Raw genomic sequence first — 56,795 nt, 5'->3', positions numbered from 1 at the left:
AAGCCAACCGCCACCATCACTAAACCACCGCCGGCCATTATCAACCCCGACCAGACGTTCGCCTGGCCACTCGAATATGCCAAAAACCTCAACTGATCCAGCACAATACCGGCGTGCCAACCGAACAAAACAGCGCCAGCATATGCCGCTGCTTGAGCCAGCAGCAAGGTCCGGGCGGCCAAGATCGGATCCAAGCGCGTTTTGGTCGGATTGTTCTTCCACCGCAAGATTCGCAGGCCCAGTATGAGGGTCAAAGCAGCAATCACACCCACCGTTATCAGGGCGCTTAGCGGTAGCAATGGGGTGGAAAAACTGTACTTGGCAGCCATCAAGGAAACCACCCACGCCACAACGGCGAGCGCACCAGCGATCGCCACAAGAATCATAGGACGGATGGACTTCATAACTACATACTCTCCGCTTGTTCCGATTTAAACAGCCCCGGCAGGCTGGGATTCGTAACCATCAAACATTTCAATGTCAGCAAAATCGGAAGCCTTTATGGCCAGTTCACTCACGCTTTCGCCACCGAGTTCCGCACCCGGGTCCATCAGCGCCCACGGGTACAGAACAAACGCCCTCTGGCTAGCGCGCGGATGCGGGATGGTCAGAACCGGATCATCGCTGACAACGTCGCCGTAGACCACAATGTCCACATCCAAAGTGCGCGGACCCCAGTGAACTTCACGAACCCGCAAATGCTTAGCCTCAACCTTTTGGCAATGTTCCAACAGCTCATACGGGTCGAGGGAAGTCTCAATTCCCATCACCATATTCAAAAAGTCAGGCTGCCCCGCAGGACCACCCACTGCCTTGGTTTGAATGACCGGGGAGACATCCGTCAAACGAACCTCCGGCCGGTCCACAAGGTCAGCCACAGCTGCGGCAAGCGTGTCATTACGCTCACCAAGGTTGCTGCCCAGCGCCAATACAGCACGCGTCAACGGTCGGTTCACTTTGAGTCCTTCACGTTTTTTGCCACAGGTTCAAGCCCAAAATCAGCTCGTGTACGGTTCACGCTCACTGCCACGTCACCAAAGGGCACCTCAATAGGCGCTTTGGGCTTATGCACCGTTACGGACACACCGTCCACCGAATAGTTCTCCAGCAGATCCTTAGCGATCCGGACGGCAAGGGTCTCAATCAGGTTCAACGGCTCACCCGTGACCATGGCCTTGATGCGCTCCGCCACTTCACCGTAATGGGCCGTCATGGTCAGATCATCGGTTTCCGCCGCGGCCGTGAAGTCGGTGTACAGCTCCACATCAACGAGGAAGGGCTGTCCGCTGCGGCGTTCAAAATCAAAAACGCCGTGATGTCCGACGGCGGCAATGCCGCTGAGCGAAATGGTATCCATGGTCTCCGGCTCCCAGTAGTCGCGGGCAAGTCGGCGGTTTTTACCCACCGGCCCCGATTCAAATGTCAGTTACCATGACCCCGCCTAGCGGGACACAAGGCTTGTTTAGCCGCGCAAAAGCGCGGCTACTTTTACAGCGTCAAGGTTTGCGACGACGTCGTGCACGCGAACAGCCCACGCACCGTTGGCCGCGACGACGGCGGTAATGGCCGCGGTCCCGTGATCACGTTCAAGCGGCTGCGCAGCTTTGCCCGAAGTCTTGAGCAGGCTGCCAATAAAACGTTTGCGGGACGCAGCCACCAAAACGGGGTGGCCCAAAGCGTCCAAGGCCGAAACGTTGCGCAGCAGCTCCCAGTTCTGCTGATCATTTTTGGCAAAACCCAGGCCCGGATCAACAATGAGCTGCTCTGGCTGCACACCGGCGGCGTAGAACTTCTCACGCACTTCGGTCAGCTCTTGGACCACCTCTTGTGTGAGGTTCTCATAGTTGGCCAGGGAATCCATGGTGGCGGCGTTCCCGCGGCGGTGAGTGAGGATATATGGAGCCTTGCTCGCTGCCACCAGCTCGATCATTTCCGGCTCAACTGTCAACCCAGAGATGTCATTGATGATTGCAGCACCAGCATCCAAAGCGGCTGCTGCAGTGGACGCATGAGTGGTGTCAATACTGACCAATGCGCCAGCCTTGACCAGCGCCTCAATCACCGGCAAAACACGGGCTTGCTCTTCTTCAGGGCTCACTGGCTCAGCATTGGGCCGTGTGGACTCTCCGCCAACATCCACAATGTCAGCGCCGGCGTAGAACATTCGCAGCCCGTGAGAAATTGCCGAATCTGCGGTGCCGTGCTGTCCGCCGTCGCTAAACGAATCCGGTGTGACGTTCAGGATGCCCATAACAAGCGTCCGGTCCGTGGGTAGGTCTTTAAACTCGGCCCTGGGCCGGGGTTTACGTAGCACGGGAAGGGGGCTAGTTGCCGGACCCGTTCCGGGTGCTGCAGCGAGTGAATCCATGCTTCCTCTTACTTTCCGAGTATCAGGCTCATGGCCTCGGCGCGCGTGGCCGGGTCATGCAACTGGCCGCGAACGGCACTCGTAACGGTCTTGGCGCCGGGCTTACGCACCCCGCGCATGGACATACACATGTGCTCACATTCAACAACAACAATCGCCCCGCGTGGCTTCAGGTACTGGATCAGCGCATCAGCAATCTGCGTGGTGAGCCGTTCCTGTACCTGGGGCCGGCGGGCATAAATGTCCACCAGCCGGGCAAGCTTACTCAGACCCGTGACCTTGCCGTCATGTGAGGGAATGTAGCCAACATGGGCTTTCCCGTGGAAGGGCACCAAGTGGTGCTCACACGTGGAGTAGAACGGGATGTCTTTAACCAAGACCAATTCTTCGTGGTCCATGTCAAAAGTTGTGGACAACACTGTTGCAGGGTCCTGGTGCAAGCCTGAGAATACCTCGGCATAAGCCTTCGCAACACGCTTGGGCGTATCAATCAGCCCGCTCCGTTCAGGGTCCTCGCCCACGGCAATGAGGATTTCCCGAACCGCGGCTTCAATCCGGGGCAGGTCTACCTTCTCTGAGATAAGTTCCCCGGTTGCCAAGCGCGTTGCCGGCTGAATGTCGTCGTCGTCATCAAAGTGAGTCACGCTAGAAATCCTAGCCGTGCTGGTTCGGGTCGGTTCCATCCGGCGTTCCACCCAAGGAACCGCCTAGCCTTCCGTCCTGAGGACCGCCCTGCTGACCAGCCTCAAAATTCCCGTGATCCGAGGGCCCTTGAGTGTGCGGTGAGGCAACATCCAAAGGCTCCTCCAAGCGGGCTTCCTTTGCTTCCTCTTGAGCCTTGCGCTCAGCAGCCTCAGCGCGAGACTCTACCGGCGGAATGTTCTGCACCGGGCGGGACGGTTTGGACAGCCAAATCTCGCGGAAGTCACGCTTGCGAATGTCCTTGAACACCTCAGCAATTTCTTGCTGGTTGAGGGTTTCACGCTCAAGCAACTCCACAGCCAGACGGTCAAGAACGTCTCGGTTCTCGGTGAGGATAGCGTAAGCCTCGTCATGAGCCTGCTCGATGAGACGGCGCACTTCCTCATCAACCACGTAAGCGATCTGATCGGAGTAGTTACGTTCGTGGCCAGCGTCGCGGCCCAAGAAAGGCTCGCCACCGCCGGAGCCCAAACGCACTGCACCAACACGCTCGCTCATACCGTATTCGGTCACCATCTTCCGGGCAGTTGACGTTGCCTTTTCGATGTCATTGGAAGCGCCAGTAGAAGGATCATGGAACACAATCTCTTCAGCCACACGGCCACCCATGGCGTACGCCATCTGGTCCAAAAGCTCGTTGCGGGTCACGGAGTACTTGTCATTGTCCGGAACCACCATGGTGTATCCGAGCGCACGGCCACGCGGCAGAATGGTGATCTTGGTGACCGGTGCTGAGTTGCGCAACGCAGCGGCAACCAAGGCGTGACCACCTTCATGGTACGCAGTGATTTTGCGTTCGAATTCCTTCATCACGCGGCTGCGCTTCTGCGGGCCAGCCATAACGCGGTCAATGGCCTCGTCCAGGGCGCGATCATCGATCAGGTTGGCGTTTGAACGGGCGGTCAAGAGGGCTGCCTCATTCAAAACGTTGGCCAAATCAGCACCCGTGTAACCGGGGGTCTTCTTAGCAACGCCACGTAAATCGACACCATGAGCCATTGGCTTACCCTTGGCGTGAACGCGCAGGATCTGTTCGCGGCCAATCATGTCCGGTGCGTCAACACCGATCTGGCGGTCAAAACGGCCCGGGCGCAAAAGTGCCGGGTCAAGAACGTCGGGGCGGTTAGTTGCAGCGATCAGGATGACGTTGGTCTTAACGTCAAAGCCGTCCATCTCCACGAGCAACTGGTTAAGAGTCTGCTCGCGCTCGTCATTGCCGCCGCCGATTCCGGCACCACGGTGACGGCCAACGGCGTCGATCTCGTCAACAAAGATGATGGCCGGCGCGTTGGCCTTGGCCTGCTCAAAGAGGTCGCGGACACGGGACGCACCCACACCCACAAACATTTCAACAAAGTCAGAACCTGAAATGGAGAAGAACGGAACCCCTGCCTCACCAGCAACGGCGCGGGCCAGAAGAGTTTTACCGGTACCTGGGGGGCCGTACAGAAGAACTCCCTTGGGGATTTTGGCGCCGAGCGCTTGGAACTTGGCCGGCTCTTGGAGGAATTCCTTGATCTCCTCAAGTTCCTCCACCGCTTCATCGGCCCCAGCAACATCCGCGAACGTCACTTGCGGCATGTCCTTGGTGATCATCTTGGCCTTGGACTTGCCGAATTGCATCACCTTGGAGCCGCCACCCTGCATTCGGGAAAGCAAGAACCAAAACACAACACCGAGCAGCAGAACCGGGATAAGGAGCGAAAGGATGCCGGAGTACCAGTTGCTCTCTACCGGCTGATCCGTGAAGCCCTTAGAGGGGTTGGCGGAGGTAACGGCGTCAACTACGTCCTTGCTGCGTGCATCAACGTACTTGAAGTAGACGTTTTTGCCCTTGTCTTGGCCATCAAGGTTGTAGTTGTCCTTCAGCACCAAGTCGACGCGATTTTCGCTGTCGATGATTTTGGCCTGCTCAACTTTGCTGCTGTCCTTCAAAAGTTCTAGACCTTTGTTGGTATCCAGCTGCGATGCGCCACCGGGGGCGAAAGTTGCGAAGGCCAGCAGGAGCATGGCAACAACCACCACGATCCAAATGCCTGGACCCTTAAAAAAGCTCTTTACGTTCATCTACTCGGGGGCGCGCCCCGTCCCTCCTGCTTGTCCTGCTCAAGGTTTTCTAGCAACTAGCTATACACCGTCCGCAGATGTTCACGCACGGCGAGATGTAAAAGTTCCCTCTGGGCGTAGCGAGTGTTGTTCTGAGGCAACTATTTCTCACGCCAGCATCTGGCCTCTGTGCAGCCCAGCTCAACTTTAGGGCGAGTCGTGTGAAGCCAACCCCGTAAAGTCAGTGTTCGGTAAGCCCAGCAGTGGCTGAAACTGAGCTGCCGTGCACAGGAGGACCAAGAAATTCCGGCAATTTATCCACATACGCACCCGGCACCGAACACTCTGGACCGAAAATTCGGCACGCTGACTGGGTGGACATTGCGGATTACACAGCACGCCTGGGCGGGATTGCCCACAGCCGGCAGTATCAAAAGCTTGGATTTTCTCGGCGAGCTATAGCAGAGGCGACCGCCCAAGGCCTCGTGCAGCGCGTGAGTGCAGGGACGTATTCAGTGCTGCCTGCCAGTAGTCCGCTCCACCTTGCCGCCAGCCATGCCTCGGCATTGACGTGTTTGTCCGCTGCTAAGCACTACGGCTTGTGGCACTTGTTCTTACCTCAGGTCCCCCACCTCGCTGTCACCGGACACCTGAATGACGTTCCTTGCGTCCAGCACAGAACGGCTGGGAGTCTCCGCGGCCTAACCCCTCCAGTGCTGGCCCTCAAGGACGTTTTGTTGGATGCCTTGTTGTGCCTGTCTGAGCTTGAGGCCTTGGTGATGGTCGAATCTGCGTGCACCCGCGGTGACTCAAGCCCCGGATTCTTGATGCGGCATTTGCAAGGACCCCGGACAGGAAAGGCTCGCGGCATCTTGGACCTTGTTGAGGGTGGAGCTGATTCGCTCATTGAAACAGTAGCTCGCGTGCTCTTTCGCAGACATGGCTTCCATACTGAAACTCAGGTCTACATTGACGGCATTGGCTACGTGGACTTTTTGATCAATGGATGTCTCATCGTGGAACTTGATGGGTTGGCGTTCCACTTCAATGAGCGCCAGTTCAAAAAGGATCAAGACCGGAATAACCGGGCGGCGGAACTTGGGTTCAGAGTTCTTCGGTTCAGGTACCAACACGTGGTTTACAGCCCGGAATTTATGCTCGAGCAGATCAAATCCACGCTCGCCACACCCGCCAAACACTAAAAACGAACCACTTGCTGTGCGCGCCAGCTCAGTTTTGGAGGGGACACAAAACGGGAAGCGCCTAGATCTAGGGGCTTCCCGTTTTCGGCAGCTGCTAAAACTGAGCTGCGCTGCACCAACTAGCGGCGAACCAACGAGGGCTGCACCAACTAGCGGCGCACCAATTATTCGTAAATGTGCGGCGCCAAGGTGCCAATGAAGTCCAAGTTGCGGTACTTCTCGGCGAAGTCCAGTCCGTAACCGACGACAAACTCGTTGGGGATTTCCATACCCACGTACTTCACGTCGATCTCAACCTTGGCTGCCTCAGGCTTGCGCAAGAGGGCGCAGATTTCCACCGAGGCCGGGCCGCGGGATTCAAGGTTGGCTTTGAGCCATGAGAGCGTCAGGCCGGAGTCAATGATGTCCTCAACAATAAGTACGTGCTTACCCATCAGGTCCGTTTCGAGGTCCTTGAGGATCCGCACCACACCGGAAGACTGTGTGCCGGATCCGTAGGAGGACACCGCCATCCAGTCCATGGTGACGTGGCTGTGAATGGCGCGAGCGAGGTCAGCCATTACCATCACGGCACCCTTGAGGACACCGACCAGCAGAATGTCGCGGCCTTTGTAGTCCTCGTCGATTGCTGCTGCGAGCTCGGCGATCTTGGCCTGGATTTGTTCTTTGGTGTAGAGAACGTGCTTGAGGTCCGCCTGGACGTCGTTTGAATCCACCAATGACTCCTGAATGTTGAGTGTTCAACCGGCTGTAATTCGTTGGGGTTAGTCGGTCCGTTTGATTACAAGCTTCCCATACCTTGGGTCCTTCGCGGAGGCGTTCTTGGGCCGAGGCTGCCGGTAGGCGCTTACGCCTCCGGGAAGTTGCACTGGCCCGGCGGAACCTTGACGCTCCAGCAACGCCTCAGCGGCGTGCAGTCTTCCGTAACTAGCCGCGCCGCCTAGGGCCTCGACGGCGAGCGCCAGGACACGGATGCGCAGCGCTGCCGGCAGTTCACGAAGCGCTGTTTCCGAGAGGAATATCTCACCTTCAGGGCCATCCTGGCGCAGTGCTGCAAAGCTAGATTGTGCTTGTTCAGCAAGGTATTGGGCGTCTTGGGAGAGAATGCTGGCCGAGCGGTAGAGAGACTCTGCGACGCCGGGTCCCAGCTGATGTTCGAGCATCGGCATCACCGTGGTGCGGACCCGTGACCGGGCAAACGCCGCGTCAGCATTGGTGGGGTCGTGCCACGGGTCTAGACCCTCGGCGTCGCAGATTTCCATAATTTCTGCACGCCGAAGCGGCAAAAAGGGCCGCAAATAGAAACCACGGTTGGGGTCTTCGCCGAAGTCGCGCCGTGCGGGCATACCTGCCAGCGAGCGCGTTCCGGATCCCCGGGCCAAGCCCAAAAGTACTTGTTCGGCTTGGTCGTCGAGCGTGTGTCCCAGCAATACAGCTTGGGCCCCATGTTCGACGGCGGCACTTTCCAAAGCTGCCAGTCGCGCCTCGCGCGCGGCTGCTTCGGGTCCGTTGCCCTGGGAATTCACTGTCACGGGGATCACCACAACTGGGTCTAACCCCAAGTCGCGAAGGGTTGCAGCAGTTCGTGCAGCAACTTCATCGGAACCGGCTTGAAGTTGGTGATCCACAATGACGGCGCCGATGCGGAGGGTGGAGCCAGCACGCCGTGCAAAGAATGCAGCAACGGATGCCAAAGCCAGCGAGTCCGGTCCGCCACTACAGGCCACGAGGACGCTCCGGGGTGATCCGGCTGCGGCGAGGGCGTCGCGGAATATTTTGCGCGCTTTGCCAACGGTTGGGTTCAAACGTCCCGGTCGCCGTCGGCCTTGTTTAGCCTCACTCACCAGTTTTAGAGACCCATCCGTTGAACCCAGAGCTGGGGGTCATGAATTTCCGTCTCGGTGGGCAGGTGTTCGGCGGACTCCCAAACCCGGTTGAACCCCTCCATCCCGGCGACTGCCACCACGGCACGGACAAACTTGGACCCGTCGCTGTATTGGCGCATTTTGGCGTCTAGCCCCAAGAGGTTGCGGATGAATTTTTCGAGTGCTCCACGGTCTTTGCCACGTGAATTGAACCGTTGGCGAATGGTTTTTACGCTGGGCACAATCGAGGCGTCCACGGCATCCATCACCACGTTTGCGTGGCCTTCCAAGAGGCTCATCACAGCTGTGATGTGGGAGACTGCGGCTTTTTCTTCGGGGCTATCTAGGATGTCCAAGATGGCGCCCTTGCTGGGAAGTTGCTCGGGCAACTGTCCGGAGCCGGTGCGGTCTTTGAGGGACTTGGCTGCGGCGCTGGCACGGTCCATAAGTGTGTCCATGTTCCCCAGGAGTTGCCCGCTGAGGCCCTCAATCTGGGCCATCATGTGGTGGCGTAACCACGGTGCTGCTGCGAACTGGACTCGGTGGGTTTGTTCGTGAAGGGCCACCCACATGCGGAAGTCGGCGGGTTCAACGTTGAGTTCTTTTTCAACGGTCAAAATGTTTGGCGCTACGAGGAGCAGCCGGCCGCCGGAGGGTGCGTTGGATCCTGGCGCTAGGGCGGAGAAGGGATCATATTGGCCCAGGATTTTGCTTGAGAGGAAGGCCAGTATGGCACCGAGCTGGGTACCGGTGATGGCGCCGGATGCTTTGGCGGCAGTTTTGCCCACGGTGGCGCCCCGAGCTTCCATCAGTGAGTCAATGGCCGGACCGAGCATTACTTCGAAGCTGCGAGTGTTGGCTTTAGCCCATGAGGCACGGTCCACCACCAGCACTTGAGAATCACGTAGGTCCCGCGCAGCTTCCAAGCCCGTAATTTGGTGAACGTGAGGCACTGCAGCGTCGGCCATGTGGCGCAGGTTTTCCACGGCAGCGGAAATTTCTCTTGCACTCAAGGCGGGCCCGGCTGGGACTAACTTGGCGGCGGTTGAGGCGGCCAAGTCCCAGTTGATCAGCTTGCGCGGATTGTCCTGATTCTCCATATGCCCATCAGATCACAAACACCTGTGTCCTGCTGTCAGGGTGCACAACACTCAAGCACCAGACCTGCCAGCCAAAGCGAACAACTTACCGGCAACCACAGCCAGCCAACACTGCGGCGGAAGCATCCAGTGCTGCTTTATTACCTTTACTCCCGGGCGTGAGCCCGTTGCCAATAAAGGAAAACACCAGCAGACGCCCGTCTGAATCCACCACGTATCCGGAGAGTGCCAGGGCCGTGTTAAGGGTGCCGGTCTTTGCACGAACCAGCCCAGCGGCAGCATGTGAGGAACTTTCGCCGTAACGGTTGTTTAGCGTTCCAGTGAGTCCGGCAATCGGGAATCCGTCTAGTGCAGCACGCAATGAGGCGTTGGGACCGGAGGTTATGGCAGCAACAATCTGCCCGAATTGCTGCGTGGACACGCGGTTGCGTAAAGACAGGCCGCTGAGATCTGCAATAACCATGCCAGCCGTGGAGATCCCGGCGGCTTTCACCCCGGCCTCTACGGCTTTGAGTGCTGCAGTGTAGGAACCTGCTTGCCCGGCCTTGATTGCGACCATCCGGCCCAGCACATCAGCAAGGTAGTTGTCTGAAACTTGCAGCATTGACTCGACTTGCTGCCCCACGGTGGCGGAGTCTGCACTGGCCAAAACTTTAGAAGCATTTCCGGTCCCGCGCACCACCACGGCGTCCGCGCTAATCCCCGATGCTGTACCTGCGGCCGTGAGCGCAGCTGCGAATTGTTGCCCGGTATCTAGCGCGGAGTCTTGGGGACGTGGCCCGGTTTCAACACCCGCCTTGTAACGCGCCGAGTTCATGGCCAAGGAGTAAACGGGAGCGGTTTCTCCCGCCACAACATCACCTTTGTCTACGGCCGGGTTGATTGTGGGCCCGCTGAACAGTGAATCGTCCACGGAGACCTTCACAACACCCTTGATGCCAGCAGCGATCAGGGACTTTACCGTTGCTTCGGCGAGGGTTTTGAGCCCGGCATAGCCCACCGTGGTGGAAGGATCGGAATCGTCAGCACTCAACAAAACGTCTCCGCCGCCTCTCAGAACAACACTGGAGGCAGTAGAGCCGGCTAGGACTTGGGTATGGAATCGCGTTTGGGGTCCAAGTGTTGAAAGCGCAGCAATCGCAGTGAGGAGTTTCATGTTCGACGCCGGGATAACACCTTGCGTTGAACCCCGTTCAAAGAGGACTTTGCCACTAGCTGCGTCGGTGACGTAAGCACTAAACCTTCCCCCGCCGTCGGGCTTTAAGGTTTTAGCAAGCGCCGCAGCGAGCTTGTCCGCCGACGGCACGGGGGCCGCGGCGGTCAGCGGGTTGCTCGCGTCACCACTTACCGAACCGGGCGGCAATTGCCATGCGGGAATGGTGGGAGTGGGTTTGGCGGGGGTCGCGGCCCGAAGCAAGGTGGTGGAAAGCCCCACAGCCGAGGGGACGGCCAAAACTCCCAGCGCCACAGCCACCAGGCAGCCAGCGATCAGCGCCAACACACGCTTCATACCTCGCTGGCCCCCATCCCTGTGGTGTTAATTGCTCATTTGGTGCCGCTGCCGGTTCCAAAATCCGCAGCATTTCGCTATATCCTCAATAGTAGTCCGCGGTCAGGAGCCAGCTTTTCGAGCCACTGCCGCCCCGCCTACCAAACTGCCGCCAGCGCGTAACCGTGCAGTGCAACATCAAGGAGACTCCCATGAAGCATGACGTCACCATCGAGATCCCCAAGGGATCCCGCGTTAAGTACGAGGTGGACCACGAAACCGGCCGCGTACGCCTGGACCGTGTCCTCTTTACGTCCATGCAGTACCCCACGCACTACGGTTTCTTCGAGAACACTCTGGGGGAAGACGGCGATCCTTTGGACGCTTTGGTGCTCCTGCAGGACTTTGATCTGCACCCCGGTGTGATTGTTGAATCCCGCCCCATCGGCGTTTTCAACATGACCGACGACGGCGGCGGAGACGCCAAGGTCCTATGCGTTCCGGTTGACGCCCGTTTTGACCACATCCAGGAAATTTCCGACGTCAGCGACTTCTTGATCAAGGAAATCGAGCACTTCTTCACCCGTTACAAGGACCTTGAGCCGGGTAAGTGGGTTAAGGCTGAAGGTTGGGGCGATCGCGCCGCTGCCGAGGCTGAGCTCGAAGCGTCAATCAAGCGTTTCGGCGAAGGTCACTAAAGAGTTTTAGAACGAGTTCGACGACGGCGGGTGCGGTTTCGCGTGAAACCTCACCCGCCGCCGTCGTACTTTTTTGCCCTCTAATGGGTACTGATCCCCATCGACGCACCAGCTACTTAGCTTTACGCTGATGCAAATAGCTTTTCTACATCGTTTTGCGGGGGTCACTGGTTATGGCGGGTTTTTATGGGGCGGACGTCGCTCAGTTGCGGTCGCTCGCAAAGGATTTTCAACGGGCCTCAACCGCCTTGCAGACACAATCGAGATCGCTGACTCAGCTGGTGTCTTCCAACACAGCATGGACCGGCACAGATGCCAGCCGGTTTAAGTCCGAATGGAACTCGGATCACCGCAAAACGCTGATGGCGGCCTCTCGAATGCTCGAAGAAGGCGCCGAAAATCTGCGAAACAACGCCGATGAACAGGACAAATCCAGCGCTAGCGCAACCGGATCAACAGGCCCGGCAGGGACTGTTGGCAAGTCAGCACCGGATACCAAGAGCCCTGGCCAAACTCTCATCGACTGGGCCAAAGCCATCGCCGGTGTTGGTTTCAAAATCAAGGACATGGTGGGGTTGCTCAAGAATCCGGCCAACCTGCTTTCCAGCAAAAAAATCCTCGATGTTATTGGCGGGCTAAAAAACTTCAAGGGCTTCGCCATCGCTGAGGATTTCACTAAAGCAACCGGCCTGATTGGCAAGTTTGGGCGCTTTGCGGGCCCTGCTCTTGCGCCGTTTGCAATCCTGGGCGGTATCCACGACATGTTTAATCCCGAACACAGTGGCTGGCGTGGTGGAGGGGACCGTATTGCAGGTGGCCTGAGTGTTCTTGGTGGTGTCGGCTCCATTGCCATTGCAGCCGGTCTTCTGACCAACCCCGTAGGAATCGGTATTGTGGTGGGTGCTGGGCTGATTGCAGGTGGCTGGGCCTTAGGCAACATGATCGCTGATAGTGCTTGGGGGAAGGCCGCCGGGAAGTGGATTGGCAACACCGCCTCGAAAGCTTGGAATGGTGCCACGAACGCGGTCAGTAATGCTGTGAGCAATACCGTTGACGGCGCCAAGAAGTTCTTGCACAACCCTGTCGCAAGCCTGGGAGGGCTCCTATCATGACCACTGAAACGCAGACCCCAGGAATCAATTTCACTCGTGATGAGGGCGAGGCTGGCCTAGCTGTCCTGGCCTCCTTGGGTGATGCCAACTACCAACTGCCCACCCTCACGGATGAGGAAATCGTTGCCTTAGACGGCATCGCCAATGAACAAGCTGTGACCTTGCCGTGGCTGGACCAGTACCCGGAGCAACGGGAACTGCTATGCAATGTTGCGCTACGAACCCTGCTGACCAAGGGCCTCGCTTTCCCGGTAATTCCGGAGGGCGAGTCACAAGCCACCAAACTGGGCGCCATTGAGCCGATCACCGGCGTGATGTTCCTGCGGCGTATGAGCCAGCGAATTGTGATCACTGAACTGACCAAGGGTGAGGGGGAGAAAGTCTGGCTCTACTCTTACGTCCACGGAGACGTGGTCCTGCAGGAGCTTGTGGACTCGGTGGGTAGCCACAGCTTCAGTGTGGTCTCCCTCCAGGACACCGCCACGGTGATTATGGAACTTGCAAACGCCGCGGGAATCGAATCCAGCGACGGCCCGGTAGAAGTTTTGACTCCCGAGGAATTTGAGGTGAAAGCAGCCCAAAGCCTCTCCGACGTTTTGGGCGTCACCATCATCACAGCCATCGGTGCAGGGGATGAACAAAGCTCGCACTACACGCTCTACACCTCAGCGAACACCCTCAATGGGCTTGAAGCTGAGGAGGTGGACGGTTCGGTAAAACTTCACGTTGCCCAAGTGTCCGCACAGAGCGCGCGCGCCAAGGTGGCCGCAGTTGTTCAAGGCGGCGGTGTGGCAGAGAATTCAGCCCAGGATAGTTCAGGAGAAGGAAACTAATGCCCATGAGCGATTCAGCTCCGTACGCCCAGCCAGCATCAGGGAATTCATCTCCTAAAAACCTAGCTCACCTTGAAAACGGTCAGCCGGTAATTCTTGCCGGTTATGGCAAAGTTATTGGTTCTTTTGTGGTGGACGCAGTGCTGATCGTGGCAGTGGTGCTTGGCGCATATTTTTATGGAGCGCGCTCTGCCACCTCCGAATGGACCCCCTATCTTATGGCCATCGCCGCGTGGTTAGTGGCGTCCGCCGTTTACGGCCTCTTTTGCCCTACTGGCCGCACCCTAGGCTGTTTGATCGCCGGGAGCGCCTTTGTTCGGAACTCCGACGGCGGCCGGCCAGGATCCTTCCGTATGGCATGGGTGACGTTCCTGCACTACGTCCTAGTGGTCGGTTTGATTGTGGGGATGCTCTTCTCCGGAGGTGCAGGCACCAGCACGGGCAATGAGGGCAAACGCAAGTACCACCGTCACATTGACCTCGAGGCCACCAAGGCACTTACCGGCCGGTTCAACTAGGTCATCTCCGTGATCGTGAATTGGACTGGCACCGCTGGCCACCGAGTAGCATGTGATCCACCATGTTCACTTTGACTATCAATCAGCGCGACAGGAAACGGGACGGTGACCTAGTCCCTCAACTGCTCAAAGACCTCCGCCATATTCCTGCGCGCCTCGACTTTGATCGTTCAGTTGAAGATGAAGTTCAAGGCATTCTGGACTGCCCGCACCAGACAGTAGACGCAGCACTGATCGCGTTGCGCAGCGGGCGTTGGAACGTTGGAATTGGTGTGGGGCCGGTCAACGAGCCGCTGCCCAATCAGATCAAAGACGCTTCCGGGCATGGGCTCGTTTACGCACGCCGCGCTGTGGACCGGGTCCGCAACAGCAAGGAACGCATCCGGGTTTCGGTGGATGGACCCACCCCAGAAATAGTGAACGACGCCGAAGCGATCCTGCGCTTGTTAGGGAACCTTGTGGAGAAACGCACGGTAGCCGAATGGCGCGTTTTAGAGCTGCTCACCCCGGGGGTTCGGGGTCAGCAGAAAGCCGTTGCGGCCGAACTTGGCATCACAGCCCAGGCCGTGAGCAAAGCGATCACACGCTCCCAATGGAATGAGGAGCACGCGGCCCGCCCCGCAGCGGCCAGGCTACTGAACATGATTCTGGAAGTCCGCTAAACCGCGTTCTGCTTAGACGTGTTCCGCTCAGGCGAGGCCGCGCAACACTAGTGCTGCGCCGTCGTCGAACACTGAAGCTGTAACTTCATCCGCGGCGGCGAGGACCTCATCTGGGGCCTGCCCCATGGCCACACCTCGGCCAGCCCACGTCAGCATTTCAATGTCGTTGCGGCCGTCACCGATGGCGATCGTGTGCCGCGGGTGGATGTCCAAGTGGCGGCGCAACTGCTCGAGGGCACTGGCCTTGGTGACACCGGCCGCAGCAATATCCAGCCAAGCCGTCCAGCCCACCGAATAAGTTACCCCGGAGAGGCCAATTTCAGCGATCGCTTCATTGAATTCCTCTGAGGTGTTCTCTGAGCTAAAAACCACCACCCGGACGGCTGTTGCTTGAAGCATCGTGTGAAAGTCCACGGCCTGAGCCTCCACGCCAAAGCTGGCGTCTTGGAAGCGCTCGGTGGAGAGGAAGTTACCGTCGGCATCCTCAAGCGCGTATTTGGCCACAGGGAGCCGCTCACGCAGGGCGCGCAGGGCCGGTGCCGGGTCAAAGGTGGCTTTGTGAATGATCTCGTAGCCAAGGTCCAAATCCGGATCTAGACGGAGACTCACACCACCGTTACAGCACACTGCGTAGCCGCGATCTAGGCCAATTTTTTCAATGATAGGCAAGGTGGCGTTGAGTGAGCGGCCGGTGGCAATAAGCACCTGATGGCCTGCATCCACCACGGCCCTAGCCGCATCACGGACGCCCTCGCTCATGTGCCCGTTGTGGTCCACAAGGGTGCCGTCAACGTCCAGTGCGATCAATTTGGTTTGTTCAATAATTCGCTGGTCTTCGATGCCAGCCACTGGTGATTCAGTAGTAGTAGTCATACACCCATTGTTTCATTGCACGGCTTGGAATCAGTAGGACCAGGGCCACACGCGCGGGTGAATCTCTTGTGAACCTTTCACCCGTAAACGGACGCAACACCCCCAAATGACGGGGTGAATTGTCTACCAGCGGGTGAATTTCCTGCTCTTTTCCACATAAACAAACTTTTCCGCCCGCTCATGAGACCAACACCGAAGAGTAGTGGCATGGAGATTTCGAAGGAATTCATACGCGCGTCCAAGGCACGGCTGGAATTCGGTGATTCCCGCTCCCTCAGCCGACGCTTTGCCCGGGGTGAGCTAGTACGTGTCCGGCACGGGGTTTACCTTGAGAAAAGCACGTGGCTGGAACTTACACCATGGGCGAGGTATCTCAACACCGCTCAGGCCATTGCACTTGAACAACCTAACGCCACGTTCTGCTTCGAAACCGCGGGACGCATCTGGCAAATGTGTCTGGTGGGAATCCCCCAAGAAGTTCACATTGCGAATGCGAGCAAAGGCCACGCGGGGCGGAGCCAGTCCACCACCAGCTCAGTAGACATCGCTGGGTCTCGCCGGACCGTTGAGCGGACGCCGGGGTTCGGGGTTTACCGCCACTTCTACGCGGCCCCATTCGTTATGCAGAACGGTTTCAGAGTGACCCCTTTGGCACAAACGGCCGTGGACTTGCTGGGGAAGCTGCCCTTCGCGCAGGCCGTCACTGCTGCCGATCACGTCATCAGCAGCGATAGGTTCGGGGCCCATGCGCTCAGCAGGGAAACCCTCACGCTTGCGGCCACAGGGCTAAAGTCAGCCACTAAATGCTCTCGGATTACCGAAATTCTGGATTTCGCTGACGCTGATTCAGGATCCGCGGGAGAGTCTATAAGCCGCGCGAACATGCACCTTCTGGGCTTCCCACCGCCGGAACTCCAAACGAACTTCACAGACTCGCAAGGATTTGCGGGACGTTCAGACTTCTTTTGGCGGGCACAGCGTCTTATCGGCGAATTCGACGGCGCCGCGAAATATCTCAACGATGAATACTTGAGCGGTCGAACGGCCCGAGAAACAGTTTTGCTGGAGAAAAAGCGCGAGGACCGGCTCCGGGCTATGGGCTACCGCGTTGTCCGGTGGGACTGGAGCACAGCAATCGACCCCAACAAACTGATGCGGACACTCTTGGCCGCCGGGCTGAAACCACAGAATTCACCCTGAAACGGACTTTTCACCCCGTCGTTTTGGGGTGAAAAGTCCGTTTGCGGGTGAACTACAGAACGGGGAGAACTTCCAAGCCGCCAATGTACGGTCGCAGAGCCTCGGGCACATTCACAGAACCGTCCGGGTTCTGGTGGTGCTCCAGAATTGCCACAATCCACCGGGTAGTGGCCAAGGTGCCGTTGAGGGTAGCTACGGGGCGTGTGCCCTTCGGGGAGCCGTCGGCGCCAATAACGCGTTCGCGAATATTCAATCGCCGCGCCTGGTAGCTGGTGCAGTTTGAGGTGGAGGTGAGCTCGCGATACGCGCCCTGCGTGGGGACCCACGCTTCGCAGTCAAACTTGCGGGCAGCCGAGTTCCCCAAGTCCCCTGCAGCAGTGTCAATCACGCGGTAAGGCAGCTCGCACTTGGCCAGCATTTCCTCTTCCCAAGCCAGCAAACGCTGGTGTTCAGCCTCGGCCTTTTCAACAGTGGTGTAGACGAACATCTCCACCTTGTTGAACTGGTGCACACGGATGATCCCGCGGGTGTCCTTACCGTGGGATCCAGCTTCACGGCGGTAACAAGAGCTCTGACCCGCGTAGCGAATAGGGCCATCGGACAGGTCCAAAATCTCGTCCGAGTGGTACCCGGCCAACGGCACCTCTGAGGTGCCCACCAGGTAAAGGTCGTCTTCAGCGAGACGGTAGATCTCGGCGTCGTGCTTTACATCGAAGCCCGTGCCCTGCATGGTCTCGGGACGGACCAACGTTGGGGTAATCATTGGCACAAAACCGGCTTCGATCGCCTGATCCATGGCCATGTGCAGGAGTGCCATTTCCAGACGGGCACCAACACCACGCAAGAAGTAAAAACGTGAACCTGAAACCTTGGCGCCGCGTTCCATGTCGATCGCGCCAATCAGCTCACCAATTTCCAGGTGGTCTTTCGGCTCAAAATCGTTGAATTGGCGAGGTGTACCAACTGTCTTGACCACAACGTAGTCGTCTTCGCCGCCCTCGGGCGTGCCCTCAATCACCAAGTTGGGAACGGCACGCAACAGCTCATCATGCTCGGCCTGGGCAGCGTCAGCCTCAGCCGACGCAGCCTTGACCTCTCCAGCCAATACCTTGACCTCAGCCAATAACGCTTGCTTCTCTTCACCCTTGGCTTGAGCCACACGCTTGCCGAAGGCGTTCTGCTCGGCGCGGAGGTTCTCGTAGCGAATCAGCGCCGCCCTGCGCGTAGAGTCTGCAGCAATGATCCGGTCCACCACGGAGGCGTCTGCGCCACGGGCTTGTTGGCTGGCACGGAACTTGTCCGGATTCTCGCTGAGGTCTTTTACGTCAATCACCCTCCAAGAGTATCGAAAATCTTCGCTTCCCTTGGTGCTCGCACTCCAGATGGGTCGCCGCAATTTCAACGCCGTTGTGCCGATATGGTTAGAGGACTATGACTGACTGGCTGCCTTACCTCATCATCGCCGCGATTATTGTGTTCGTAATCGTCAGCGCTTGGGGTGTTCGGCGTCTTCAAGCACGGCATGTTCGTAGCGCAGTTGCCGGTGAATCGCAGGCGGTTTCAAGCGGCCATCAACGTGTGGCTGTGGTGATTAATCCGTCCAAACTGCGCGCCGAAGAGGCGCTGTCCACCATCATTCGTTCGGCCACTCTAGCGGGTTGGGAGACACCGCTGTTCTTCGAAACCACCGTGGAGGATCCGGGGTATTCGCAAACGCGCCGGGCGCTGGAAGCCGGGGTCGACGTCGTTATTGCCGGCGGTGGGGACGGCACGGTTCGCGCCGTGGCCGAGGTACTCTCCGGCACCGATGTGGCCATGGGCCTGCTGCCCTTGGGCACTGGAAACCTTTTGGGGCGCAACCTAGACATTGACGTGGGCGACTTGTACGCGGCAGTTCAAACCGCCCTCTTTGGTAGCCAACGATTTATTGACACTGCGCGCATTAAGATCGCCAACTCGGTGACTAAGGAGTCATCCCAGCACACCTTTTTGGTGATCGCCGGCATCGGTTTGGACGCCGAGGTTGTGGGCGACACCAAGGACGACCTCAAAAAAGCTGTGGGCTGGCTCGCCTACACGGAGGCCGGTGTGCGGCACTTGCCGGGTCGGCGCAAAACGGTCACCATCTCGCTCGACGATGAACCCGAGCAGAAACGCAAAATTCGCAGCGTCCTCTTCGCCAACTGTGGGCTAATCCCCGGCGGAATCGACTTTATCCCCGGCGCCATGGTTGATGACGGCCAGCTCGACGTTGTGGTGATGAGCCCGCGCAGTGCCATCGGTTGGCTAGCAATGTACGGAAAAATTGTGTTCAAACACAAACACGATCTGCCCATGATGAACTTCTACAGCGCCCGGAAGATCACTATTCGTAGCGCCGAGCCGATGGAAACACAGCTCGACGGCGACCCCTCGGGCGCTGCAACAGAAGTCACCGTTGAGGTGGACCCACGATCACTCTTGGTTCGGGTCAAAAACAACAGTGTGGATACAAGCGAGAACTAACGCTTTTGGGCGTCCTTGAGGTTGACCTGCTCTTGTTTTTCTTGCTCTTCCAGGGCCTTCGCAGCAGCACGCGCTTCTGACTGCTCGCGGATCAACGCCTGCTCCTCTTCAAAGCGCAGTCGATCAGCCCGGTCAGCCTCGTCGCCGTCCCAGTCCTGGTTGTCTTTGCTCGGCTTGGGATTAACAATCATTCCCTGGCCATCGTTGTCCGACATGCGCTCCTCCTTGGAGATCAGTTGAGGACCTTGCCCCTTTTGGTTTGGCAAGCATACGCATCAATTGGCTGAAGACACAGGAAGCTAGGCAAGCATTTTGCTATTAGCGCCAGCTGGGACAGTTTGGGGCGAAGTTTCTGCTGCTCCTAACCGCCGTTGGAGCAACGCTCATGATGGGCGTTTATGCCCGGCGGCGACCAGCCTTACGCGCACTGCCCGCACTCTCAGAATCGGTCATCGCTGGCGGGGTCAACAAAGCGTCCACCCAGGCGTGGGAATCACGGAACGCTTGGTCCGAGTAGTGCTGTTGGATCTTAGTAGCGCGCTGATCGGCCCGGCCGTAGGAGCCGAGGAAGCGGAGATCCGGGCTGATTCGGTGCAGCCCGGCAAGAGCATCAGCAACTCGCGCATCGGCGGCATGGCCATCAACGTCAATGCTGAAAAAGTAGTGACCCAGATATTGACCCGTAGGACGCGATTCAATCCGGCTCAAGTTGACCCCGCGAGTAGCGAACTGATCCAAGATTTCCATCAGCGCACCAGGCCGGTCCTTGGGCAAGGGTACAACCACCGTGGTTTTGTCCGCACCCGTTGGCTCGGGAAGGGCTCCGGGCTGGCTGACCAGCACAAAACGGGTCACGGCACCTGGGTTGTCTCCAATGTCCTCGGCAAGAACGTTGAGACCGGCTTGCTCTTGTGCCACGATCGGGGCACAAATCGCTGCGTCATAACCAGCATCGTCTTCCAGCAGCCCCATGGCTGAAGCTGCAGTGGACGATCCTGGAACATATTCACAGTCAGGAATATTCTTTTCTACCCAAAGACGGCACTGGGCCCACGCATGCCCGTGGGTTGAAATTCGCTTGATGTCCGTCAGTGCTATGCCCGGCCGCGCCACGAGGAAAAAGCTGACCGGCACCAGGACTTCACGGACAATCTGCAGCTGAACACCGGTAGCGATGGCATCTAGGGTTGCCGTCACGCCGCCTTCAACGGAATTCTCGATGGGCACCATCGCCGCATCAACACTGCCTTCGCGGACTTTATCCAGTGCGGTGTTGACGTTGGAGGACGGTATACGCAAAGCGTCGCGAGCTCCGGAAACCTGCAGCAGGGCCGCTTCGGTGAAGGTGCCCTCCGGTCCCAGAAAGGTGTAGGACTTTTGCTCAGCCATCAAATATTCCTTAGGGGGTATATGTAGGTGAGCCGAAGCTCGAGGGACTGTAAGGTAAGCGGCGAGGACGCTAGCAAAAGAACAGAGCTAGCTAAAGAACAGTAGGTTCCTGGCCGCCGTCGGCCTTCATTTCTTTGCCAGCCTCAAACCATGCGCCCATACCGCCGGCAACGTTAATGGCTGAATAGCCTTGGCCCACCAGCCACTGCGTGGCGCGGACCGAGCGGCCACCGGTACGGCAAATGACATACAGGTCCACATCGGGGTCCAGATCGTCAATGCGCTCCGGCAACTGATCCAAGGGGATGTGGAGGGCGCCATCTACGTGGCCTGCGGCCCATTCGTAGTCTTCACGAACGTCAAGAATGGTCCCGCCAGCGGGAATCTGCTCAACGCTGACAGTCTCTAACTCACTCATCTGTTCCAGTTCCTCTCTCACGGTGTTCCAGTAAAGGTGCAGGTCCCCCCAACAGCCAAAAACCAAAGTGGCGGGACCGGGAAAATCTCTCCCCAGACTATCGCTCCCGCCCGAAGTCGCCCAGCTGTGACGCTTCCACTAGAGCAAGATCAACAACAAGTTCCACGCTCGGGGCAGAATGCAATCTGTGGAGCCACTGAACGTAGCCTTCGGATTCTTTGACGTCGTTGTCAGAGTCGTAGCGCTGGGCATTCATGTTCGCGGTATTGGCTTGCTGATGGTGCTGGAAATTATGATCCCCACCGGAACTGCCGGCAATCCGCTCTTTTGGTTCAAAGGGTGGAAGGAACGCCGGGACCACCTAAGCCGATCCGGGCTCTTGGCTCACTCAAAACGTCCACCCCTACACCTTCCTTGGCTACACACTTTTGTTCGCAGGATTCGTTGTGGACATGCGCGCTGTCACCCTGATCTTTGGCACAGAAGCCAAGGGTGATCCGCACGAACATTGAGTAGCTAAACCCGTTAGCAGAGGCCATTTGTCATGACCTGAAACAGACTTGTCAGCCATGCGCAAATGTGACAGCCTCCCACCCTTGCGGGGAGAATAGAGAAAATGAGCTCAACGCAAACGATCCACTCCACCAAATCTGGCAGTGGCGACACCTCATTTTTTGGCCACCCAAAGATGTTGGCCAACCTCTTCTCCGTAGAAATGTGGGAACGTTTCTCGTTCTACGGAATGCAGGGAATCCTCGCTTTCTACATGTACTACAGCCTTGCCGAAGGCGGCCTGGGTATAGACCGGGGGCTCTCGCTGAGCCTTGTGGGCGCCTACGGTGGAGGCGTTTACCTCTCCACCATTCTTGGGGCATGGCTCTCTGACCGCTTGTTCGGTTCCGAGAAGGTACTGTTTTTCTCCGCGATCATCATCATGGCCGGCCACGTCTCGCTGGCCGTAATCCCGGGCGTCACGGGACTGGTTATTGGTCTAGTCCTCATTGCGTTGGGTTCCGGGGGCCTGAAGGCCAATGCCACGGCCTTGGTTGGCTCGCTTTACAACAAGACGGATGAACGCCGCGACGCCGGCTTCTCCATCTTCTACATGGGCATCAACCTCGGTGGGCTCGTGGGGCCGCTGATCACCGGTTGGCTCCAAACGTCTTTCGGTTTCCACTGGGGCTTCGGTGCCGCGGCGGTGGGAATGGCAATTGGTCTAGCTATTTACGCAAGCGGGCGTAAAGCACTCCCGGAGGAAGCGCACCGCGTTGCCAACCCTTTGGCCAAGTCAGAACGTGGCCGTTACGCGCTCATCTTCGCTGCCGTCGTCGTTATTCTTGCCCTTGTTTTGGGTACCGGACTGGTCAACGCAGACAACCTGGCCAACACCATGGCGATTGTGGCCATTGCCGCCACGATCGTCTACTTGGTGATCATCCTGAGCAGCCAAAAAATCACCAGCACTGACCGCAAACGGGTTTATGCATTTATCCCGCTTTACATTGCTTCGGCAGCGTTCTGGGCCTTGTTCCAGCAGCAGTTCACCTTCTTGGCCGTTTACTCTGATCAGAAGCTGGACCGCAATCTCTTCGGTTGGGAGATGCCGGCTGCGTGGGTTCAGTCCATCAACCCGGTATTTATCATCATTTTTGCCGGTGTTCTCGCGGCTGTGTGGACCAAACTGGGCGACCGCCAGCCGTCCTCGCCATTGAAGTTCGCCATTGGGTTGGCCGTGATGGGCCTGGCGTTCCTGGCCTTTGTTCCCCTGGCTGGCAACGCAAAAACCCCGCTTTTGGCGCTGGTTGGAATCCTGTTCCTCTTTACCCTCGCCGAGTTGTTCCTGTCCCCGATCGGACTTTCGGTGACCACCAAGCTGGCCCCCGAAGCGTTCCAAACCCAGATGGTGGCACTGTTTTTCCTCTCGGTTTCGCTAGGCACCACCGTGGCAGGGATTCTGGCCGGTCTCTACAACCCGGACGATGAACTGCCGTACTTTATGGGTGTGGGTGGCGTTGCCATTGTGGTGGCCGTTGCACTGGCAGCTGCGACCCCTGGAATCAAGAAGTTGATGTCCGGCGTTCGCTGAGTTTCCCCAGCTTTAGAGCCCAAAGGCGGCGTGCCTCCAAGGACACGCCGCCTTTTTGCTGCCTTATTGGCAAAAGAAGGGGAATCTCAGCCAGAGCCAGTTAGCCCGTCAGATAGAGCTGCCTAGTTAGACAAACCTGGACCGGCCGCAGCCCCCAGGACCAGGAAGATTGCCAGAATAACCACCCACCCGGCAACAACCACGTAGCCACAGATGAGACCCGTCAACGCCATTCCTTTGCCAGCAGGCTCCTTCTTCAAGGCAATGTGGCCCAAAATGATGGCGGCAATTTCAGGCAAGATGAGCCAACCTGCAGTGAAAACTGACACAATTCCAAGCACCATCGCAGCAATACTCAGGCCCTTGGGTTCCGCTGGCATGCCGAAGTATGCGGGCTGGCCATAGGGGTTGGGGTTCTGGAAACCCTGATTCTGGAAGCCCTGGTTCTGGTAACCGTTCGGTTGGCCCTGGTTTTGGTAACCGGGGTTCTGAAAACCTTGGTTCTGATAGCCATTATTCTGGGGCGCGCTTGGGTATCCGCCGTTTTGGTAACCAGTGTTTTGGTATCCTCCCGGTTGCTGACCGTACGACGGCGGCACTGGAGTCCCGGCGGCAGGTGGCACTGGCGGGGTGGCGGCCGTGTACGGGGGAACCGGAGGCACTGGAGGAACCGGTTTGTTAGCTTCGTTGCCGCCGCTGTACATGTCGCTCATATTTCCCCTTGAATTAGGCGCTTTGCAGGCTCGCGAAACGCTTGAAACGTCGTTACCCCAGCCTACCGCCAACGTCATAATAGCCCCGTTGAGTCCACATGGCTGACGGGCATTTCCCCATTCAATACACTCTGGCATGCTGTACACATGGCTAACCGAGCGGGCACTGTAGCCCTACCTTCAGACCTTGTGGATCTGACCGCTTTGCTTGACGCGTATTTTGACGTCATTCCGGATCCCAGCGATCCCTCTCAACGAGTGGCGTTTGGTACTTCCGGTCACCGCGGGTCCAGTTTAAAGTCCTCTTTTAATGAGCAGCACATTGCCGCGATCACACAGGCAATTGTTGAATACCGCGCAGCTCAGGGAATCATCGGCCCACTGTATTTGGCCAAGGACACTCACGCGTTGAGCGAACCGGCACAGAACACTGCCCTTGAAGTTCTTGCAGCCAACGGGGTTCACGTCCTGATTGATGCTCGCCATGGTTACACCCCCACACCGGCCTTGAGTCACGCGATTTTGAAATACAACAACGCCGGTCACTTGGACCAGGCTGACGGCATTGTTGTTACTCCCAGCCACAACCCGCCCGGTGATGGCGGCTTCAAATACAACCCGCCTCACGGTGGTCCGGCAGATACTGACGCCACTGCCTGGATTGCTAACCGAGCCAATGAGCTGCTTGAAAATGGGCTTCGCGGGGTCCAACGCATTCCCATTGCTGAGGCCCTGAATTCGGAGAACGTTGGCAAGTTCGATTTCCTCTCAAGCTACGTAGATGACCTGCCCTCAGTTTTGGACCTGGACGCCATCCGGAACGCTGGTTTGCGGATTGGTGCTGACCCCTTGGGCGGCGCGTCGGTGGATTATTGGGGCGAAATCGGCGAGCGCCACCACTTGGATCTGACAGTGGTGAACCCCACGGTGGACCCGCAATGGGCCTTTATGACTTTGGACTGGGATGAGAAGATCCGCATGGATTGCTCCTCACCCAACGCCATGGCGTCATTGATTGCTCGGATGAAAGCGGACGACGCCGGGAAGTCGCCTTTTGATATTGCCACCGGGAACGACGCCGATGCGGACCGCCACGGGATCGTCACCCCAGTGATTAACGGCAAGGGTGGGCTCATGAACCCGAACCATTACCTCGCCGTCGCGATTGATTATTTGTACCGGAACCGTCAGGGCTGGAACCCCGCCTCAGTGGTCGGCAAAACCTTGGTTTCCTCCTCGATCATTGACCGGGTGGCAGAAGGTTTGGGCCGCAAGCTGGTTGAAGTGCCGGTGGGCTTTAAGTGGTTTGTTCCGGGGTTGTTGTCCGGTGAGGGCGCTTTTGGTGGCGAAGAGTCAGCTGGCGCGTCCTTCAACAAAATGGACGGCTCGGTGTGGACCACGGATAAGGACGGCATTTTGCTGGCCCTGCTGGCTTCGGAGATTACGGCCGTGACGGGCAAGTCGCCGTCGGAGTTGTACACCGGGCTTACTGATCAGTTTGGCGATCCGGTGTATGCACGTATTGATGCTGCGGCTAACCGGGAGCAGAAAGCGGCTTTGGGGAAGCTCTCCGCTTCAGATGTCACTGCAACCGAGTTGGCTGGCGAGCAGATCACCGCGAAACTCACCGAGGCTCCCGGCAATGGCGCGGCCATTGGCGGGCTCAAGGTTGTGACCGAGAACGCGTGGTTCGCGGCTCGTCCCTCGGGTACTGAGGACGTTTACAAGATCTATGCCGAGTCATTTAAGGGCGCTGAGCATTTGGCTTTGGTTCAGGCCGAGGCGAAGGCTCTTGTGGATGGGGTCATCGGCTAGGCTAATTTGTGGTTCCGGGCGTAGCCGAGTTCTTGCCAGCTAAATTGCGTCCGCGTGATGCCTCCAGCGTGTCCCCCATCGTGCTGGAGGCATTTTGCGTCCCCCGCACCCAGTCCGCTCGCAAGTGTGGCTCCACTCAAGGGCGAGTGGAGCCACACTTGCGAGCCAATGGGGGGGAAATTTAGACGGTGCGTACAGCATCCTTGTAGTCAAACTTCGGCTTGGCGTCGCCCCATGCATCTTCACCAGGTTGGCCAATGTTGATCACCATAAATGACTTCTGGTCTCCCTCGGGGAAGAGCTGAGCGTCAATGCCGGCGAAGTTGGCGCCGGTCATGGGGCCAGCGGCTAAGCCCAGTGCGCGCACGGCCATGATGAAGTAGCCGGCCTGCAGGTGGGCGTTGTTGTTACCCGTGGCTGCGGTGACGGCCTGGTCGGCGTCGAACATGGCTTTCGGGGCGTTGAAACCTGGCATAAAAGCATCCCAGCGTTCGTGCCACGCGGTGTCAAAGCTGAGCACTGCAACTAAGGGGGCTGAAGCGGTTTTGGCTTGGTTGCCACGAGCCATGTTGTCCACGAGGGCAGCGCGGGCTTCGGCAGAACGCACGTAGGTAACTCGCAGTGGCTGGGAGTTGAACGCCGTGGGGCCAAACTTTGTCAGTTCGTAAATGGCCTGAGCTTGTTCCTCGGTGACTTCACCGGTGAATGAGTTCGCGGTGCGTGCCTCGGCAAACAGGGTGTTGATGGCGGTTGCGTCGAGGACGGCTTCTTCGTGGGCGATGCTCATGGGACTCCTTGGGAAAGACCTGGGATGGCTGGATCAGAAGAGTGATCCGAATGGTGCGGCGCCAATATTCGCGTCGTTTCCTTGGCGTCAACACCGTGGTCTCGTTTGTGCTTCCCATTTATGGACGTGATATTCAGCACAGCGTGCTGCACAGTAAAGTTGCATCCGAACCCCTGACGGATTGTCAGCCTAATTTCTTGATAGCGAAAGGCGCTCCTCTTGAGCCTGCTCGGAACCAAATGGACCCTTCACGGCGACGGCAAGTCCGTGCGCCCCGGCGAGGTGGTGGCTCCGCAAGAGCGCCTCGCCTGGCCGTTGACCATCGGCATTGGTATGCAGCACGTGGTGGCCATGTTCGGTGCCACGTTCTTGGTGCCCATCCTGACCCACATGCCCCCGGCCACCACCCTGTTTTTCTCGGGTGTGGGCACCATCCTCTTCCTGATCATCACCGCCGGCAAGGTACCCAGCTACTTGGGTTCCAGCTTTGCCTTTATTGCCCCCATCGCGGCCTCACAAGAGCAATTCGGTGTTGCTGGCGCCTTGGGCGGTGTGGTGATGGCTGGCGCCGTCCTGGCTTTGATTGGTGTGGTGGTCCAAAAGTTTGGCGCCGCATGGATCAACCGTTTGATGCCCCCGATCGTCACCGGAACCATTGTGGCGCTGATTGGACTGAACCTGGCCTCAGCCGCGAAAAACAACTTTGACGCTGCACCAATCACCGCTCTGCTGACTCTGGTGACCATCATTTTGGTGACAGTACTGTTCCGCGGAATCATTGGCCGCTTGAACATCCTGGTGGGTGTGGTGGTGGGCTACATTGTGGCCAACATCCGCGGTGAAGTGGACTACACCACCGTCAATGCAGCCGATTGGATTGGCCTGCCACACTTCCAAACGCCCGAATTCCACGTTGGTGTAGTGGGCCTGTTTGTGCCAGTGGTGTTGGTGCTCGTGGCTGAGAACATCGGGCACGTAAAGTCGGTGGCTGCCATGACTGGTCAAAACCTCGACGGCGTCTCCGGCCGCGCACTGATGGCTGACGGTGCCGCTACGGTGCTGGCCGGTTTGGGCGGCGGTTCTGGCACCACCACCTACGCCGAAAACATTGGTGTGATGGCTGCGACCAAGGTGTACTCCACTGCTGCTTACTGGGTTGCTGGTTTGTTCGCGATTCTGCTGAGCTTCTCGCCCAAGTTCGGTGCGCTCATTGCCACGGTTCCGGCCGGTGTTTTGGGCGGCGCGGCCACCATGTTGTACGGCATGATCGGTGTGCTGGGTGTGAAGATTTGGGTCCAGAACCGGGTGAACTTCTCTAACTCTGTGAACCTGACCACCGCCGCCGTGGCACTCATTATTGGTATTGCGGATTACACCTGGACCATTGGCTCGCTCAAGTTCACCGGTATTGCGTTGGGCTCAGCCGCTGCCTTGCTGATCTACCACGGTATGAAGGCCATCGCGAAGGCTCGGGGTACAGTCTCTGACCCCGAGACTGAGGGCCCGGTCTCCCATAAGGGTGAGCCAATCGCCGAGCGGATGGCAGCGCGAGCCGCTAAAGCTGCCACCAAGAAGAAGCGCTAGCGCATGATCGAACCCGCCGAATCAGCCCGCTACTTTGCCGTAGGTGATATCCACGGCGCCCTAAAACCTCTCCTAGAGGAGCTCTCGTGGCAAGGGCTGGTTGATTCGGTGGGCCGCTGGCAAGGTGGCAACTCGCACGTGTACTTCCTCGGGGACTACCTAGACCGGGGTCCCCACGGGCTGGGTGTCATTGACGTGTTGATGCAGCTGGAGGTCTCCGCCCGCGAAGCTGGCGGTGGTGTTCACGCACTTCTGGGCAATCATGAGGTGCTGGCGTTGGGCACCAAGTTGTTTGGGACCCAGGCGTTGGAAACGGCCACGGGTCCACGGAATTTTCACGCATCATGGGTGCGCAATGGCGGCCAAAATTCTGACCAGGAGGGGCTGTCCCCCCGTCATGTCCAGTGGCTTATGGACCGGCCAGCGGTGGCCTTAGCCGGGACTGAATTGTTGCTGCATTCGGACACCACGGCGTACTTGGAATTTGGTTCAACGGTGAGTGAAGTCAACACCACTATTGGGGCGGCACTGCGCAGCGAGAACCTTGAACAGCTGTGGAATGTGTGGGCTCGGATGACCACGCGTGGGGCATTCCGTGGAGTTCAGGGCCACACAAATTCGGTGAGTATGCTCAATTCTTTGGGCGGCGAGCGGATCATCCACGGGCACAGCATCATTTCCGAGGTGCACGGGTACCTAGCATTCGAGACTGCCGGGCCGGAGGAGTACGCAGGCGGTCTCGCCGTGGATATTGACGCCGGGCTGTACGACGGCGGACCCTGCCTTGTTTTCGAGCTAATTCCACCCAAGGCACACTGAACCCACCCACTGGGGTGAGTGCCGACGTCGTACTCTCGATGCCGCTACAAAAATGGACATCCGCACCCGGGATTCGGGTGCGGATGTCCTATTTTGTAGCGGTTCCTGTTAGTTCAGCGTTGCCGTGTCGATGACAAAGCGGTAGCGAACGTCAGACTTCAAAACGCGCTCGTAGGCCTCATTGATCTGGTCAGCCGAGATGACTTCGATTTTGGCACCAATACCGTGCTCGGCGCAGAAGTTGAGCATCTCCTGGGTTTCGCGGATGCCACCAATAGCTGATCCGGCGAAGGATCGGCGTGCACCGATCAGCGAGAATGCCTGAACCGGCAGGGGCTCCGGCGGGGCACCAACGCTGACCAAGGTCCCATCGAGTGCCAACAGCTGCAAGTAAGCGCTGATATCCAACTTGGCGGAAACCGTGTTGATGATCAGATCCAAGGAGCCAGCCAGCTGTTTGAACGTCTCCGGATCGCTCGTGGCGTAGTAGTGGTCTGCGCCCAAGCTCAGGCCATCTTCCTTCTTGTTGAGCGTCTGCGACAGCACAGTCACCTCGGCACCCATGGCGTGCGCAATCTGCACGGCCATGTGGCCAAGTCCACCCAAACCAATCACACCAACCTTTTTGCCGGGGCCGGCGTTCCAGTGGTTCAGAGGGGAGAAGGTGGTGATGCCGGCGCACAAAAGCGGAGCAGCAACGTCTAGTTCAAGGCCGTCCGGGATGGAGACCACAAAGTTTTCGGTCACCACTACGGCGGTGGTGTAGCCGCCCTGGGTGATGGTGCCATCACGGTCAACTGAGCCGTAGGTGCCCACGTTGCCCTTGAGGCAGTACTGCTCTTCGCCCTTTTCACAATTCACACACTCGCCGCAGGAGTTGACCATACAGCCAACACCAACGCGATCGCCCACCTTGTGGCGAGTTACTTCGGAGCCAACTGCAGCAACGATTCCGGCGATTTCGTGGCCCGGTGCCAGCGGGTACTGCTGGGGGCCCCAGTCACCGCGAACGGTGTGGATGTCCGAGTGGCAAATGCCGGCGAACTTGATGTCAATCAGGACGTCATGGGGTCCCACTTCTCGGCGCTCAATGGTGGTTGCTTCTAGTGGTGCACCAGCGGATGGTGCCACGTAGGCGTTGACGGTAGTCATAGTTCTCCTATTGTTCCTGTCCCTACACTCAGAACTAGGCTCCTTCCAGCACTTGCTGGGTGGCCAGGGTGAGATATTTTGCGGCTTCGGACTGCGCCGCGGCGGGACTTGGCGCTAAGTCCAACAACTGAACGGCGGCGTCTATTCCGTGTTCGGCCAGTTCCTCGGGCGTTACCAGAATTCGCCCAGCTACTGCCAGCACAGGAATCCCCCGCCCACTGGCCGCATCAGCCAAGGCAATAGGGGCTTTGCCTTCGAGGGACTGCGCATCCAGAGAGCCTTCCCCGGTGATCACCAGGTCAGCTTCGGCCAAAACGGGTGCCAAGCCGGTCAGGGATGCCACTAGGCCAAAGCCTTCTTCCAGAGTGGCGTTGGAGAAACCGAGGAATGCTGCTGGGAATCCGCCAGCAGCACCGGCACCGGGCACGTTAACGTCCCGGCCGGTGGCTTGGCGGATCACCGAGGCCCAGTTGCGCAGTCCAGCGTCGAGGAGTTCCACACCGTCCTCATCGGCACCTTTTTGCGGCCCGAATACGTGTGCGGCGCCTTCGCTTCCGGTCCGGCCCCCACCAAAGATCGGGTGCTGAACGTCCACAGCGAGGCGGATTTTCACGGCACTCAGGCGCGGATCAAGGGCGGACGTGTCCACTGACACCACATCGATCAGGGATCCGCCGCCCAACGGCACCACGTTCCCGGAAGCGTCAAGTGGTTTGAGTCCCAAGGCACGCAAAGCGCCGGATCCGCCGTCGGACATGGCAGAACCTCCCAAACCCAACACAATCTCAGTGGCCCCGGCGTCCAGCGCGGAAGCAATCAGCTGGCCGCAACCGTAACTGTGCGCGCGCAGTGCGGCCTCTGGGGTTGGCTTGCCGCTCGCGTCCAGCATGCCCTCATCCACCAACGCGAGGCCGGACGCTTGGGAGGTTTCCACAATCGCGGTGGAGGTGCCAAACGCGTCAGTCCGCAGCGCCCATGCAGCGCCGGTGGGCTTGAGGATCGGCCCGACGACGGCACTGAGTTTCTCCTCGTAGCCTGCCGCAATTGCGGCCTCCAGAGTTCCTTCGCCGCCGTCGGCAACGGGGAACTGGGTGACGATTGCATCGGGATAAACCCGCAGGACACCTTCTGCAATGGCCGAGGCTGCCTCGGCCGCGCTCAGGGAGCCTTTGAACTTGTCTGGTGCGATGAGAATGCGCATCACACCATCTTGCCAGTTACACCGACTCAGTAAGTAGACGAATGTTCTAGAGCCAGTCTCCGCGAGCCTCGAGAACTTCCCGCAGAATGTCAGCTCGGTCGCTCACAATTCCGTCCACGCCAAGGTCTAAGAGTTTGTGCATGGTCGGGGCGTCGTTGATTGTCCAGACGTGAATCTGCACGTCAAGACGGTGCGCGCGAGCCACCCGCGCAGCGGTGACCACCTTGAGCCGGCCGTAGTTTCGGGGCACTTGGAACACATCCACATCGCGCAAAATGCGTCTTAACATTCGGTCCGGAAGCAGACCGCCAAACAAGACAAAAACGGCGGTGGTGAGCATACCCCCAGATGAGGCTGTCCTGCGGCTCAGGCGTTTGAGCACTGCCCGGCGGCGCTTGTCTGAAAACGACGCCACCAAGACTCGGTGATGCAATCCATGCTCTTCAATGAGCGCAGCCAAGGTCTCCACCGATCCGGAGTCCTTAACGTCCAAGTTCAGTTTGGCGTTGGGAACAGCTTCCAGCAACTCAACCAGCGTGGGTACAGGTTCAATGCCGCCGATCCGTGCCTGTGACACCTCTGCTGCGGTCAGCTCAGAAATTTTGCCTGTACTGTCAGTGACCCGGTCCAGCGTCTGATCATGAAACACCAGCAGCACCCCGTCGGCAGTGGTGTGAACATCCGTTTCGAGGTGCACAAACCCCAGCTCAGCTGCGGCCCGGAACGCTGCCAGAGAGTTTTCCAGACCGTCCAGCGAGAAGCCTCGATGTGCCAGCGCTAAGGGTTTGCCAGGGCGCTCATCGTGCTGGAAGTACTCCAGCATCTCAGCGGCCAGCGAGTAATTCGGCGAGCTTTTGCTCCAGAATCTGGGCCACGCCGTCGTCGTCAAAGTGCGGTGCTTGCTGCCCTGCCGCGGCGATCGCCTCGGGGTGACCGCTCGCCATCGCATAACCCTGCCCCGCCCACGCGAGCATCTGGACATCGTTGGGCATGTCCCCAAACGCCACCACATCCGCTGCATCAATCCCCAACTGCGCGGCGTACTCGGCCAACGTGACCGCCTTGTTCAGGCCTGGCAGAGAGATTTCCAGTAGTGCGGTTCCGGGCGCTGAGTGGGTTACCGTTGCCAAATGTTCGACCGCGGGACTAACCTCAGCCAAGAATGCGTCGGCAGTGCCGTTGGCGCTGATCGCCATAAACTTGACCACCGTCTCCTCCGGGCTGAGGGTCTCCTCAAGGGGCGCAGGAACAATGTGGTCCAGTGCGCGAACGGTGCCGGGCTCAATAAAGTCCGGCTCCAAGTGAAATCCGCCCAGCGTCTCGGCAGCAAAACGGGCCTCGGGGCGGACCTCGCTCACAATACGGCGCAGCTCAAGGACTGTGGCAAGATCCAAGCCCTTGGCGTCAATGACTTTGTCCGATTCAAGATCCCACACCACAGCCCCGTTGGAACAAATGACAGTCCCAGTGTGGCCGAGCTGCTCTTGCAGCGGAGTCAGCCAGCGTGGTGGACGGCCTGTCACAAACACCACTTCCACCCCGGCGTCCCGGCACGCATGGAATGCCTTAACAGTCCGCTCGCTAATGTGGCCATCATGGCTGAGGATGGTTCCGTCAATATCACTTGCTACTAACCGCATCATGTGAGCCTATCTGCCCAAACGGACAACTGCGCCACCGCGCCAATTCCGCCGAAGGAGCTAGTGCTGTTCGTAAATGCCAGTAATCCGGGCGCGGCCAATACTGTGGCTGAACAAGTTGAACCCCATCAACGCAGGAGGCGAGTCCGGGGCGATCTCTAGTTCTTCAACGTCCACTGCATGAACTACCACCATGTACCGGTGCGGGCCGTGCCCGGCCGGTGGTGCGGCACCCACAAAACCGTGGAAACCGGCGTCGTTCCTTAATTGGATGGCACCGTGCGGCAGGGCAATTCCGTCCTGTGCCCCGGCTCCATTGGGCAGCGAGGTGGTGTCTGCTGGAATGTTGGCTACCAGCCAGTGCCAAAAACCGCAGCCGGTAGGTGCGTCCGGGTCCAAGATAGTCACTGCGAAGCTGCGAGTGCCTTGGGGAGCGCCACTCCAGCTCAGCTGGGGCGAGATGTCTTGGCCGCCAGCACCAAAAACGCCACTGACTTGGGCGTTGCCAAAAACCTCGCCGTCGTTGAAATCGTCGCTCGTGACCTCAAATTCGGCCACGGCCGGTAGTGCGGCGTACGGATCGTAGTCAGTCATTCTGGCCTTTCATCGGAGGAAACGGATTGGTTTATTTCTGCCCGGGTGGGCGGGTTGGCGCCCGGCCGGGAAACCGTAATGGCGGCCGCGTGGGCCGCGTAACTGAGAATCTCGGTGAGCCGTTGTGCGGTGAGAGCGTGCAGTTCCGGGCGGCGCTGGCCACCATCCAAGCCAGCATCCACTAGGGCCGAAAGTAGCGCTGCCATAAAGGAGTCCCCTGCGCCAACGGTGTCTGCCACGTCAACGCTTCTGGCCGGAACGGTGATCTCGCCAGCATCCACAATGCCCCACGGACCATCAGCTCCACGGGTGACAATCACCAGTGCTGGGCCGGTGTTATTAGTGCCCATTGCCTTCCAGCGCCGGGCAGATTCCAGCGGATCAACACCGGGGTAGAGCCATTGCAAATCCTCATCCGAGGCTTTCACTACGTCTGCGAGCGCTACGAACTTTTCCACCAATTCCCGTACGGAGTCAGGATCTCCCACAATGCTGGGACGGCAGTTAGGGTCAAAGCTAATGGTTGCCGCCGGATGAGCATGCTCAACAGCGTCGAGGACTTGGCTAGCACCGGGAGCTAGCACAGTGGCGATGGATCCGGTGTGCAACAAGGTGGTGGCTTGCAGCATCACGGGGAGCCGCTCTTTGAGGGAGGGCAGCTCCCACAAGAGGTCAAAGGTGTAGCTCGCGGCTCCTGTGGCATCAATGTTGGCTGTGGCCACACTCGTGGGGAAGGCGTCCGCCACCACCGGGACCATCACTGAGCTTTCGCGCAAATGCTCGGTGATCATGTGCCCGTAGGCATCGTTCCCGTAGCGGCCAATAAACTGCACGGGATGGTCTAACCTAGCCATGCCCACGGCCACGTTCAGTGGGCTCCCGCCCGCGTGAGCTTGCCGTTCTTCACCGCGTTGAACTACGTCAACGAGGGCCTCGCCAATGACCGTAAGCATTTCTTTACGCTAGCAGTTTCAGCACTAGCTGGCTGCATGTCGCGAAAGATTCCGCCTCGGGATTAATGAGCTCAAAGTGACCACCCGGGACGGTGATTAGCTGCGCATACTCACTGTCCGCTCCTGCCTTTGCGGCTGCGGCAATGTAGCTCTCAGATTGGCTGAAGGGGACATCTAGATCAGCTTTCCCGTGAACCGCGTACACAGGGACACCTAGGGGTACAGCGGACATGGGGTCCGTTGCCCGGTAAATCTCGGGAATCTCCGCGGAACTGCCGCCAAGCAGGTCCACCACGGCGTGTTTGCTCAGGCCTAGTTCTTCGGCTTGGGCAAGATTGAGAACACCTGCCTGACTAACGACGCCGGTAAGGGTCACCCCGGTGCCCGCCGCCCACACCGCCAGATGCCCGCCCGCGGAGTGACCTAGGGCCACCACCTTGGACAGGTTTAGGCTGTGCTCGCCCTGCAGGGTTTCCAGGAACTGGATGCCACTGCTGATGTCCTCAAAGGTGGCCGGCCAGCCGCCACCATTGCCCACCCTCCGGTATTCCAGATTCCAGGCCGGGATGCCTAAGTGTGCAAAGTGAGCTGCGAGTGGCTCACCCAGCTCGGCACCGTATTTCGCCCGCCAATAACCCCCGTGTATCACCACCACCACACCGGAAATGTCTTGAGGTCCGGATGCGCCCGACGGCAAAAACAACTCCCCCCACTGTGATTCGTGGGCTCCGTAGTGGTAGCGGTGTTGGGTCACTAGAGGCTTATGGGCTGTGAAGCCGAGGGCAGGCTGTTGCTGGCTGCGACTTCTGCAAACCACAGGGCCGAGGCTTTGGGCGTTCGTACCTGCGTTTGGTAGTCCACCCGCACTAAACCGAACCGTTTGTGATAGCCGTAGGACCATTCAAAATTGTCCATAAAGGACCAGGCGAGGTAGCCGCGAACGTCCACACCGTCGTCGAGCGCGTCCTTGAGCGCCCGCAAGTGAGCGTCAATAAACGCCAGGCGGTCCTGATCGTCCACAAATCCGTTGCTATCAGCCTGATCGGCATAGGCTGCACCGTTCTCCGTGATGTACAGCGGAATCCCAGCTGGGCCGGTGTATTCCGCGTGCAAGCGGTTCAAAAGGCGCCGCAAACCATCGGGCTGAACTTCCCAATCCATGTCCGTTACGGGCAATCCGCGGGAGACGGACGTGACGCCTTCGGCAGCAACATAGGGGGAAGGTGTTTCACTGCCTGGCGGGGCGTGACTCTCTAGAACAGTTGCCTCGCCGTTGCTGTTGTTGGCCACTGATTCCAGCGTGGTGACGGCCTCACCGTGGTAATAATTCACACCCAGAAAGTCTGTTGGCGCGCTAATGATGGCCAAGTCACCGTCCTGGATGAACTGAGTGAAGCCAAGGTGAGCAGTGTCTTCAAGAACGTCGGCGGGGTACTCGCCGCTGAAAATGGGGTGGACAAAAATGCGGTTGAATTGTCCGTCGATCCGCCGCGCAGCGTCTACATCCGAGGGGCTGGTAGGGTCCAGCGGGTCCGCCACGGTGAAGTTGAGGGTAATCCCCACTTGCAATTCGCTACTACGACGGCGCAACTCGGCTACCGCTAATCCATGTGCCAAGAGGAGGTGGTGGGCTGCCGCTAGGGCTGTGGTTGGGTCTTGGCGGCCGGGCGCATGAACTCCCGCGGCGTAGCCCAAAAATGCTGCGCACCATGGCTCGTTGAGGGTGGTCCAGAAGTCCACCCGATCGCCCAAGGCCTGGTGCATTACTGCTGCATATTTGGCAAAAAGGTAGGCGGTTTCGCGGTTAGCCCAGCCGCCTTTGTCCTCGAGGGTTTGCGGCAGGTCCCAGTGATAGAGGGTGATCATGGGTTTGATCCCGGCGGCGAGTAGTTCGTCTACTAGCTCGGAGTAGAAGCGGATGCCCTCAGGGTTCGGTGTGACGCCGTCGGGCATACAACGCGCCCAAGAGATAGAAAACCGGTAGGCGCCCAAATTGAGTGACTTCATCAGTGCCACGTCCTGGGGCATGCGGTGGTAGTGATCGCACGCAACGTCTCCGTTGTGCCCGTCCGCTACGGCGCCCGGGGTGTGGCTAAAAGTGTCCCAAATGGAGGGTCCGCGGCCGCCTTCTGCCGCTGCCCCTTCTATTTGGTACGCCGCCGTGGCGCTGCCAAATATAAAACCTTCGGGGAACGTGATTTCAGTGCTCATGTGGGTGCCCATCCTCTTTAATGCCAGGGTGGCTCCGCGCCCCCAAGTAAACACCCAGAATAGTGCACGCGTGGGCTACTTCCCATCTTGTCAGTGCTCCCACGTATGCTGGCAGCATGGGCAGCAATTGGGAACGCTTGGATGCAGATCAGCAAGCAGCCGTTCAGGCGAACGTTGAACTTTATGAGCGGGTACGCCCTGCGCTAAAACTGGTAACTCGTGACGTCCTACTGACCATGCGTCGGATGCTAGAGGGTGAGGAAGTTACCCCATTGTTTATCACTGGGCGGACTAAAACCGTGGAGTCTTTCCGCGAGAAAATCTCCCGGCTTGAGGATTCCCTTGAGCCCGGTGGAGCGCCAGTGCTGAAATTCCCGGATCCTTTCCGGACGCTGAATGACATGGTGGGTGTCCGGGTGATCACCAAGCTTCCGGCAGACAACGCCACGGTGGCCAACATCATTAAGCGTCAGCGCCAGCTCTTTGATTGCCGCGGTGACCGCGAGAAGGACATCGGTTCTATCGAGTCCGGGACCTACGGTTATTCGAGCCGGCACCTGATTCTGCGCACCCTGCACAATGACACAGTGCGCAGTTACCAGCAGGAATTTAACCCAGATATTCCGCCGAACGGCAGCTACTTTTTTGAGTGCCAGATCCGCACGGTGTTTGCCCACGCGTGGAGTGAGATTGAGCATGATATCCGGTTCAAGGCTGAGGATCGTCGCGCCTGGACGCCGCACTTTGACCGCCAGTTCACTGCAACGGCAGCCATGTTGGAAACCGTGGAGAGCGCCTTCTCAGACCTCAACGAACGCTACGAAGAAGTCCGTGGTTATTGGGATCCACAGGTGGGTGGCGCCCTTCCGTTGACCCCCAACCGGGTTCGGGACGTGTGGCGCACCCTCCTTCCGCACGTGGACCGCAAGGTCGACGACGACTGGGGCTGGGCGTCCGAGCTTCTGGCCGCTCACGGCTTGCGTGAAACAGCCCAGCTTGCCGAATTGCTGAGTGCGGCACGAATCAAACAAGTCCGGCAGGCGCTAGATCACCGGTACTCACCGGGGCCGGACCGGCTGCTAGATGACCTTCTGTTGTGGGAGTTCGGCACCGAGCATGTGAACTTGACCGCGGAGGGCCCTGATGTCACGCCTCACCCTCGCCGGGATAGCCTGCAGCGGCGATTGCGGCAGATCGAGCGGTACCGGCTGAATGAAAACCGTTTCAATGAAAACAAGGGGCACGGAGCCTAAATCTGACATATTTGTCCACGGAATGGTCATGGATTCGCCACACTGTGGACGTTGGTGTAAATATTTTTGAATGCTTGAGGCAACTAAAAACACTGAATCAACCCCCTTGAACCCCGCTTTGGCAGCAGAGGCGAAAGTCGCCAAACTCGCTGTCACCATTTTCCCGTTACTGGTGATTGTGGCAGGTCTTCTGGGCTTCCTGATTCCGGGCGTCTTTAAGCCACTTGCCCCCACGGTGCCGTACCTTCTGGGCGTCATTATGTTTTGTATGGGTCTGACGCTGACCCCGCCGGACTTCGCCTCCGTAGCTCGCCGCCCTTGGGCCGTGCTGCTGGGTATCTTGGCACACTACGTGATTATGCCGGGTGCTGGCTGGGTGATCGCTAAGGCCTTGAACCTGCCTCCCGAACTTGCTGTAGGTGTCATTCTGGTCGGTTGCGCCCCGTCCGGAACCGCCTCGAACGTGATGGCATTTTTGGCCAAGGGTGATGTTGCGCTTTCCGTTGCCGTGGCCTCTGTGTCCACCCTCATCGCACCACTTGTTACACCGGCCCTGACGCTTTTCCTTGCCGGGTCCTTCCTGCATGTTGATGCAGGTGCCATGGTTTGGGACATCACCAAAACGGTTCTTTTACCGGTTATCGCTGGCCTCTTGGCGCGCTTGTTCCTCAAGAACCTCGTCGCAAAGCTGCTGCCCGCACTTCCTTGGGCATCCGCCGTCGTAATTTCTTTGATCGTGGCGATTGTTGTTGCAGGAAGCGCCAGCAAGCTGGTAGCCGCTGGCGGCATTGTGTTCCTCGCCGTGGTCCTCCATAACGGTTTCGGACTGGCGCTGGGCTACCTCGCTGGCAAGGTGGGCCGGTTGGATCAGCGGGCACGCCGCGCACTCGCCTTCGAAGTGGGTATGCAGAACTCGGGCTTGGCTGCCACGCTCGCCGCGGCTCACTTTAGCCCCTTGGCCGCACTGCCCTCCGCTGTGTTCTCACTCTGGCACAACGTCTCCGGCGCGATTGTTGCTGCATGGTTGGCGCGCCGCCCCATTACCGATCAGTCAGCCCAGGCCGCAACCAACTAGCCCAACTACGGCCAACTAGTTCCGCGTGGTTTCACGCAACTGCAGGCTCCACGTCGCCGGCACCCGGATACCCTCCGGGGCCGTGCGCCCAGCCAATCGGTCCACCAGCATGGTGACGACTTGTTCAAAGATCGGTTCAGGGCCAATCGTGGTCAGGGCAGGATCAGATTCTTGGCTTTCGGTTGAATTTCTAACTCCAATGATCTGAATGTCCTCCGGAACTTTGAGCCCCAAACGGTGAGCGGCCCGCACTGCTTGCAGTGCTTCCATGTCATCCGTAGCCAAAATCGCGGTGGGCCGCTCGTGCAGGCTCAAGAGTTCTAGTGCGGCGGTATACGCCTGGTCCTTGGCGTGATTTGAGGTCCTCACCAGTTCCATATCGAGTTCAATTCCGGCACGCTCCAAGCCAGCCACGTAACTAGAGAACCGTGAACTCTGCCCTGGCATCGGCTGGTCCAGTCGGCGGATGCAGCCAATTCTGCGGTGACTGGCGGTCAAAAAGTCCATTCCTTCGGCAATGCCGTCCTGTGGTTGCGGAGCCAGGACATCAAAACCCTTGGGCTCCATCACCTCGGAAACCACTACTTGCGCTACGCCACGGCGAGCGAGCTCCGTCATGGTTGGATCCTCACTCAATCCAGCCGGAATGTAGCCGAGGATCACCCCATCAGCCCCGCCGGAGAGCATAAAGTTCCGCCAGGCATCGCCGAGCAGAATCACTGGCTGATAACCGTATTCCGGCAAAATTCGAGCCGCCGCGGTGGCCAGACTTCTGTCCCATGGCCATTCGAGGTCACCAATAGCTACGGCCACCAAATCAGTCCTGCCGCGCCGCATGCCCCGAGCGGCCTGGTTGGGAACGTAGCCCAGCTGAGCAACAGCATCGTGGACGCGTCGCTGCGTAGCCTCACTGATCCGCGCCGTTCCGCCACTGCGTCCAGAGAGCACATAGGAGACCGTGGTGAGTGAGACCCCTGCCCGTTCCGCCACGGTACGGATAGTGGGTTTGTTGCCCTGCTTCACCTTGGACTCCTTCACCGTCTACTTCTTCCCGCGCTTACGTGATCCCTTGCCTCGGCCCTTGTCTGGGTTGGGAGCATACCGCTGAGCAACGGAGGGCTTCTTAGGTCCGCGAGGTGTGCGCGCTTTAGGGGCTTTCTTCGGTTCTTCTTTTTGCGAGGACGGCTGACGGGAGCTTTGTGCGGTCCTCCCCCGGACAATACCCACGAATTCTTGAATAAATTCGTTGTCCCGGTCTTGCAGCCACACCACGGCAATCTCCGTTTCAGGAGCACCAGTGAGCCTGCGGTGGAGAGTTTCTTTTGCGTTGAAATGGCGGGCCACGGCCATCGGGAGGACCAGCAGCCCGGCTCCCGAGGCCACCACCTGGAGGGCCATTTCCACTCCACCCAGCGCTGCCAAACCTTCCGGAGATGAATCCAGCATCGTTTCACTGACCAGGTCGGAGACGTCTACTTCTTCGAAGGCCGTGATCTCGTGGCCCTTCGCGGCTACCACCACTGGCTGCTCGGCGTAAAGCGGAATAACATTCAGGCCATCGCGCTCAATGGGGAGGCGAACAAAGCTAAGGTCGGCGGAACCGTCACGTAGCACCGCAAGTTCAGTGCCGGCGTCGGACATAAACGAGCTCAGCGGAACATCCCGCATCCGCTCCTCCCAACGCCGAATCCACTTGCCCGGGGTGACTCCGGGGGCATAGGCGAATCGCACAGACGGCGCGGTTTCTTCTGTTGGTTCAGACACATACTCACAGTACCGCCTGACCTCTCCGCGCCCGGCGGATACCCTTGGAACATGACCTCAGCTAATTCCCAGTCCATGAAACCGGCCACCGTTGCCAAAAAATTGGGCCTTTACCTGCCTGCAACCCCACAGGAGTTTCAGGATTCGGTGATTACCCGCGAGGAATTCGCGCAATTGCAGTCCGATCCTCCCGAATGGCTTGCCGAACTGCGCCGCACCGGCCCGCACCCGCGCCCCGTAGTGGCCCAGAAACTCAACATTTCTATCAGCGGCCTAGCTCGCGGCGGTGTTGAAGAGGCGCTCACCACGGCGCAAATCAGCGAACTGCTGCAGTCCCCGCCGCAATGGCTGGTGACCGAGCGGGCAACTCACGCCGCTGTTCGTGCCGAAGCTCAGCGTGTAAAAGAAGAAGCAGCCAAAAAGGCCGCCAAGAAGTAGGCTCACTTCCCCTGCCCCGCCCAACTGACTGGCATTTGCGGCTCTTCTCAGCCTTGAGAATAACCACAATTGCTAGCTGTTGGGGTAAGGGACGGCGGGGAAGCCAGTGTGGTGCCCCAACGAAAAAATGACCCCGATCCGAAGATCGAGGTCATTTTTAATGCGTGCGCGAGGGGGGATTCGAACCCCCACGCCCTTTCGGACACTGGCACCTGAAGCCAGCGCGTCTACCGTTCCGCCACTCGCGCGCAACCGCCCTCTATTGTTCCTCAAGCAGGTTTCCCACACTCAATACTCCGCAAAAGCAGCGAGATCAAGCATAACGGACGCAGGAGCCAAACCGGAAATCATGACAAACCCTTGGGCTGCATGCAAAAGCGGTTTGCTGCGAAGACCCGTTGGCGTGGAGCCAAGTTCCCACGAACACCGAACCCGCAAAATTGTGGCGCACGCTACGGCACGGGAATTGCACTGATTAGGGCCATTACCAGAGTGGCCAAGTACTATCGGATGTACGAGCGCCCTCCCGGGTGTTCGCACCGGTGCCTGAAAAGGTGCCGCTAGAGGATTCGCCCCCGCCATGGGACGCCACAGGAAGGAGTGTGAGTATGGGCCTACTTGACCGCGTTGAACGTGGAATTGAAAAAGCCGTACGTGGAGTCTTCTCCACCGGTTCCCGTACCCAGGTTCAACCTGTGGAAATTGCGAGCCGCTTGCGCCGCGAATTGGATCACAATGCCTTAACGGTTTCGGCCGGTAGGACCCTTGCACCGAACGTTTTTGACGTGCTGTTTAGCAGTGAAGACTTTGAACGCGCTCAACAGTGGGGTACGGCCTTAGCCGAAGAGCTCTGCGATGTTGTTATCAAGCATGTTCGCAGTCAGGGCTACACACTGCAGGGCCCGGTACGCGTTTCATTTTTGCTGGATGAGAACTTCAAGCCTGGTGACTTTGAAGTTGAATCCTCCTCAGAGAAGAACGACGCCGGCCCTCAGCCAAGTGCCCCCAGCGCCACACCGCGCAACCCGGCGGCGCCGCGGATGCCGGCCGCACCAACGCGCGCGCCGTCACGGTTGCAGCCAGTTTTGGACATCAACGGCCAGCGTTACTCACTCAACGCGCCCAGCATTACTTTGGGCCGCTCGTCCGAGGCTGACATTTTGGTTGATGACACGGGAGTGTCGCGCAAACACTTAGAAATTAGGACCGATGCTGGCACTAGCTTGGCAGTGGATCTAGGTTCCACTAACGGCAGCTACGTCAACGGTCAGAAACTTCACGGCAGCACCGAACTTACGGATGGTTCCGTGATCACCATGGGCCGCACCCGGATTATTTTCCGTTTGTTGACGGTGAACGGCGCCCCGAATCAGGGAGGTGGCCAGTGAGCGAACTTAGTGATTTGACCGTTGCGGCGCTGCGTTTTGGTTTCCTGCTTTTGCTGTGGGTCCTTATTTTCAGCATTGTTTCTGCCATGCGCCGCGATTTGATGATCGGCGGCAAGGCACGAACTGGCGCTCCAACGGCCCGCGAAATCCGTAAGAACCCGGACCTTGCTCCCGCCCCGGCGCCTCCGGTCCGCCAGCAAGCACGTCAATTGGTGGTCACCGAAGGCCCACTGACAGGCACTAGCTTGGATTTGGCTGCGAGCCCCATTTTGTTGGGCCGCGCTCAAGAGGCAACGCTCGTTTTGGAAGATGACTACGCTTCCGGCAGGCACGCCCGCTTGTTCCCGCAAGGCAGCCGCTGGTTCATCGAGGATCTGGGCTCCACCAATGGCACCTTCTTGGCGGATCAGCCACTCACCCGCGCATTGCCCGTAGAGCTGGGCGTACCCGTGAGAATCGGCAAGACGGTCATTGAATTGAGGCCATAACCGTGGCTAAAGATCAGCAGCCCGGCGCGCAAGATGGAGCGAATGGCCCCGAAGAGCCTCGCCTCATCATGCGCTATTCGGCCATCTCTCACGTAGGTTTAGTCCGCGCGAAAAACGACGATTCAGCCTATGTTGGTCGCCATTTGGCAGTGGTTGCTGATGGTATGGGTGGGCATGCTGGTGGAAATGTTGCCTCGGCATCCACCGTTTTGGACCTGATTCACCTCGATCACGATGAGTATCAGGGTGGCGCTGGCACCGTTCTGGCCGACGAGATCCAGACCGCCAATTCTTTGCTTTCTGAGATTGTCCACGTGGATCCTCGCTTGGCTGGTATGGGTACCACCGTCACGGCACTGCTCTTGGCTGACGGGAAACTTGAGTACGCCCACATTGGTGATTCGCGCGCCTACCGTTTGCGTGAAGGCAAGTACGAACAGGTCAGCGTTGACCATACCTTTGTTCAGCGGCTTATAGACGAGGGCCGCTTGCGCCCCGAGGAAGCCGAAACGCACCCGCACAAAAACGTGTTGATGCGCGTTCTCGGCGATGTTGATGCAAGCCCGGAATTGGATCTAGCCACCATTGAAGTTCGCGCCGGTGAGCGTTGGCTTTTGTGCTCGGACGGTTTGAACTACGTTTCCGGCGACGTTGTGGAGCGGGTGGTACGTAATACCCCTGATCTGCAGGAATGCGCCGAGAAACTTATTGACCTGACTCTCGCGGTGGGCTCCCCGGACAATGTCACGGTGGTGGTTCTGGAGATTGTTGAGGCCGGGCCCGACGACGTCACTACTTCCCGCGTGGATGTGGTGCCGCCCGCTACACTCACCCCACTCCCTGCCGCCCCTTCGGAGCCTGTCGCCACCGGTTCCACCTTCGGTGGTGGACGCACTGATTCGGATGAATCGAAGACTGGCGAGCCGGGGCTTGATTTTGCCAACGACCGCACGGTGACTCAACACAGCACCGAAGCTGAGCCGCATACTGACCCGAATCTTGGCGCGCACTTGGTGGCCGAGGTTTTGCGGATGGAATTGGCTACTCGGCCACACGAGTTGGTGGGTGCTGCTGCCACTGCGGCTGAGACTGGTTCCATGCCTACAGTGGTGGGCCGTTCGGCTGCGCGCCGGGCAGCGACAATCCTGACGCATAAGTCAGCTCCTACTCTTTCGCAGACGGACTCTTCTCACGATGAGGGTCTGGAGACAGTCACCGTTTCTCGTGATCGCAAGTGGTTGTCTTTGGTGGTTGCAGCTTCCTTGGCGATTTTGGTGGCTGCTGGGCTGTGGCTTGGGTATGCCTGGACGCAGACTCGCTACTACGTGGGCGAGTTCCAAGGAAACGTTGCCATTTACAACGGAGTTTCCCAGCAATTGGGCCCTATCCAGTTGTCACGCGTTCATGAGGTCACCGAAGTAAAGATGTCTAGCTTGCCGGAGTTTTCGCAGCAGCGTGTGCGCCAGACGGTCCCGGCCCAAGACCTCACAGATGCTGAGGAAATTGTGGACAACCTCAAGCCGGAGAATCCCGCGCCGTGTGTGACTCCTAAACCTACGGCGAGCCCCAGTGCCACTCCCGGCAAGAGCTCCAGCAGCAAGCCGACAGGTACTCCTACGAGCACGGCCAAGTCCGCTTCGCCGACTTCAAGCCCGAGTGCCACGGCTTCGCCAACGGGCAGCACGCCGTCAGCTGCTAGCGCTAGTCCCACGGCCGGTGCCAGCAGTTCCGCTTCCCCGGGCAGTGCCCCTACTACTTGTGGAGGTGCCCAGTGAGTATTCCGGCAACCGCCGTGCCTAAACCGCGTCGAAATATTGAACTCGTCCTGCTGATCCTGGCCTTGGGTGTTGGCATCGGTGCCAGTGCCATGACCGGGTTGAATGATCCGAAAGCTTTTAATACTGACTTCTGGTTCCAGTCCAGCCTGCTGGCAGTTGCATCCCTCGGACTGCATATAGTGCTGCGCTTCCGCGCAAAATATGCCGATCCGGTAATACTTCCCATGGTGGTAGCCCTCAACGGTTTGGGCTTGGCCATGATTCACCGCCTGGACACTCCCGGTAGCGAGACCGGCAACAACCAGCTTCGCTGGACCTTGATCGCCATGGCGTGTGCCGCCGTCGTTATCTGGTTTCTTAAAGACCACCGGATTCTGCGCCGCTTTACCTACATTTCCCTAATTGTCAGCGCTGTTCTGCTGGTCCTGCCGCTGGTACCCGGGATTTCCGCCGGTGACATCAACGGCGCGAGTGTTTGGATCCGTCTTGGGCCCATGACTTTCCAGCCCGGTGAAATCGCCAAGATCACTTTGGCCATCTTCTTCGCCGGGTATCTCTCCTCCAATCGGGATCTGATTCTTTTGGCAGGGCGGAAGATCGGACCGCTGCAATTGCCCAGGTTCAAAGACATGGGTCCCATGATCACCGCTTGGCTGGTCAGCATCGGAGTGCTCGTCTTCCAGCACGATCTAGGCTCTTCAGTGCTGTTCTTTGGCCTGTTCATTGTGATGATCTACGTAGCCACAAGTCGCCTTAGCTGGGTGCTGATTGGCTTGGTTCTGATCGTTGCCGGCGGCTATGCTGCCAGCCAAGTTTTCTCGCACGTGAAATACCGTATGGAGAGCTGGCTTGAAGCCTTCACCCCGGACGTTTACTTGCGTCCTTTGGGCGGTAGTTTCCAGATTGTTCAGGGTCTCTTTGGTATGGCCAACGGTGGCTTGGTGGGAACTGGGCTTGGCCAGGGGCGTCCTGATCTAGTTCCTTTTGCTAATAGCGACATGATCATTGCCGCTTTCGGTGAAGAGCTGGGCATGGTGGGTCTTGTGGCCATTGTGCTTTTGTACTTGTTGCTGGTTACCCGCGGCTTCCGGGCCGCCCTTGGTACCCGTGATTCCTTCGGCAAATTGCTTGCATGTGGACTGGCGTTCGCTATTGCATTGCAGTGCTTTGTGGTGATCGGTGGCGTAACCCGCCTGATCCCGTTGACTGGATTGACCACACCGTTCTTAGCCGCCGGCGGTTCCTCATTGCTGGCTAACTGGATCATTGTGGCGTTGCTTTTACTGATCTCGCACGCGGCCCGTGGCCCCGTGGTGACTACACCGTTGCCGCAAGGCACTGGAACTGGTACTGGCAATGAGTCCAGCTCCGCGAAGAGCAAAGAATCCACTAAAACGCAGGAAGCTCCAACCGAGGCGGTGACGCAACAGTGAACCAAGCAATCCGTAATTCGTGGGTCGCAGCCATAGCCATGTTTGCCCTGCTTTTTGGCGCCATCAGCTACGTCCAAGTGATTGGCGCTCAGGATTTGAGCACTAACGCCTTGAACAACCGTGCTCTATTGCAAGATATTTGCAACGATCGCGGCTCCATCATTGTGGGTGGTCAGGCCACCGCAGAGTCCGTTCCGGGGGACGAGAGCTGCAAATTCCGCCGCAGCTACCCTGGTGGCGCCCTATACGCTGGCATCACTGGGTATTACTCCACTAATGACGCCGGCTCTAGCGGACTTGAGCGTGAGCTCAACAGCGAGCTCACGGGCAATTCTGACCAGCAGTTCTTGGACCGTATGGGCCAGCTGTTTTTGGGACAGCAACCTAAAGGCGCCTCGGTGGAACTCACCATTGATCCCGCGCTCCAGAAGCTCGCTTATGATCTGATCCCGGATGGTCAACGCGGCTCCATTGTGGTCCAGAATCCCAAGACTGGCGCCATTTTGGCCATGGTTTCTAAGCCGTCTTATGACCCGAATACCATCGCCACTTCAAATTCCAAGGCTGCAGCAGCGGCCATGGAGAAGCTGAACAGTACCCCTGGAATCAACCTGAATCAGAACGTCAGCGGACCCACCGGTGCACTGCTGGCCCCGGGTTCGGTGTTTAAGTTGATTGATACGGCTGCTGCTTTGAATTCGGGTAAGTACAACAAGGATTCAGTGTTGCCCAACCCGGCTGAGATGTCCTTCAGTGGAACTAGCTACAAGTTGCCCAACTACCGTGGTGGCCTTTGCTACACGCAGGAAAAGGCAACGTTCGCTTTCGCTTTGGAGAACTCGTGCAACACTCCGTTCGCCAGCATCGCCGAGGATTTGGGTCAAAAGGCAATCTCTGAGCAGGCCGAGAAGTTCGGCTTTGGTCAAGACTTTGGTGATCAGTTGCACTTGCTTTCGGCCAAGAGCCAGTTCCCGGATAATCTCGGTGAAACTGAGCTGGCCCAGTCCGCCATTGGTCAGTTGAACGTCAAGGCAACCCCTCTGCAGATTTCAACCATGACCTCAGCAATCGCTAATGGTGGAGTGCAGATGAAACCGCAACTGATAAAAACCATGCGCTCCCCGGACTTGCGCGTTCTCAACGAACCCAAGCCCGAGGTTTTGCGGACCTCAACCACCCCGGATATTGCACGCCAAATCACGGAGTGGATGACCGGCGTCGTTGATGAGGGTATTGGCCAAGCGGCAGCTGTTCCGGGCGTTCAGGTGGCCGGCAAAACGGGTACTGCCGAGCTTGGTGACGGTACAAACAATTCATGGTTCACCGGCTTTGCCCCGGCGAACGATCCGCAAGTGGAGGTCACAATTGTGATGCAAGGTGTTGACGTCGCCACTGGCGCCCAGCTAACTAGTCCAAGCGCGAAAAAGATCTTTGAGGCGGTGTTGAACAAGTGAGGCCTTCATCGGGAATCACACTCGGCGGCAGGTTCCAATTGACAACCCGGATCGCCATCGGCGGAATGGGCGAAGTCTGGCGGGCCCAAGACCAGGTGCTCGGCCGCACAGTGGCCATCAAGATCCTCAAAGAGGAATACACCGGTGACCCGGGCTTCCTCCAACGCTTCCGCGCTGAGGCACGCCACACCGCGCTCCTGAATCACGTGGGCATCGCCAATGTTTTTGACTACGGCGAAGAGGACGGTTCTGCATACCTTGTGATGGAGCTGGTCCCTGGCCAGCCTTTGAGCTCGATTATTGAAACGGAGAAGATCCTGTCCCCGGACCGGACCTTCTCCATGATTGCTCAAACAGCGCGTGCGTTGTCAGTGGCTCACAGCAAGGGCTTGGTTCACCGGGACATTAAGCCCGGAAACTTGCTGATTACTCCTGACGGCCGTGTGAAGGTCACCGATTTTGGTATTGCTCGCTTGGCAGATCAGGTGCCGTTGACGCAGACCGGACAGGTCATGGGTACCGCCCAGTACTTGGCTCCGGAGCAGGCAACCGGTCAGGTGGCCACTGGTGCTAGCGATATCTACTCGCTGGGTATCATCGGCTACGAGTGCTTGACCGGGCACCGGCCGTTCTCTGGTGAATCTCAGATCGCTATTGCCTTGGCGCAGGTCAACGACGCGCCGCCGCCGCTCCCGGAGAGCTTGGCCACCCCGGTGCGTGCACTGTTGATGTCAATGCTTTCCAAGGACCCCAAGAACCGTCCGGCCAACGCCATCAAATTGGCTGAAGCTGCCGAGGCTATCCGCAACGGAGACATCAAGGCAGCTCATGCCGCAGTTCCGGGAATGCTTTTGTTTGAGGCCACCACAGGCCCCATCACGGCACCAGTGGATGTGCAGCAGACGGCGGCCACCACTGTGGTGGGTTCCGTTGACGGGCGTGGAACAAGCGCCTCGACCTCGGCTTTGCCTGTGGTTGGCGCCGCCGGGGTGGGAACCGCTGCCGGAGTTGGCGCAGGCGCTGCTGTTGCAGCTAGCGCTGCCGGCACCGCATCCTCGCGCGCTGAAGCTCTGGCTGCCGAACGCAGCTGGGTTGATGAAGACGATGAGTTCGAGGAGTTTCGGGAGCAGCCTCGGCGCAAGGATCAGAGTCCGTGGACGTGGCCGCTGGTTGCCCTAATTTTGTTGTTGGTCTTCGCCCTGGTGGGCTTCTGGCTCAACAGCACGGGCATTTTGACACCGAATAATTCTTCGTCATCTTCGGCTCCGCCCAGCACCTCCAGCAGCTCTGCATCAACCTCAGCTTCCTCCACTCCTTCAAGCAGTTCCGCCTCGCCCACTGAGTCCTCCTCCACACCGACCCCGAGTGAGACCACCTCAGCCCCCACCAAGGTGGACATCATCCCGGCCGCGTATTTGGGCAAGCAATTCAACACGGTCCGCGACCAACTGCTTGCTTTGGAGATGCAGGTTTCGGGCAAGGAAGTCACCAACGATGCCGCGCCGGGCACCGTCACGGACATTAACCCCACCGGACCCACCGAGAAGGGTTCAACTATTACAGTGACCTATTCCAAGGGCCCTGAAATGGTGACAGTCCCATCCATCACCGGCGATGTCACGGCACAAGAGGTCAAGAGTAAGCTCCAAGCTGCGGGCCTCGAGGGTCAGGCCAGCAGCGGTTCGGCAACCAGCGGGACAGTTGAACTCAACCCGCCCGCGGGCACATCTCTGGCGAAGGGCAGTGTGGTGACGTTTACCATCACGGCGCCCACGCCCACCCCGACTCAGCAGTCAACAACTTCTAGCGCACCGCCAGCAGGATAATCGTTTTGCCCGATCAGATTTCTACCGCGTCCCACAGAAAGGACAGCGAAGCAGTGTCAAGCCAGCGTGTCCTAAGTGGACGTTATGAAGTCGGCGATTTGATTGGCCGCGGCGGGATGGCGGACGTCCACCGTGGTGTGGATACGCGCCTCGGCCGTACGGTTGCCATCAAGTTATTGCGTGCCGATTTCGCGCGAGATCCTCAGTTTTTGGCGCGGTTTCGGCGTGAAGCTCAATCGGTTGCTGCACTGAATCACAGCTCTATTGTGGCCATTTATGATTCCGGTGAACAGCTACTTGGCGAGGCCGGGCCGGACGCTTTGCGGGCTCCGTACATTGTGATGGAGTACGTTGCTGGCCGAACGTTGCGAGATCTGATCAAGTCTGAAGAAGTCACGGTTGATCAAGCGATTGGCTACACATTGGGTGTTTTATCCGCCCTAGAGTACAGCCACGATTCAGGCATCATCCATCGCGACATCAAACCCGCCAACGTGATGGTCTCAGAGAACACCAATGCGGTGAAGGTGATGGATTTTGGCATAGCCCGTGCCATCGCCGATTCTTCAGCCACCATGACTCAAACCCAAGCCGTGGTGGGAACTGCGCAGTACCTCTCACCCGAGCAGGCGCTGGGCGAGACCGTTGATTCGCGCAGCGACTTATATTCCGCTGCGTGCATGTTGTACGAGCTCCTAACCTTCCGCCCACCGTTTGTGGGTGACAGTCCGGTTTCGGTGGCCTACCAGCATGTGCGGCAGACCGCGGAACCAGCCAGCAGCATTAACCCACAGGTTCCAGAGGCCGTGGACAGTGTTCTTGCCATAGCGATGAGGAAAAATCGCAAGGACCGTTTCCAAACGGCCGGGGAATTTAGGCGTGCCTTGCGTGCTGCTCGTAGCGGCGTTTTTCTGCACCCAGGCGATGGTGTTGAGGTTCGCACGGACCCCAATGATGTCATTCCGGACAGCGAGCGGACCGAGGGACTCCTTGCGGTAGGCGATGCAGAGACTCAGGCGCATAACTTTGCCATGGTAGAGGCCGACGACGCCCCGTCACCGTTGACGGATACCGCTCAGGAAATTGACGGCCTCCCCTTAGTTTTGCCCCCCGAACGCGACCGAACCCGCCAACAGAAGTCCCGCCGTCGTGGTTGGATTGCCACCTTTATTGTTTTTGCGCTGCTGGTCCTGGTTGGCGGTGGGCTCTGGTTGTACATGCAGTTGACCCAGAAGCCTGCGCCTCCGGTCAAGGTTCAAGTGCCGGCGGTTTCTAAGCTGCTTGAATCGGATGCTCTCAATAAGTTGTATGGCGCTCAGTTGAAGCCGGTTACGCATGAAGTGGCCGATGCCACGGTGCCGAAGGGACAGGCCATTGGCACCGTCCCGGCGGCTGGAACTTCCATGGATCCCAATTCTGAAGTCACGCTGAACATTTCCACCGGTCCCAGCAGCGCCGTCATTCCCAAAACTATTGCCGGGATGACGGAGGCTGCAGCCCGTGACATCCTGCGTCAACTCGGACTAGTGGGTGCACCCACCACCACTTTTGCCAATAGTGTGACGGTTCCCGGGAACAGGGTCATTTCCACAAACCCAGCTGCCGGCGCCACCGTGCCCATTGGCAGCACGGTACAAATTGTGGTGTCCACCGGCAAAGTTGCCGTCCCTGAGATGCGTGGCAAAACTGTTGCTGAAGCCGAGGCCCTACTCAAACCACTGGGCCTGACGCTATCTGTGACCGAGGTGGAGAACCCCAACACTGACGTCACCGGCAAGATTACCGATCAGGTGGATGCCGCTAATTCGAGTGTGGATCAAGGTTCGGCCTTGGCCGTTTCGGTGGCAAAGGCCGCGCCCACACCAACGCCGACGCCAACACCTACGTCCACAGCTACGAAAACCGGCGCTGGATCAAGCTCCGGACCCAACCCGCCCAAGGGTAAAAGCAAAAAATAGCTAGGACTTGTTACCGGTGAGAACTTGGGTCGAGGAAAAGCGGTCCCATGCCTTGTCGGCGTTCTAGTGCTTGATCAGGGGGCTGAGCGTGGAAGAACGCTCAGCTGCTCCTTCTAGGCCAGTCTGCTCGAGCCAGTTACCAAGCATCCGGTATCCACCCTCGGTCAGTACCGATTCCGGGTGGAACTGCACACCAGAGAGCGGTGCCGTTTTGTGCTGGAGACCCATAATCACACCGTCGGCCGTTTGTGCAGTGATTTCCAGGACCTCAGGGATGCTTTCGCGCACTGCCGCAAGTGAGTGGTAGCGAGTGGCCCGCAAAGGCGAGGGAAGCCCCGCAAAAACGCTGCCGCCGTCGTGCTCCACCAACGAGGTTTTGCCGTGCATCAGTTCAGCCGCGTGGGTGACTACGCCACCGTAAGCCTCGGCTAGCGCCTGATGTCCCAAGCACACACCAAACATGGGTTTGTTGTTTTCACCGCACCATTTGATGAGATCAATGCAGACTCCCGCTTCTGCCGGATTGCCGGGCCCGGGAGAAATCAGCACACCGTCACGCGCCTCAGCAAGATCAATCGCCTCGGCAAGGGTGACATCGTCATTGCGCACCACAGTGGTCTCGGCACCAATTTCCTGCAGGTAGCCCACCAGTGTGTAAACAAAGCTGTCGTAGTTATCTACAACCAAAATTCGAGTTTTAGTCATCGCGGGGTTGCTGTACCAATCGTTGAGTCGGTGAATCGTGTGAGTTCTGAGAGCCACGGGAATACGAAGGTGACCACCAGTAGTAAGGCTAGAGCCAAAAGGCACACGCTGAGAAAAATGCGGAACCATTTCGAGCCGGGGAGGTGACGGAAGATCCAGGCATACATGTTTTATGCCGCCGTCTTGAGTGCCGCGACCTGCTTGGAGATCTCTACGGGAGGCCCTGCCGATGCGGGCCGCCAGCTCTCCATGACCGAGTACGCGATGATGCGTTCTTGGGAGCCAAAGCGTGGGTTGCAGCTGGTTATGGTCAAGACTCGTTCTGTGGGTGCTACTCCCGCTTCTGTGGGGGTGGGCAACAGGACGTCGCTGCGGTTGGGCAAGACAACTTCGGTATTGCGGTACACATAGGTGTAATACCCGTCTTTGGTTTGAACGTAGATCCGGTCGCCGGGCACTAGGGTGTGGATATTGTCCAGCACCGCACCGTGGGTTTGGCGGTGACCGGCAAAGGCGAAGTTGCCCAGGGCCCCGGGCATTGAGGTACTTGGGTAGTGGCCAAGCCCCAACGTGTCCAGAACGTCAGCACTGGTTCCTTCAATCAGGGGCCGGGTGTAGTTGGCACCAAAGCGCGGAATGTAGATCACGCCGATGGTTTGTCCGTGTTGTGGAGCTGTACCCACCTTTGGAGCACCAAAATCCTTTGTCTGAGTGCTCGGGTTGGGCTGCGTGGTCTGCGCTGGCAGCTCTTGGGCGAACTGCTTGAGGACTTGTCCTTGGCGGCTATCCGCCTCGACATTGGTCCACCACATCTCCCACACCACAAAGAGCACCAGGATGATTCCGGCGGTGATTAGTAGCTCGCCAACTACTTGGACGGCTTTACGCACTGCGCCGCCCCTTTCCGCGATCACCATCCGGGACGTGCGGTTCACGCCGGATGTGCTGTGAATAACAGCTAGAATTGGCTGCTGAAGCATTACACGCCGCTGGCGTGCCGCGTCCCTCGGCTTTCCTTCTAGCAGGATACCAACTTGGGTGCGGCCGTTGGCCCTACGTTGATCGTCCCAGGAGGACCCGTGCCTGAGTCCAAACCCCGCAAGCGTTCAAGCCGTCGCGCTCCGGAAACTACCACCGCTGCCACTGCTTACAAGCCGAACCCGGTGTGGTTCAAACCCGTGATGTTCGGCCTGATGATTTTGGGTCTGCTGTGGATCATCACGTATTACATCTCTGAAGGCACTTTGCCCATTGCCGCCGCAGAAGCGTGGAATATCGGTATTGGCTTTGGCATTGCGATCATCGGCTTTTTGATGACCACACGCTGGCGCTCCTAGGTAGCCTAGCAATACCACTTAACGTCCGACGGCGGGAACTCACCAAAGGTGAGTTCCCGCCGTTTTGTATTGGTACTGGATATTTGCCACGAGACTCTTGCCACGAGCAGAGCAGGGGATCTGCCGTATTGGTGAGAGTGGCTGCGGCTTTGAGCCAGCTGTCCACAAGAGTGGACAACAGTTATCCACAGGCAGTGCAAATGTGGACAACTTTCGCGCTGCCTGTTGATTTCCCGGCAGCACGGGAGAAATCGACGCGTGAAGTTACAGCTGTGTAAGTTACCCACATTGTGGATTACTTGTGGAAAACTCGGGATGCACCGGAAATCTGCTGTTACTGGGTGACTCAAGAGATTGTGGACCCATAACGCTAGCGGGCTAAGTTACTCTCCAGTAACATGTTCCTATGGAAGGCTCCCACATGAACGCATACCCTCACCTCCTAGCTCCGCTCCAGGTGGGCAGTGTGACGCTCAAGAACCGCATCATTATGGGTTCCATACACACCGGGCTCGAAGATCACACCAAGGACATTCCACGCTTGGCTGCGTACTTCGCCGAGCGTGCCCGCGGGGGTGTGGCGCTGATGGTCACTGGCGGTTACGCACCCAACCGGCGTGGCTGGCTAGCACCGAGGGGTGCACGCATGGCCAGCCAAAAGCATGCAGATGCTCACCGTGAAATCACTGATGCTGTTCATGCTGAGGGTTCAAAAATCGCCTTGCAGATTCTGCACGCTGGCCGCTACTCCTACCATCCACTGAGTGTGTCCGCCTCGGCGTTGAAGTCTCCCATCAACCCCTTCACCCCTCGCGCGCTTAGCAGTCTTGGCGTGGAGCGGCACATCAAGGACTTTGTACACAGCGCCAAGCTAGCTCAAAGCGCCGGTTATGACGGCGTGGAGATTATGGGCGGCGAGGGTTACCTGATTAACCAATTCTTGGCTGCACGGACTAACAAGCGCACGGACCGCTGGGGTGGCTCTCCGGAGAATCGCAGGCGCTTTGCTGTTGAAATCGCCCGGAACATGAGGGCCGAGTGTGGCCCTGACTTCCTCATTATCTTCCGGCTTTCCATGGCCGATCTAGTCAGCGACGGGCAGACCTTCGCGGAAATCGAGACACTTGCCCTCGAATTGCAGGATGCTGGCGTCTCCATTCTGAACACTGACATCGGCTGGCACGAGTCTCGAGTTCCCACCATTGTGACTTCCGTTCCGCGGGCGGCCTTTGTTGAGTTCACCGAGCGGGTTGCCCAAGCAGTTGATATTCCTGTGGCTGCAGCGAACCGGATTAATATGCCAGAGACCGCCGAAGCCATCTTGAGCTCAGGGAAAATCGAGCTGATCTCCATGGCCCGTCCGCTTTTGGCCGATCCTGACTGGGTCAATAAGGTTCAGGCTGGCCAAACTGAACTCATCAATACGTGTATTGCCTGCAACCAGGCGTGTCTGGATCACGCTTTTTCCAACAAACCCGTCTCATGCCTAGTGAACCCACGGGCGGGGTACGAAACTGTTTTGCAGTTGATGCCTACCCGGCGTGCTAAGTCCATTGCCGTCGTCGGAGGTGGTCCTGCTGGTCTTTCTGCGGCGGTAAGTTTGGCCCGCCGCGGTCACAAGGTGGTTCTCTTTGAGGCGCGCGAGAGCATTGGCGGTCAGTTCGGTATTGCCCAGCGCATCCCTGGCAAAGAGGAGTTCGCTGAGACTATTCGCTATTACACCAAGCAACTCGAGGTGCTGGGTGTGGACGTCCGCCTGAATACGGCAGTCACCGCTGCGCAACTTGTGGAGGAAAGGTTCGACGACGTTGTTCTCGCCACCGGGGTGACCCCCCGTATGCCCTCCATTCCCGGCATCGATCACCCCTCGGTGCTCAGCTACGCGGAATTGGTCCGTGACGGAAAACCTGCTGGTGATCGAGTGGCAGTGATCGGCGCCGGTGGCATTGGTGTGGATGTCAGCGAATTCCTCACCACCGAACATTCAGCATCCTTGGACCTTGAGGAGTGGAAGCGAGAATGGGGTGTTAGTTCGAATCCGACCGCCGTTGGTTCGCTCACCAAGCCAGTAGCAAGCGCCGCTGCCCGCACCGTGTATTTGCTCCAGCGCAAGGAGGGCCGCATTGGGGCCGGCTTGGCCAAAACCACCGGCTGGGTGCACCGTGCTGCGCTTAAAGCAAAGAATGTCCAAGAACTTACCGGTGTGAATTATGAGCGGATCGACGACTCCGGTCTGCACATCAGCTTTGGTGAAGACCACAGCCGGCCGGAGATTCTGGACGTTGACACAGTGGTGATTTGTGCTGGTCAAGAGTCCGTCCGCACGCTCGAACCTGAACTGGTGGCTGCCGGGATCCAACCACACATCATCGGCGGTGCTGACGTGGCTTCTGAGTTAGATGCCAAACGCGCTATCCGCCAAGGAACCGAGCTGGCCGCTTCGCTGTAGATTTTCACAGTGAACAGCTCGGCTCCGAATCATTGTACGAAACCCGTCACTAGATCCGAGTTATCCACTTAGCCACAAGTGGATACCCACAAGTTATCCACAGGTGGGGAAAACTTTGGGCCAAGCTGAGGAAAAGTTACCGCGCATAGGGCGATCAGGGCTTAAAGCCAGCTGTGAACTACACCCTTGTAAGTTATTAACACTGTGAATAACCCTGTTGAGAAGTCGGGTGCTGTTCACGATCTGTTTGGATTCAACGCCTTGTGTGCATCATGTGACCATATCTCAGGGTGGGCAAGCAGCTTTGTGGGCTGGTGCCCTCGCGTCCACCTGTGCCCTACTGATCCGGGAACCCTGGTCTCCATGGCAACTTCAGTGGTTACCGAGAACTCACCGCTACTCAAGGAGTTGCTGGTGTGGACGGCGGATCGCTTCGCCGGTGCTGGTCCGCAGAGTTCCTGCGGCAAGCTGCCCGTGTAAGGCCCGTCCACTGTAGGGATCTTCCCCCTGGGGCGAACTGTCCACATTTCCACACAGCACTACCCACAAGTTATCCACAAGTGGGGATAACCAGTGTGGATCCACATCTAGCCACACTGGATGCAGGTGATTTAGGCCCAAAACGTCAGTGAATTACACGCTTGTAAGTTATTAACACTGTGGACAAGCTCTGTGGATATGGATGTCACAGCGTCCAAAGACCTCAGGCTTAGAACGTTGCGGTTTGTACGCGGATCCACACAGCCACAACCACCACGGCAAGGACCAACAGCAGACCCAGAACCTGCAGGAGGTTCCGCTTGGGTCCCTTGGGTGCGTAGGCGATCACGGCAGCTCCGAGGAGGCCAGTAATCAAGCCGCCTAGGTGGGCCTGCCATGCGATTCCGCTGACCATAAATCCCAGGACGGCGTTG

General features: G+C 58.3%; 55 protein-coding genes and 1 tRNA gene (2 of these 56 cut by a window edge). 24 read left to right on the top strand and 32 right to left on the bottom strand.

Translation table 11 applies throughout. The features are described from left to right. From ACQQCD_RS07085 to ftsH, 6 genes are all read right to left on the bottom strand, one after another. On the bottom strand, positions 1-404 hold the 5' portion of the coding sequence (locus ACQQCD_RS07085; protein WP_430267689.1) for a DUF3180 domain-containing protein. 127 nt of this gene lie to the left of the window's left edge; 404 of the gene's 531 nt are visible here — the first part of the coding sequence; the start codon lies at positions 402-404; its stop codon lies beyond the left edge, outside the window. A 27-nt stretch (positions 405-431) separates the two neighbouring features. After that, a complete protein-coding gene (gene folK, locus ACQQCD_RS07080) occupies positions 432-956 on the bottom strand; it encodes a 2-amino-4-hydroxy-6-hydroxymethyldihydropteridine diphosphokinase (protein WP_430267688.1) in 525 nt (174 codons plus the stop codon). Continuing rightward, a complete protein-coding gene (gene folB / locus ACQQCD_RS07075; RefSeq protein WP_430267687.1) occupies positions 953-1,357 on the bottom strand; it encodes a dihydroneopterin aldolase in 405 nt (134 codons plus the stop codon). Before folB ends, folK begins: the two co-directional genes overlap by 4 nt. A 105-nt stretch (positions 1,358-1,462) precedes the next feature. Next, positions 1,463-2,368 (bottom strand): dihydropteroate synthase, encoded by a 906-nt coding sequence (gene folP, locus ACQQCD_RS07070; RefSeq protein ID WP_430267686.1) that lies wholly within the window; start codon positions 2,366-2,368, stop codon positions 1,463-1,465. Between the two features lie 8 nt (positions 2,369-2,376). Further along, positions 2,377-3,012, bottom strand: coding sequence for a GTP cyclohydrolase I FolE (gene folE, locus ACQQCD_RS07065; protein WP_430267685.1), 636 nt, complete (start codon positions 3,010-3,012; stop codon positions 2,377-2,379). Positions 3,013-3,022: 10 nt separating this feature from the next. Beyond that, complete coding sequence (gene ftsH, locus ACQQCD_RS07060) at positions 3,023-5,137, bottom strand: ATP-dependent zinc metalloprotease FtsH (RefSeq protein ID WP_430267684.1); 2,115 nt, start codon at positions 5,135-5,137, stop codon at positions 3,023-3,025. A 353-nt stretch (positions 5,138-5,490) separates the two neighbouring features. Between ftsH and ACQQCD_RS07055 the strand changes: the two genes are divergently transcribed. Beyond that, entirely contained in the window at positions 5,491-6,318 is an 828-nt protein-coding gene (locus tag ACQQCD_RS07055; RefSeq protein ID WP_430267683.1) for a DUF559 domain-containing protein, read from the top strand. Positions 6,319-6,482: 164 nt separating this feature from the next. Here the strand turns inward: ACQQCD_RS07055 and hpt are convergent, their stop codons facing one another. The 4 genes from hpt to dacB form a co-directional block, all read right to left on the bottom strand. Further along, a complete protein-coding gene (gene hpt, locus ACQQCD_RS07050; protein ID WP_430267682.1) occupies positions 6,483-7,034 on the bottom strand; it encodes a hypoxanthine phosphoribosyltransferase in 552 nt (183 codons plus the stop codon). A 48-nt stretch (positions 7,035-7,082) separates the two neighbouring features. Then, positions 7,083-8,162 (bottom strand): tRNA lysidine(34) synthetase TilS, encoded by a 1,080-nt coding sequence (gene tilS / locus ACQQCD_RS07045; RefSeq protein WP_430267681.1) that lies wholly within the window; start codon positions 8,160-8,162, stop codon positions 7,083-7,085. A 5-nt stretch (positions 8,163-8,167) separates the two neighbouring features. Then, positions 8,168-9,283, bottom strand: a complete 1,116-nt coding sequence (locus tag ACQQCD_RS07040) for a zinc-dependent metalloprotease (protein ID WP_430267680.1) — start codon at positions 9,281-9,283, stop codon at positions 8,168-8,170. 85 nt (positions 9,284-9,368) lie between these two features. Next, complete coding sequence (gene dacB, locus ACQQCD_RS07035; protein ID WP_430267679.1) at positions 9,369-10,793, bottom strand: D-alanyl-D-alanine carboxypeptidase/D-alanyl-D-alanine endopeptidase; 1,425 nt, start codon at positions 10,791-10,793, stop codon at positions 9,369-9,371. Positions 10,794-10,984: 191 nt separating this feature from the next. Here dacB and ACQQCD_RS07030 point away from each other — a divergent pair, with 191 nt between their 5' ends. From ACQQCD_RS07030 to ACQQCD_RS07010, 5 genes are all read left to right on the top strand, one after another. After that, positions 10,985-11,470, top strand: coding sequence for an inorganic diphosphatase (locus tag ACQQCD_RS07030; protein WP_430267678.1), 486 nt, complete (start codon positions 10,985-10,987; stop codon positions 11,468-11,470). Positions 11,471-11,751: 281 nt separating this feature from the next. Beyond that, entirely contained in the window at positions 11,752-12,582 is an 831-nt protein-coding gene (locus tag ACQQCD_RS07025) for a hypothetical protein (protein WP_430267677.1), read from the top strand. Continuing rightward, entirely contained in the window at positions 12,579-13,415 is an 837-nt protein-coding gene (locus tag ACQQCD_RS07020) for a hypothetical protein (protein WP_430267676.1), read from the top strand. The genes ACQQCD_RS07025 and ACQQCD_RS07020 overlap by 4 nt, the downstream gene beginning before the upstream one ends. 5 nt (positions 13,416-13,420) lie before the next feature. Next, positions 13,421-13,933 (top strand): hypothetical protein, encoded by a 513-nt coding sequence (locus ACQQCD_RS07015; RefSeq protein ID WP_430267675.1) that lies wholly within the window; start codon positions 13,421-13,423, stop codon positions 13,931-13,933. A 62-nt stretch (positions 13,934-13,995) separates the two neighbouring features. Further along, on the top strand, positions 13,996-14,595 hold the full coding sequence (locus ACQQCD_RS07010; RefSeq protein WP_430267674.1) for a hypothetical protein: 600 nt from the start codon (positions 13,996-13,998) through the stop codon (positions 14,593-14,595). Positions 14,596-14,622: 27 nt separating this feature from the next. Here ACQQCD_RS07010 and ACQQCD_RS07005 read toward each other — a convergent pair whose 3' ends face one another. Beyond that, entirely contained in the window at positions 14,623-15,468 is an 846-nt protein-coding gene (locus ACQQCD_RS07005; RefSeq protein ID WP_430267673.1) for an HAD family hydrolase, read from the bottom strand. A 207-nt stretch (positions 15,469-15,675) separates the two neighbouring features. On the opposite strand from ACQQCD_RS07005, the gene ACQQCD_RS07000 reads away from it, so the two are divergent. Next, positions 15,676-16,668, top strand: a complete 993-nt coding sequence (locus ACQQCD_RS07000) for a hypothetical protein (protein ID WP_430267672.1) — start codon at positions 15,676-15,678, stop codon at positions 16,666-16,668. A gap of 52 nt (positions 16,669-16,720) precedes the next feature. Here the strand turns inward: ACQQCD_RS07000 and serS are convergent, their stop codons facing one another. Beyond that, the gene (gene serS, locus ACQQCD_RS06995) at positions 16,721-18,001 is read right to left on the bottom strand and encodes a serine--tRNA ligase (RefSeq protein ID WP_430267671.1); all 1,281 of its coding nucleotides are present in this window, start codon (positions 17,999-18,001) and stop codon (positions 16,721-16,723) included. A gap of 98 nt (positions 18,002-18,099) precedes the next feature. On the opposite strand from serS, the gene ACQQCD_RS06990 reads away from it, so the two are divergent. Further along, complete coding sequence (locus ACQQCD_RS06990; RefSeq protein WP_430267670.1) at positions 18,100-19,173, top strand: diacylglycerol/lipid kinase family protein; 1,074 nt, start codon at positions 18,100-18,102, stop codon at positions 19,171-19,173. On the opposite strand, the gene ACQQCD_RS06985 is transcribed toward ACQQCD_RS06990, so the two are convergent. From ACQQCD_RS06985 to ACQQCD_RS06970, 4 genes are all read right to left on the bottom strand, one after another. Further along, positions 19,170-19,388, bottom strand: a complete 219-nt coding sequence (locus tag ACQQCD_RS06985; RefSeq protein ID WP_430267669.1) for a hypothetical protein — start codon at positions 19,386-19,388, stop codon at positions 19,170-19,172. The genes ACQQCD_RS06990 and ACQQCD_RS06985 overlap by 4 nt on opposite strands. Positions 19,389-19,569: 181 nt before the next feature. Continuing rightward, on the bottom strand, positions 19,570-20,562 hold the full coding sequence (gene pheA / locus ACQQCD_RS06980; RefSeq protein WP_430267668.1) for a prephenate dehydratase: 993 nt from the start codon (positions 20,560-20,562) through the stop codon (positions 19,570-19,572). 91 nt (positions 20,563-20,653) lie between these two features. Then, positions 20,654-20,980, bottom strand: a complete 327-nt coding sequence (locus ACQQCD_RS06975; RefSeq protein ID WP_430267667.1) for a rhodanese-like domain-containing protein — start codon at positions 20,978-20,980, stop codon at positions 20,654-20,656. 97 nt (positions 20,981-21,077) lie between these two features. Continuing rightward, on the bottom strand, positions 21,078-21,236 hold the full coding sequence (locus ACQQCD_RS06970; protein WP_430267666.1) for a hypothetical protein: 159 nt from the start codon (positions 21,234-21,236) through the stop codon (positions 21,078-21,080). A 360-nt stretch (positions 21,237-21,596) separates the two neighbouring features. On the opposite strand from ACQQCD_RS06970, the gene ACQQCD_RS06965 reads away from it, so the two are divergent. Continuing rightward, positions 21,597-23,066, top strand: a complete 1,470-nt coding sequence (locus ACQQCD_RS06965) for a peptide MFS transporter (protein ID WP_430267665.1) — start codon at positions 21,597-21,599, stop codon at positions 23,064-23,066. 122 nt (positions 23,067-23,188) lie between these two features. Here the strand turns inward: ACQQCD_RS06965 and ACQQCD_RS06960 are convergent, their stop codons facing one another. After that, entirely contained in the window at positions 23,189-23,779 is a 591-nt protein-coding gene (locus ACQQCD_RS06960; protein WP_430267664.1) for a DUF4190 domain-containing protein, read from the bottom strand. 147 nt (positions 23,780-23,926) lie between these two features. On the opposite strand from ACQQCD_RS06960, the gene pgm reads away from it, so the two are divergent. Next, positions 23,927-25,594, top strand: coding sequence for a phosphoglucomutase (alpha-D-glucose-1,6-bisphosphate-dependent) (gene pgm / locus ACQQCD_RS06955; RefSeq protein ID WP_430267663.1), 1,668 nt, complete (start codon positions 23,927-23,929; stop codon positions 25,592-25,594). A 181-nt stretch (positions 25,595-25,775) separates the two neighbouring features. On the opposite strand, the gene ACQQCD_RS06950 is transcribed toward pgm, so the two are convergent. Further along, positions 25,776-26,381, bottom strand: a complete 606-nt coding sequence (locus ACQQCD_RS06950; RefSeq protein ID WP_430267662.1) for a malonic semialdehyde reductase — start codon at positions 26,379-26,381, stop codon at positions 25,776-25,778. Between the two features lie 219 nt (positions 26,382-26,600). Here ACQQCD_RS06950 and ACQQCD_RS06945 point away from each other — a divergent pair, with 219 nt between their 5' ends. Next, positions 26,601-27,965 (top strand): uracil-xanthine permease family protein, encoded by a 1,365-nt coding sequence (locus tag ACQQCD_RS06945; RefSeq protein ID WP_430267661.1) that lies wholly within the window; start codon positions 26,601-26,603, stop codon positions 27,963-27,965. A gap of 3 nt (positions 27,966-27,968) precedes the next feature. Further along, a complete protein-coding gene (locus tag ACQQCD_RS06940) occupies positions 27,969-28,784 on the top strand; it encodes a metallophosphoesterase (protein ID WP_430267660.1) in 816 nt (271 codons plus the stop codon). A 108-nt stretch (positions 28,785-28,892) separates the two neighbouring features. On the opposite strand, the gene ACQQCD_RS06935 is transcribed toward ACQQCD_RS06940, so the two are convergent. Genes ACQQCD_RS06935 through ACQQCD_RS06900 form a run of 8 tightly spaced genes read right to left on the bottom strand, consistent with a single transcriptional unit; the run spans position 28,893 to position 36,535 of the window. Further along, entirely contained in the window at positions 28,893-29,936 is a 1,044-nt protein-coding gene (locus tag ACQQCD_RS06935) for an NAD(P)-dependent alcohol dehydrogenase (RefSeq protein WP_430267659.1), read from the bottom strand. A 34-nt stretch (positions 29,937-29,970) separates the two neighbouring features. Beyond that, complete coding sequence (locus ACQQCD_RS06930) at positions 29,971-31,137, bottom strand: glycerate kinase (RefSeq protein ID WP_430267658.1); 1,167 nt, start codon at positions 31,135-31,137, stop codon at positions 29,971-29,973. Between the two features lie 46 nt (positions 31,138-31,183). Beyond that, positions 31,184-31,960 carry a glycerophosphodiester phosphodiesterase gene (locus ACQQCD_RS06925; protein ID WP_430267768.1) on the bottom strand — a complete coding sequence of 259 codons (777 nt, stop codon included), beginning with the start codon at positions 31,958-31,960 and terminating at the stop codon, positions 31,184-31,186. A gap of 1 nt (position 31,961) precedes the next feature. Then, positions 31,962-32,777, bottom strand: a complete 816-nt coding sequence (locus ACQQCD_RS06920) for an HAD family hydrolase (RefSeq protein WP_430267657.1) — start codon at positions 32,775-32,777, stop codon at positions 31,962-31,964. A 60-nt stretch (positions 32,778-32,837) separates the two neighbouring features. Next, a complete protein-coding gene (locus tag ACQQCD_RS06915; RefSeq protein ID WP_430267656.1) occupies positions 32,838-33,371 on the bottom strand; it encodes a YbhB/YbcL family Raf kinase inhibitor-like protein in 534 nt (177 codons plus the stop codon). Beyond that, on the bottom strand, positions 33,368-34,324 hold the full coding sequence (locus ACQQCD_RS06910; protein WP_430267655.1) for a carbohydrate kinase family protein: 957 nt from the start codon (positions 34,322-34,324) through the stop codon (positions 33,368-33,370). Before ACQQCD_RS06910 ends, ACQQCD_RS06915 begins: the two co-directional genes overlap by 4 nt. A 4-nt stretch (positions 34,325-34,328) precedes the next feature. Continuing rightward, positions 34,329-35,078: a prolyl oligopeptidase family serine peptidase gene (locus ACQQCD_RS06905; RefSeq protein ID WP_430267654.1), complete on the bottom strand. Its 750-nt coding sequence runs from the start codon at positions 35,076-35,078 to the stop codon at positions 34,329-34,331. Then, positions 35,078-36,535: a glycoside hydrolase family 1 protein gene (locus tag ACQQCD_RS06900; protein WP_430267653.1), complete on the bottom strand. Its 1,458-nt coding sequence runs from the start codon at positions 36,533-36,535 to the stop codon at positions 35,078-35,080. Before ACQQCD_RS06900 ends, ACQQCD_RS06905 begins: the two co-directional genes overlap by 1 nt. 116 nt (positions 36,536-36,651) lie before the next feature. Here ACQQCD_RS06900 and ACQQCD_RS06895 point away from each other — a divergent pair, with 116 nt between their 5' ends. Continuing rightward, positions 36,652-37,788, top strand: a complete 1,137-nt coding sequence (locus tag ACQQCD_RS06895; protein ID WP_430267652.1) for a GTP pyrophosphokinase — start codon at positions 36,652-36,654, stop codon at positions 37,786-37,788. A gap of 70 nt (positions 37,789-37,858) precedes the next feature. Continuing rightward, positions 37,859-38,863, top strand: coding sequence for a bile acid:sodium symporter family protein (locus ACQQCD_RS06890; protein ID WP_430267651.1), 1,005 nt, complete (start codon positions 37,859-37,861; stop codon positions 38,861-38,863). 15 nt (positions 38,864-38,878) lie between these two features. On the opposite strand, the gene ACQQCD_RS06885 is transcribed toward ACQQCD_RS06890, so the two are convergent. Together ACQQCD_RS06885 and ACQQCD_RS06880 are read right to left on the bottom strand one after the other, a co-directional pair. Next, positions 38,879-39,886 (bottom strand): LacI family DNA-binding transcriptional regulator, encoded by a 1,008-nt coding sequence (locus tag ACQQCD_RS06885; RefSeq protein WP_430267650.1) that lies wholly within the window; start codon positions 39,884-39,886, stop codon positions 38,879-38,881. A gap of 18 nt (positions 39,887-39,904) precedes the next feature. Next, positions 39,905-40,627, bottom strand: a complete 723-nt coding sequence (locus ACQQCD_RS06880; protein ID WP_430267649.1) for a substrate-binding domain-containing protein — start codon at positions 40,625-40,627, stop codon at positions 39,905-39,907. A 51-nt stretch (positions 40,628-40,678) separates the two neighbouring features. Between ACQQCD_RS06880 and ACQQCD_RS06875 the strand changes: the two genes are divergently transcribed. Then, positions 40,679-41,065 (top strand): DUF5997 family protein, encoded by a 387-nt coding sequence (locus ACQQCD_RS06875; RefSeq protein ID WP_430267648.1) that lies wholly within the window; start codon positions 40,679-40,681, stop codon positions 41,063-41,065. A gap of 165 nt (positions 41,066-41,230) precedes the next feature. Here the strand turns inward: ACQQCD_RS06875 and ACQQCD_RS06870 are convergent. Next, positions 41,231-41,313: transfer RNA gene (locus ACQQCD_RS06870), tRNA-Leu, on the bottom strand. 360 nt (positions 41,314-41,673) lie between these two features. On the opposite strand from ACQQCD_RS06870, the gene ACQQCD_RS06865 reads away from it, so the two are divergent. The 7 genes from ACQQCD_RS06865 to pknB all read left to right on the top strand — a co-directional run bounded on the left by ACQQCD_RS06865 (position 41,674) and on the right by pknB (position 51,390). Further along, the gene (locus ACQQCD_RS06865) at positions 41,674-42,453 is read left to right on the top strand and encodes an FhaA domain-containing protein (protein ID WP_430267647.1); all 780 of its coding nucleotides are present in this window, start codon (positions 41,674-41,676) and stop codon (positions 42,451-42,453) included. Continuing rightward, the gene (locus ACQQCD_RS06860; RefSeq protein ID WP_430267646.1) at positions 42,450-42,941 is read left to right on the top strand and encodes an FHA domain-containing protein FhaB/FipA; all 492 of its coding nucleotides are present in this window, start codon (positions 42,450-42,452) and stop codon (positions 42,939-42,941) included. Before ACQQCD_RS06865 ends, ACQQCD_RS06860 begins: the two co-directional genes overlap by 4 nt. 68 nt (positions 42,942-43,009) lie before the next feature. Beyond that, positions 43,010-44,716, top strand: coding sequence for a PP2C family protein-serine/threonine phosphatase (locus tag ACQQCD_RS06855; protein WP_430267767.1), 1,707 nt, complete (start codon positions 43,010-43,012; stop codon positions 44,714-44,716). Further along, positions 44,713-46,152, top strand: coding sequence for an FtsW/RodA/SpoVE family cell cycle protein (locus tag ACQQCD_RS06850; RefSeq protein ID WP_430267645.1), 1,440 nt, complete (start codon positions 44,713-44,715; stop codon positions 46,150-46,152). The genes ACQQCD_RS06855 and ACQQCD_RS06850 overlap by 4 nt, the downstream gene beginning before the upstream one ends. Beyond that, positions 46,149-47,606, top strand: coding sequence for a peptidoglycan D,D-transpeptidase FtsI family protein (locus ACQQCD_RS06845; RefSeq protein WP_430267644.1), 1,458 nt, complete (start codon positions 46,149-46,151; stop codon positions 47,604-47,606). The genes ACQQCD_RS06850 and ACQQCD_RS06845 overlap by 4 nt, the downstream gene beginning before the upstream one ends. Further along, entirely contained in the window at positions 47,603-49,432 is a 1,830-nt protein-coding gene (locus ACQQCD_RS06840) for a protein kinase domain-containing protein (protein ID WP_430267643.1), read from the top strand. Before ACQQCD_RS06845 ends, ACQQCD_RS06840 begins: the two co-directional genes overlap by 4 nt. Before the next feature lie 53 nt (positions 49,433-49,485). Further along, on the top strand, positions 49,486-51,390 hold the full coding sequence (pknB, locus tag ACQQCD_RS06835; protein ID WP_430267642.1) for a Stk1 family PASTA domain-containing Ser/Thr kinase: 1,905 nt from the start codon (positions 49,486-49,488) through the stop codon (positions 51,388-51,390). A gap of 63 nt (positions 51,391-51,453) precedes the next feature. Here the strand turns inward: pknB and ACQQCD_RS06830 are convergent, their stop codons facing one another. Next, complete coding sequence (locus ACQQCD_RS06830) at positions 51,454-52,095, bottom strand: anthranilate synthase component II (protein ID WP_430267641.1); 642 nt, start codon at positions 52,093-52,095, stop codon at positions 51,454-51,456. A 170-nt stretch (positions 52,096-52,265) separates the two neighbouring features. Further along, the gene (locus ACQQCD_RS06825; protein WP_430267766.1) at positions 52,266-53,012 is read right to left on the bottom strand and encodes a class E sortase; all 747 of its coding nucleotides are present in this window, start codon (positions 53,010-53,012) and stop codon (positions 52,266-52,268) included. 162 nt (positions 53,013-53,174) lie between these two features. On the opposite strand from ACQQCD_RS06825, the gene ACQQCD_RS06820 reads away from it, so the two are divergent. Further along, complete coding sequence (locus ACQQCD_RS06820) at positions 53,175-53,432, top strand: cell division protein CrgA (protein ID WP_430267640.1); 258 nt, start codon at positions 53,175-53,177, stop codon at positions 53,430-53,432. 421 nt (positions 53,433-53,853) lie between these two features. Then, a complete protein-coding gene (locus ACQQCD_RS06815; RefSeq protein ID WP_430267639.1) occupies positions 53,854-55,881 on the top strand; it encodes an FAD-dependent oxidoreductase in 2,028 nt (675 codons plus the stop codon). Positions 55,882-56,590: 709 nt separating this feature from the next. Here the strand turns inward: ACQQCD_RS06815 and ACQQCD_RS06810 are convergent. Then, a protein-coding gene (locus ACQQCD_RS06810; protein WP_430267638.1) for a rhomboid family intramembrane serine protease crosses the window boundary here: on the bottom strand, positions 56,591-56,795 show its 3' end. The gene runs 671 nt beyond the window's last position; only the last 205 of its 876 coding nucleotides appear in the window; its start codon lies beyond the right edge, outside the window; its stop codon occupies positions 56,591-56,593.

Origin of the sequence: Pseudarthrobacter sp. J1763 (assembly GCF_050490295.1) — a bacterium.
Taxonomy (GTDB): Bacteria; Actinomycetota; Actinomycetes; order Actinomycetales; family Micrococcaceae; genus JBNPEO01.
Note: the sequence above shows the minus strand (reverse complement) of the source record. Positions and strands in the feature narration are given on the sequence as shown.

Bases quoted from the DNA above. Each gene is read 5' to 3' on its own strand.
- ACQQCD_RS07030 (WP_430267678.1), top strand. From the start codon at position 10,985: ATGAAGCATGACGTCACCATCGAGATCCCCAAGGGATCCCGCGTTAAG.
- ACQQCD_RS06950 (WP_430267662.1), bottom strand. From the start codon at position 26,381: ATGAGCATCGCCCACGAAGAAGCCGTCCTCGACGCAACCGCCATCAAC.
- folB (WP_430267687.1), bottom strand. From the start codon at position 1,357: ATGGATACCATTTCGCTCAGCGGCATTGCCGCCGTCGGACATCACGGC.
- dacB (WP_430267679.1), bottom strand. From the start codon at position 10,793: ATGAAGCGTGTGTTGGCGCTGATCGCTGGCTGCCTGGTGGCTGTGGCG.
- ACQQCD_RS07005 (WP_430267673.1), bottom strand. From the start codon at position 15,468: ATGACTACTACTACTGAATCACCAGTGGCTGGCATCGAAGACCAGCGA.
- ACQQCD_RS06930 (WP_430267658.1), bottom strand. From the start codon at position 31,137: ATGCGCATTCTCATCGCACCAGACAAGTTCAAAGGCTCCCTGAGCGCG.
- ftsH (WP_430267684.1), bottom strand. From the start codon at position 5,137: ATGAACGTAAAGAGCTTTTTTAAGGGTCCAGGCATTTGGATCGTGGTG.
- ACQQCD_RS06855 (WP_430267767.1), top strand. From the start codon at position 43,010: ATGCGCTATTCGGCCATCTCTCACGTAGGTTTAGTCCGCGCGAAAAAC.
- ACQQCD_RS07000 (WP_430267672.1), top strand. From the start codon at position 15,676: ATGGAGATTTCGAAGGAATTCATACGCGCGTCCAAGGCACGGCTGGAA.
- ACQQCD_RS07020 (WP_430267676.1), top strand. From the start codon at position 12,579: ATGACCACTGAAACGCAGACCCCAGGAATCAATTTCACTCGTGATGAG.
- ACQQCD_RS06960 (WP_430267664.1), bottom strand. From the start codon at position 23,779: ATGAGCGACATGTACAGCGGCGGCAACGAAGCTAACAAACCGGTTCCT.
- ACQQCD_RS06830 (WP_430267641.1), bottom strand. From the start codon at position 52,095: ATGACTAAAACTCGAATTTTGGTTGTAGATAACTACGACAGCTTTGTT.
- ACQQCD_RS06970 (WP_430267666.1), bottom strand. From the start codon at position 21,236: ATGAATGCCCAGCGCTACGACTCTGACAACGACGTCAAAGAATCCGAA.
- ACQQCD_RS06965 (WP_430267665.1), top strand. From the start codon at position 21,597: ATGAGCTCAACGCAAACGATCCACTCCACCAAATCTGGCAGTGGCGAC.
- folP (WP_430267686.1), bottom strand. From the start codon at position 2,368: ATGGATTCACTCGCTGCAGCACCCGGAACGGGTCCGGCAACTAGCCCC.
- ACQQCD_RS06895 (WP_430267652.1), top strand. From the start codon at position 36,652: ATGGGCAGCAATTGGGAACGCTTGGATGCAGATCAGCAAGCAGCCGTT.
- ACQQCD_RS06935 (WP_430267659.1), bottom strand. From the start codon at position 29,936: ATGACTACCGTCAACGCCTACGTGGCACCATCCGCTGGTGCACCACTA.
- ACQQCD_RS06915 (WP_430267656.1), bottom strand. From the start codon at position 33,371: ATGACTGACTACGATCCGTACGCCGCACTACCGGCCGTGGCCGAATTT.
- ACQQCD_RS06920 (WP_430267657.1), bottom strand. From the start codon at position 32,777: ATGCGGTTAGTAGCAAGTGATATTGACGGAACCATCCTCAGCCATGAT.
- ACQQCD_RS06865 (WP_430267647.1), top strand. From the start codon at position 41,674: ATGGGCCTACTTGACCGCGTTGAACGTGGAATTGAAAAAGCCGTACGT.
- ACQQCD_RS06825 (WP_430267766.1), bottom strand. From the start codon at position 53,012: ATGGTGATCGCGGAAAGGGGCGGCGCAGTGCGTAAAGCCGTCCAAGTA.
- ACQQCD_RS06890 (WP_430267651.1), top strand. From the start codon at position 37,859: ATGCTTGAGGCAACTAAAAACACTGAATCAACCCCCTTGAACCCCGCT.
- ACQQCD_RS07010 (WP_430267674.1), top strand. From the start codon at position 13,996: ATGTTCACTTTGACTATCAATCAGCGCGACAGGAAACGGGACGGTGAC.
- ACQQCD_RS06815 (WP_430267639.1), top strand. From the start codon at position 53,854: ATGAACGCATACCCTCACCTCCTAGCTCCGCTCCAGGTGGGCAGTGTG.
- ACQQCD_RS06940 (WP_430267660.1), top strand. From the start codon at position 27,969: ATGATCGAACCCGCCGAATCAGCCCGCTACTTTGCCGTAGGTGATATC.
- pheA (WP_430267668.1), bottom strand. From the start codon at position 20,562: ATGGCTGAGCAAAAGTCCTACACCTTTCTGGGACCGGAGGGCACCTTC.
- ACQQCD_RS06875 (WP_430267648.1), top strand. From the start codon at position 40,679: ATGACCTCAGCTAATTCCCAGTCCATGAAACCGGCCACCGTTGCCAAA.
- ACQQCD_RS07040 (WP_430267680.1), bottom strand. From the start codon at position 9,283: ATGGAGAATCAGGACAATCCGCGCAAGCTGATCAACTGGGACTTGGCC.
- ACQQCD_RS07015 (WP_430267675.1), top strand. From the start codon at position 13,421: ATGAGCGATTCAGCTCCGTACGCCCAGCCAGCATCAGGGAATTCATCT.
- ACQQCD_RS06975 (WP_430267667.1), bottom strand. From the start codon at position 20,980: ATGAGTGAGTTAGAGACTGTCAGCGTTGAGCAGATTCCCGCTGGCGGG.
- ACQQCD_RS06990 (WP_430267670.1), top strand. From the start codon at position 18,100: ATGACTGACTGGCTGCCTTACCTCATCATCGCCGCGATTATTGTGTTC.
- pgm (WP_430267663.1), top strand. From the start codon at position 23,927: ATGGCTAACCGAGCGGGCACTGTAGCCCTACCTTCAGACCTTGTGGAT.
- ACQQCD_RS06985 (WP_430267669.1), bottom strand. From the start codon at position 19,388: ATGTCGGACAACGATGGCCAGGGAATGATTGTTAATCCCAAGCCGAGC.
- ACQQCD_RS06900 (WP_430267653.1), bottom strand. From the start codon at position 36,535: ATGAGCACTGAAATCACGTTCCCCGAAGGTTTTATATTTGGCAGCGCC.
- ACQQCD_RS06910 (WP_430267655.1), bottom strand. From the start codon at position 34,324: ATGCTTACGGTCATTGGCGAGGCCCTCGTTGACGTAGTTCAACGCGGT.
- ACQQCD_RS06925 (WP_430267768.1), bottom strand. From the start codon at position 31,960: ATGCTGGAGTACTTCCAGCACGATGAGCGCCCTGGCAAACCCTTAGCG.